The 57184-nt window shown below is 47.9% G+C and carries 40 protein-coding genes and 1 pseudogene; 34 read left to right on the forward strand and 7 right to left on the reverse strand.

Annotation, left to right across the window (positions count from 1 at the left end):
* The first annotated feature begins 31 nt into the window (after window positions 1–31).
* From AC58QT_RS28650 to AC58QT_RS28680, 7 genes are all read left to right on the forward strand, one after another.
* Window positions 32–940: an ABC transporter permease gene (locus tag AC58QT_RS28650; RefSeq protein ID WP_497411958.1), complete on the forward strand. Its 909-nt coding sequence runs from the start codon at window positions 32–34 to the stop codon at window positions 938–940.
* A gap of 18 nt (window positions 941–958) precedes the next feature.
* Entirely contained in the window at window positions 959–1843 is an 885-nt protein-coding gene (locus tag AC58QT_RS28655; protein ID WP_497411959.1) for a carbohydrate ABC transporter permease, read from the forward strand.
* A 124-nt stretch (window positions 1844–1967) separates the two neighbouring features.
* Entirely contained in the window at window positions 1968–3620 is a 1653-nt protein-coding gene (locus AC58QT_RS28660) for an extracellular solute-binding protein (RefSeq protein ID WP_497411960.1), read from the forward strand.
* Between the two features lie 100 nt (window positions 3621–3720).
* Window positions 3721–4644 (forward strand): dihydrodipicolinate synthase family protein, encoded by a 924-nt coding sequence (locus AC58QT_RS28665; protein WP_497411961.1) that lies wholly within the window; start codon window positions 3721–3723, stop codon window positions 4642–4644.
* A 14-nt stretch (window positions 4645–4658) separates the two neighbouring features.
* Window positions 4659–5684, forward strand: coding sequence for a sialidase family protein (locus AC58QT_RS28670; RefSeq protein ID WP_497411962.1), 1026 nt, complete (start codon window positions 4659–4661; stop codon window positions 5682–5684).
* Between the two features lie 13 nt (window positions 5685–5697).
* Complete coding sequence (locus AC58QT_RS28675) at window positions 5698–8835, forward strand: glycosyl hydrolase (protein ID WP_497411963.1); 3138 nt, start codon at window positions 5698–5700, stop codon at window positions 8833–8835.
* A gap of 43 nt (window positions 8836–8878) precedes the next feature.
* Window positions 8879–11245, forward strand: a complete 2367-nt coding sequence (locus AC58QT_RS28680; protein WP_497411964.1) for a helix-turn-helix domain-containing protein — start codon at window positions 8879–8881, stop codon at window positions 11243–11245.
* 31 nt (window positions 11246–11276) lie between these two features.
* Here AC58QT_RS28680 and clpP read toward each other — a convergent pair whose 3' ends face one another.
* From clpP to AC58QT_RS28700, 4 genes are all read right to left on the reverse strand, one after another.
* The gene (gene clpP, locus AC58QT_RS28685) at window positions 11277–11858 is read right to left on the reverse strand and encodes an ATP-dependent Clp endopeptidase proteolytic subunit ClpP (protein ID WP_497411965.1); all 582 of its coding nucleotides are present in this window, start codon (window positions 11856–11858) and stop codon (window positions 11277–11279) included.
* 66 nt (window positions 11859–11924) lie between these two features.
* Entirely contained in the window at window positions 11925–12236 is a 312-nt protein-coding gene (locus AC58QT_RS28690) for a hypothetical protein (RefSeq protein WP_497411966.1), read from the reverse strand.
* Between the two features lie 12 nt (window positions 12237–12248).
* Window positions 12249–12833, reverse strand: a complete 585-nt coding sequence (locus AC58QT_RS28695; RefSeq protein ID WP_497411967.1) for an ArsR/SmtB family transcription factor — start codon at window positions 12831–12833, stop codon at window positions 12249–12251.
* A gap of 251 nt (window positions 12834–13084) precedes the next feature.
* A complete protein-coding gene (locus tag AC58QT_RS28700; protein WP_497411968.1) occupies window positions 13085–15553 on the reverse strand; it encodes a carbohydrate binding domain-containing protein in 2469 nt (822 codons plus the stop codon).
* Window positions 15554–15704: 151 nt separating this feature from the next.
* Here AC58QT_RS28700 and AC58QT_RS28705 point away from each other — a divergent pair, with 151 nt between their 5' ends.
* From AC58QT_RS28705 to AC58QT_RS28715, 3 genes are all read left to right on the forward strand, one after another.
* Entirely contained in the window at window positions 15705–16610 is a 906-nt protein-coding gene (locus AC58QT_RS28705) for an AraC family transcriptional regulator (protein WP_497411969.1), read from the forward strand.
* Window positions 16611–16949: 339 nt separating this feature from the next.
* Window positions 16950–17579: a TetR/AcrR family transcriptional regulator gene (locus AC58QT_RS28710; RefSeq protein ID WP_497411999.1), complete on the forward strand. Its 630-nt coding sequence runs from the start codon at window positions 16950–16952 to the stop codon at window positions 17577–17579.
* Window positions 17580–18151: 572 nt separating this feature from the next.
* A complete protein-coding gene (locus tag AC58QT_RS28715; protein WP_497411970.1) occupies window positions 18152–18580 on the forward strand; it encodes a VOC family protein in 429 nt (142 codons plus the stop codon).
* Between the two features lie 62 nt (window positions 18581–18642).
* On the opposite strand, the gene AC58QT_RS28720 is transcribed toward AC58QT_RS28715, so the two are convergent.
* Together AC58QT_RS28720 and AC58QT_RS28725 are read right to left on the reverse strand one after the other, a co-directional pair.
* On the reverse strand, window positions 18643–19425 hold the full coding sequence (locus AC58QT_RS28720) for a CPBP family intramembrane glutamic endopeptidase (RefSeq protein WP_497411971.1): 783 nt from the start codon (window positions 19423–19425) through the stop codon (window positions 18643–18645).
* Window positions 19426–19522: 97 nt separating this feature from the next.
* A pseudogene (locus AC58QT_RS28725) lies at window positions 19523–19624 on the reverse strand (glycerophosphodiester phosphodiesterase family protein); the annotation flags it as partial.
* Between the two features lie 419 nt (window positions 19625–20043).
* Between AC58QT_RS28725 and AC58QT_RS28730 the strand changes: the two are divergent.
* From AC58QT_RS28730 to AC58QT_RS28830, 21 genes are all read left to right on the forward strand, one after another.
* Window positions 20044–24645 (forward strand): fibronectin type III domain-containing protein, encoded by a 4602-nt coding sequence (locus AC58QT_RS28730; protein ID WP_497411972.1) that lies wholly within the window; start codon window positions 20044–20046, stop codon window positions 24643–24645.
* Window positions 24646–24777: 132 nt separating this feature from the next.
* Window positions 24778–25851 (forward strand): glycoside hydrolase family 88/105 protein, encoded by a 1074-nt coding sequence (locus tag AC58QT_RS28735; protein WP_497411973.1) that lies wholly within the window; start codon window positions 24778–24780, stop codon window positions 25849–25851.
* A gap of 167 nt (window positions 25852–26018) precedes the next feature.
* Window positions 26019–28334, forward strand: coding sequence for a helix-turn-helix domain-containing protein (locus AC58QT_RS28740; RefSeq protein WP_497411974.1), 2316 nt, complete (start codon window positions 26019–26021; stop codon window positions 28332–28334).
* A 253-nt stretch (window positions 28335–28587) separates the two neighbouring features.
* Window positions 28588–29544: an ABC transporter permease gene (locus tag AC58QT_RS28745; RefSeq protein WP_497411975.1), complete on the forward strand. Its 957-nt coding sequence runs from the start codon at window positions 28588–28590 to the stop codon at window positions 29542–29544.
* Between the two features lie 18 nt (window positions 29545–29562).
* On the forward strand, window positions 29563–30438 hold the full coding sequence (locus tag AC58QT_RS28750; protein WP_310499450.1) for a carbohydrate ABC transporter permease: 876 nt from the start codon (window positions 29563–29565) through the stop codon (window positions 30436–30438).
* Window positions 30439–30511: 73 nt separating this feature from the next.
* Window positions 30512–32077 carry an extracellular solute-binding protein gene (locus AC58QT_RS28755; RefSeq protein ID WP_497411976.1) on the forward strand — a complete coding sequence of 522 codons (1566 nt, stop codon included), beginning with the start codon at window positions 30512–30514 and terminating at the stop codon, window positions 32075–32077.
* A gap of 100 nt (window positions 32078–32177) precedes the next feature.
* Window positions 32178–35987, forward strand: a complete 3810-nt coding sequence (locus AC58QT_RS28760) for a fibronectin type III domain-containing protein (protein ID WP_497411977.1) — start codon at window positions 32178–32180, stop codon at window positions 35985–35987.
* Window positions 35988–36073: 86 nt separating this feature from the next.
* Window positions 36074–36943 (forward strand): alpha/beta hydrolase, encoded by an 870-nt coding sequence (locus AC58QT_RS28765; protein WP_497411978.1) that lies wholly within the window; start codon window positions 36074–36076, stop codon window positions 36941–36943.
* 224 nt (window positions 36944–37167) lie between these two features.
* Window positions 37168–38895: an FAD-dependent oxidoreductase gene (locus tag AC58QT_RS28770; protein WP_497411979.1), complete on the forward strand. Its 1728-nt coding sequence runs from the start codon at window positions 37168–37170 to the stop codon at window positions 38893–38895.
* 22 nt (window positions 38896–38917) lie between these two features.
* Window positions 38918–40474, forward strand: a complete 1557-nt coding sequence (locus AC58QT_RS28775; protein WP_497411980.1) for an MGH1-like glycoside hydrolase domain-containing protein — start codon at window positions 38918–38920, stop codon at window positions 40472–40474.
* 220 nt (window positions 40475–40694) lie between these two features.
* Entirely contained in the window at window positions 40695–41555 is an 861-nt protein-coding gene (locus AC58QT_RS28780) for an ABC transporter permease (RefSeq protein ID WP_497412000.1), read from the forward strand.
* Window positions 41549–42409 carry a carbohydrate ABC transporter permease gene (locus AC58QT_RS28785; protein WP_497411981.1) on the forward strand — a complete coding sequence of 287 codons (861 nt, stop codon included), beginning with the start codon at window positions 41549–41551 and terminating at the stop codon, window positions 42407–42409. The genes AC58QT_RS28780 and AC58QT_RS28785 overlap by 7 nt, the downstream gene beginning before the upstream one ends.
* A 90-nt stretch (window positions 42410–42499) precedes the next feature.
* The gene (locus tag AC58QT_RS28790; protein ID WP_497411982.1) at window positions 42500–44050 is read left to right on the forward strand and encodes an extracellular solute-binding protein; all 1551 of its coding nucleotides are present in this window, start codon (window positions 42500–42502) and stop codon (window positions 44048–44050) included.
* Between the two features lie 86 nt (window positions 44051–44136).
* Window positions 44137–45153, forward strand: coding sequence for an SGNH/GDSL hydrolase family protein (locus AC58QT_RS28795; RefSeq protein ID WP_497411983.1), 1017 nt, complete (start codon window positions 44137–44139; stop codon window positions 45151–45153).
* Window positions 45154–45182: 29 nt separating this feature from the next.
* Complete coding sequence (locus tag AC58QT_RS28800) at window positions 45183–46964, forward strand: sensor histidine kinase (protein ID WP_497411984.1); 1782 nt, start codon at window positions 45183–45185, stop codon at window positions 46962–46964.
* A gap of 23 nt (window positions 46965–46987) precedes the next feature.
* Window positions 46988–48427: a response regulator gene (locus AC58QT_RS28805; RefSeq protein WP_497411985.1), complete on the forward strand. Its 1440-nt coding sequence runs from the start codon at window positions 46988–46990 to the stop codon at window positions 48425–48427.
* A gap of 179 nt (window positions 48428–48606) precedes the next feature.
* Complete coding sequence (locus AC58QT_RS28810) at window positions 48607–50280, forward strand: glycosyl hydrolase (RefSeq protein WP_497411986.1); 1674 nt, start codon at window positions 48607–48609, stop codon at window positions 50278–50280.
* 604 nt (window positions 50281–50884) lie between these two features.
* A complete protein-coding gene (locus AC58QT_RS28815) occupies window positions 50885–51655 on the forward strand; it encodes an SDR family NAD(P)-dependent oxidoreductase (protein WP_497411987.1) in 771 nt (256 codons plus the stop codon).
* A 218-nt stretch (window positions 51656–51873) separates the two neighbouring features.
* Window positions 51874–52170 (forward strand): DUF5316 family protein, encoded by a 297-nt coding sequence (locus AC58QT_RS28820; protein WP_497411988.1) that lies wholly within the window; start codon window positions 51874–51876, stop codon window positions 52168–52170.
* Between the two features lie 466 nt (window positions 52171–52636).
* Entirely contained in the window at window positions 52637–52768 is a 132-nt protein-coding gene (locus AC58QT_RS28825; protein WP_497411989.1) for a hypothetical protein, read from the forward strand.
* Window positions 52753–53379, forward strand: a complete 627-nt coding sequence (locus AC58QT_RS28830) for an AAC(3) family N-acetyltransferase (protein WP_497411990.1) — start codon at window positions 52753–52755, stop codon at window positions 53377–53379. Before AC58QT_RS28825 ends, AC58QT_RS28830 begins: the two co-directional genes overlap by 16 nt.
* Before the next feature lie 649 nt (window positions 53380–54028).
* Here AC58QT_RS28830 and AC58QT_RS28835 read toward each other — a convergent pair.
* Window positions 54029–54661, reverse strand: coding sequence for an NAD(P)H-dependent oxidoreductase (locus AC58QT_RS28835; protein ID WP_497411991.1), 633 nt, complete (start codon window positions 54659–54661; stop codon window positions 54029–54031).
* Window positions 54662–54795: 134 nt separating this feature from the next.
* On the opposite strand from AC58QT_RS28835, the gene AC58QT_RS28840 reads away from it, so the two are divergent.
* From AC58QT_RS28840 to AC58QT_RS28850, 3 genes are all read left to right on the forward strand, one after another.
* Window positions 54796–55155, forward strand: a complete 360-nt coding sequence (locus AC58QT_RS28840; protein WP_497411992.1) for a winged helix-turn-helix transcriptional regulator — start codon at window positions 54796–54798, stop codon at window positions 55153–55155.
* A gap of 407 nt (window positions 55156–55562) precedes the next feature.
* The gene (locus AC58QT_RS28845) at window positions 55563–55727 is read left to right on the forward strand and encodes a hypothetical protein (RefSeq protein WP_497411993.1); all 165 of its coding nucleotides are present in this window, start codon (window positions 55563–55565) and stop codon (window positions 55725–55727) included.
* Between the two features lie 301 nt (window positions 55728–56028).
* Complete coding sequence (locus AC58QT_RS28850) at window positions 56029–56793, forward strand: SDR family oxidoreductase (RefSeq protein ID WP_497411994.1); 765 nt, start codon at window positions 56029–56031, stop codon at window positions 56791–56793.
* Window positions 56794–57184: the final 391 nt, after the last annotated feature.

Here is a 57184-nt window from a genome sequence, read left to right on the forward strand (position 1 = left end):
CAAGGTTCAGCAGGAGGTCGGCGTTTCACGAATGAAGACCTATCCTTTCTTACGTAATATGAAACGAAGCAAATACTTGTATATGATTTTCTTCTTGCCCTTTTGTTACTATGTCCTGTTTCATTATTGGCCGATATACGGAATTATCATTGCCTTCAAAGATTACAACATTGTCAAAGGCATCACCGCCAGTCCTTGGGTGGGCTTCGATCACTTCAAAAAGTTCCTAATTGACCCTTACTTCTGGAAGCTAGTGCGCAATACATTGCTAATTAATGTATATGAACTATTTTGGGCGTTCCCGGCTCCGATCATTTTGGCACTGCTATTGAACGAATTAAAGAGCCAACGATTAAAGAAATTCGCGCAAAGCGTCAGCTACCTGCCTCATTTTATATCTACGGTTGTGGTGTGCGGGATGATCGTCAACTTCCTCACTACAGACGGCCTAGTTAACCAGATCATTGCGTGGTTTGGCGGTACACCGATTCACTTCCTGATGAAGCCGGAATGGTTCCGCACCATTTTTATCTCCTCAGGTGTATGGCAAAGCATCGGTTGGGGCTCGATTATTTACTTAGCAGCCTTAACTTCCGTAGACGAGGAATTGTATGATGCCGCCAACATCGATGGTGCCAACCGTTGGAAGCAGTTGCTGAACGTTACTTTGCCTGGTATTGCACCCACGATATCCATCATGTTGATTTTGAATGTCGGCAGGCTAATGGCTATCGGTTACGAGAAAATCATCCTGTTGTACAACGGATCAACATATGAAACGGCAGATGTCATCTCCACCTATGTCTACCGAAGAGGTTTGCTAGGCAGCGATTTCAGCTATGCTACCGCTGTTGAACTGTTTCAAGCGGTCGTAGGGTTAATATTGCTTGTATCGGCTAATCGGATTTCCAAAAAAATCAGCCAAACCGGCTTGTGGTAGACGAAAGGTGAGGTAGATATGAACAAACATGCATCGATTGGCTCGAAAATTTTTGACAACTTCAACATCTTATTTCTTGTATTGCTGGTGTTTGCCACTTTGTATCCGATCTACTATATCCTTATCGTGTCAATCAGTGACGGTAATTTGGTAACAAGAGGCATGATCAAATGGATACCGATGGATATCACGTTCGATGCGTATAAGGTTGTATTAAAAAATCCAGAAATATGGCGGACTTACGGCAACACGTTGCTTTATACCACCGTAGGCACCACGATTAATGTCATCATGACAGCGCTTTGTGCGTATCCACTCTCTAGAAAAGATTTTTACGGTCGAGGCATGTTCATTTTTATGGTCGCGGTAACGATGTTTATTAGCGGAGGGCTAATTCCGACGTATCTGGTGGTACAGAAGCTAGGGCTCGTGGATACGATGTGGGCACTTGTGCTTCCTCCAGCTATCTCTACATTTAATATGATCATTATGAAAACGTATTTCGAGGGTATTCCGATGGCCTTGCAGGAGTCAGCATATTTGGATGGAGCTAATGAAATCCAGGTATTATTCAAAATCATTATGCCATTATCGCTGCCAGTTATGGCAACGATGGTGTTGTTTTACTCGGTTCATCATTGGAACAGTTTTTTTCCGGCGTTGATCTACTTGAATGACAGCGATAAGTTTCCCGTTCAAGTGCTGCTTCGTAATATCGTTATTGCAGGGGAATTTTCCGATCAGACGGCAGATATAGGCAGCGCTTCGTCGAACTTCCGGGTCGTTGCTGCCAACTATAAGTTTGCGGTCATTATTATAACCATACTGCCCATTCTGGTCGTCTACCCGTACTTGCAAAAGTATTTTGTGAAAGGCGCGATGATCGGTGCATTGAAGGGGTGATTTTGAAGTAAGGGAAAGGGGGGATGCCTGATCGTCGATGACAATATAAGCTGATCTGCAGATACGATATGATGGCATAAGAGGTATGAGTACCATTATCTATACGAAAAGGGAGGGTTTTTGCATGAAAAAAACATGGGTAAAAGGGTTATCCTTATCGCTTTGTACGGTAATGGTTGCATCGGGTTTAGTTGCTTGCACGAGCGAGAAGGAAGCTGCGCCGTCCACTAACTCCACAACTACGAACAAACCAGCAGCAACTACAGGGGCAGTCAAAATCTCTGAGAAAGAGCGGGAAGTGAAAGTCACATTCCCAGAGCATCCCAACCAGCCGGTCAAAAACTTCGCGCTAGTTCAACAGGAAATATTTAATCAGACCAATATTAAATTAAAGTTCGAAAACGTGCCAAACAGCAATTATAACGATAAAAAGAAAACGCTTCTGGCGACGAATAATCTGCCGGATATCATTGAGATCAATATGTCGGATGTCAACAACTTTGCTTCAACGGGCGTATTCGTCCCACTGCTGCAATATATGAATAAGGGATTGATGCCGAATTTTAAAAAGTTCTGGGATCAGAACCCAGACATGGCGAAGATGACGGCTAACGGTGAACTGTATGGGTTCCCGGCAGTGGGTCGTAATGAGCTGAAGAACGGTTTCGGTCCCGTCATTCGTACGGATTTGCTGAAAAAGCATAATCTGGCGACACCGAAAACATTCGATGAACTGTTGACTGTGCTTGGGGAGCTGAAGAAGATTTATCCAGACGCCACACCATTCTCTGTGCGCAAAGGAAGCGGACCTATCCACCAGCTGTTTAAAACGATGGCCTATCCACTGGGGTCAGGCGTGGGCACAGGCACTGGTATTTACTTTGATAAAGATGTTAACGGTGGACAGTATGTGTATGGCCCATCTACACCACAATTTAAAGAGGTACTTGCTTTTTTCAATAAAGCGTTTACATCGGGCGTGTTAGATAAGGATTACGCGGTGGCGACTCAGCAGCAGTGGACCGAAAAGCTGACCAGCGGTAAATCGTTCTTCTTCTTTGACAACAGTGGTTTCGCGTTGGATTATACAAAGCAGCTGCAAAAGGCAGTTCCAGACGGCAATTTCCAGATCATTCCAATCCCAGCTAATGCAAGCGGCAAAGCTAGAGCGGAATATTATGCGACGACTTTGACGGACAAAATGTATGCGATCAGCTCCAAAGCGAAAGATCCGGAAACGCTTATTAAACTGATCGATTGGATGTACACGGAGAAAGCGTCCAACCTGATGAGCTATGGTGTTGAAGGTGTTCATCATACATTGGATGAGAAAGGTCAGCCGAAGCTGAAATCCGATTATGTCATGAAATTTAAGGAAGGGCAGCCAACAGCTTTCTATGCGATGTACTCGGATCTTGGCTCTGGTAAATTGAGCTTCACACCATGGTTCGCCAATATGGATCCGCAGGTGCAGGTTGAGAAGCTGACAGGCAGCTGGAGCGCAGAACATGAGACATACTGGAAAACGGTTTCTGAAGATAAAGCCTACCACGATCCTTACATCGATCCCCCGCTTACTATCGAAGAAACAGCTCGTGTGAAGGAAATTTTGGCACCGCTTAATACGATGCTGGAGCAGGAATACGATAAGTTTATTATGGGCGTTAAGAAAATTGATGAATACGACGCGATTATGAAAAAGGCCCGTGATACGGGTGGTTCAGAGTTGGAAAAAATTTATAACGGCGCATTAGCCAGATTGTCTCAGAAAAAATAAGCGCAAGTTAGGATACCGATGCGTTAGCCCGTTTCGCCGCACTGATCGACCAGATGGTGCGGTGAACGGCATCTTATCCAATAACGGAGGTAGTATAAGCATGCAGATTCAACCGATTGCCAAAGGCGTTTGGCCTACAATGGTAACTCCTTTCACCGATTCGAATCAAGTGGATTACAAGGCTTTGGAGCAAATGATCGAGTGGTATATTGGACATGGGGTTGCTGGACTTTTTGCTGTTTGTCAGTCGAGTGAAATGTTCTTTTTAACACTCGAGGAGCGAAGGGACATTGCCCATTTTGTAGTGGAAAAAGTAAGAGGTCGCGTTCAGGTAATTGCTTCGGGGCATATATCAGATTCGATTGAGGATCAAATCTTAGAGCTGCAAACAATAGCTGCTACCGGCGTACAGGCGGTTGTGTTGGTCAGCAACAGGCTGGCGCAGCAGAATGAATCTGAAGATGTGTGGAAGCGCAATGCGGAAATTTTGATGAATGCTGTACCAGCTATTCCTTTTGGTATTTATGAATGTCCCTATCCTTATAAACGGCTGATTTCGCCGGAATTGTTGGCATGGTGCGAGTCTACCGGCCGGTTTACCTTTTTGAAAGATACGTGCTGTCATACCGATCATATAGGGCAAAAGCTGGATGCGGTGGTAGGCGGCGCTTTGCAAATATATAATGCCAATACAGCAACTTTACTGGAAACCCTGCACTTAGGAATTCACGGCTATAGCGGCATTATGGGCAATTTTCATCCGGATCTGTATGTTTGGCTAACGCGCCATTACGCAGAACAGCAGGAGAAAGCGGAGAAGCTGCAGCATTTTCTGGGTATGTCCTCTGTCATCGAAAGTCAGTTGTATCCAGTCAATGCGAAATATTACTTAAGTCTCGAAGGACTGCCAGTCGGACTGCATACAAGGTCCAAAGACCATCGTCAATTGACCTATTCAAACCGTCGTGAGGTTGAGCAACTGTTTGCGCTAACCCGCCAATATAGAGAGCAATACCACGTGTAGAGGAGAGAGAATGGATGAAATTGATACAGCAAATGAAACAATTTGTCTTCGAGGAAGATCGTCCTTTTGCCAGCTGCCACGCGTCAACGGTTATTGAATTTCCTAACGGGGATCTGTTGGTGGCCTATTTTGCTGGAAGCAGGGAAGGTAAACCTGACGTCGCGATTTGGTGCTCCAAGAGAACGAATAACGTTTGGTCGGAGCCGTACAAGGTTGCAGATGAAGAAGAACTCGTGCATTGGAATCCCGTGTTGTTCCGCAAAGATAACGGTCAGATCGTGCTCCACTATAAGGTTGGGTCTCCGATCCCAGAATGGTATACGCGCGTAGCCCTGTCTGATGATGACGGTGCGACATGGAGCCAGCCGGTCGAGCTGGTCCCGGGAGACATTGGCGGTAGAGGGCCAGTTAAAAACAAACTAATCGTACTACAGGATGGCACATGGTTAGCTCCTGCATCCATCGAAGGCGATGTGTGGGATTGCTTCGCTGATATTTCCCACGATGAAGGCTTAACATGGTCCAGAAGCGAGCTAGTGCCGGTCAATCATGGGAATGAGGAGCAATCGGGAGATTGGCAGCTAGTACGGGGCAAAGGGCTCATTCAGCCGACACTGTGGGAGTCGAAGCCAGGTCATGTGCATATGCTCATGCGGAGCACGGCAGGATTCATATACCGCAGCGATTCGTCCGATTCGGGGAGAACGTGGTCATCAGCCTACCGAACTTACCTGCCCAACAACAACAGCGGATTTGACTTAGCTCAAATGGATGACGGAACGCTGGTACTTGCTTACAATCCAGTCGGTCTGTATAAAGGACCGCGCATGCCTCTGCTGTTGAGTATCTCCAAAGACAACGGAGAGTACTGGGAGGAATTGCTGGTTTTGGAGGCGGAATATCGCTCGTTTACGATTCCTATTGAGCCAGGAGAATACTCGTATCCAGCCGTCATCGCCAGTGGAAATCGGATCTATGTGACCTACACGTGGAAGCGGGAACGCATTGTATGCTGGAGTCTGGAAGTCGAAACAGGTTAAGAGGAGGCCCATTATGACATGGTTATTGCAATTGAAAAAGCAATTTGAGCTGCCCGCTGCAGCGTACCGGTCCGTTCCATTTTGGGCATGGAATGACGATTTGCAAAAAGAAGAGCTAGAGCGTCAGATTGCAGATATGAACGAGCAAGGAATCGGCGGATTTTTCATGCATTCGAGGGACGGTTTGGAGACGCCTTATCTAAGTGAGGCGTGGATGGATGCCGTCAAAGTATCGGTTGCCAAAGCCGAAGAACTCGGCATGCAGGCATGGCTGTACGATGAAGACCGCTGGCCATCAGGCTCTGCTGGCGGCAAAGTACAGGCCCAAGGTGACGAATACCGTTCTAAAGGTTTGACGATACAAGTTGTACGAGGGAACGACATATTTGAAGACGACGGCCGAGTAGCTGCCGTATTTAAAGCGGTCATCGAGGGGAATGAGGTACACAGCTGCGAGAGGATTTCATTAAAAACAATGAAAGCCTCGGCTGCATCAGCTGCGGCCCTTTCTCCTTTGTCCTCTGGTGAGGAAGTGCTTCTCGTCTTCCGTATCGAGGTGTCCGCCCCGAGTGAATGGTTTAACGATGAAGCTCCACCAGACAGCATGAATGCGGATACGGTTCGCCAGTTCATCAACGCTACGTACGAAGTCTACAAAGCGGAAGTTGGCGACCAATTTGGACGTACCATCACTGGTATTTTCACGGATGAACCGGGAATCCATGACCGTAATTGCAGATTTACAGAAGGTCGAGGTTGGTTACCTTGGACGTACTCGTTGCCCGTTTATTTTTCGGAGAAACGTGGTTATGATATCCTGGATGTACTTCCTTATCTTTATTTTAATGGTAAAATGTCCTCGATGGCCCGCCATGATTTCTGGCGTACCGTATCGGAGAAATTTTGCGAGTCCTATACGAAACAATTAGGGGACTGGTGCGAGGAGAATGGTCTCGCTTTTACTGGGCACTATTTGTGGGAAAGTGCCTTGGGCGTAGCGACAAGAGTGGGTGGAGCTGTGATGCCTCATTATCGTTACCAGCATGTGCCTGGCATTGATATGCTTTGCGAACAGACAGACGAATATATGACGGTCAAACAATGTACCAGTGTGGCGAATCAATACGGCAAGAAATTCGTTATTTCAGAAACGTATGGGTGTACCGGCTGGGAATTTACATTTGAAGGGCAAAAATGGATGGGCGATTGGCAGTATGTGCTTGGCGTGAACGTTAGATCGCAGCATCTAGCGTTGTATTCCATGAAGGGCTGCCGCAAAAGGGATTATCCACCTGTTTTCAATTACCAGACTTCCTGGTGGAAATATAACCGGATTATTGAGGATTATTTTGCACGAATCGGTGCTGTTATGACGGAAGGTACGCCTGTCAGGGATATTCTTATCCTGCACCCTTCTTCAACCGCTTGGTCGATGCTTGGTACAGATCCGTATGGGGCCGTAAGACGCGGCTTGGATCGGGATATTCCGAGTATTGACCGTTACGGAGATGAGTTTAATGATTTGTTACGCACGATGATTGGTGCGCATTATGATTTCGATCTTGGGGATGAGACGATCATGGCCGACGTCGGCCGGGTTCAAGATCAGAGGCTGTTCGTCCATTTGGCAGGATATACAACGGTAGTCATCCCTCCGGTCCGCACCATGCTTCGCAGCACACTCGACCTGCTCTTGGCTTTTCTTGAAGCCGGAGGCCGGGTAATTGCGAGTTTGCCAGCGGCAACAATGGTCGAGGGCAGAGTGTCGGAGGAACCGGCAAGGTTATACGCTCATCCGGGCGTAATGGTTGTCGATACGGCCAGTCGGATAATCGCAACTCTTGAACAACTGCAGCCAAGGGCTGTTAGCATTCAGAACCGCGATGCGGCAGAAGTGCCTGAATTGCTGTATCTGTTGAAAGAAACTGGTGGCGGACATACCTTATTTATCGTAAACAATGACAGACAGCAATCGTTTGATGTCTGTATACAAGTCAAAGCTGAAGGTCGAGTTGAAGAATGGAACGCGTTGACTGGCAGTATTGAAGGGATTCCTTCTTGGAATGAGAACGGTGAGTTGCGCTTTGATGCTCGATTTGGGCCGACGGATTCCAAACTGTATGTCATCATTTCGGAGCAGCTCGATAGCGTAGTGAACGCTTCTTCTAGCGTCAACCTTCCAGCGAGTCTGTCTGACAATGATTTGTATGCGACTTTGGGGCCTGCTTTTCAATTCAGAAGAACGATGCCCAATGTGCTGACATTGGACTTGTGCACCTACCGTATAGGGGATGAGGACTGGTCCGAAGTGAAGGAAGTTTGGGTGGCTCAACGCGAAATCCGTGATATGCTTGGAATGCGTCAAGTGTATTATAATGGAATTACCCAACGCTACAAGTGGATTCGTGAAGCTCATCCGCAGGATGGCACACCAGTTAGCTTGAAGCTAACTTTTCAAGTCATAGATGTACCAGCTTCAGCTACGTATCTTGTGATTGAGGGTGCACGTCAGTTCGGGATTAGATTAAACGGACAATCGGTATCATCTGGAGCCGATGGTTGGTTTGTAGACCGTTCTATGGACCGAGTGCTGCTAACTGGGATTCGCCAAGGGATTAATGAATTGGAGTTGTCATGTGCTTATCATCAGGCGATGGAATTGGAAGATTGCTACATCATGGGTGATTTCGGAGTGAGCACAGAGAGGTGTCTAACAGCCGAGCCTGACACACTCCACACAGGAGACTGGTGTCAACAGGGCTACTACCACTATAACGGCAGCATCATTTATGATGTGAATTATTATCATGAGCATGAAGTGGAGAGCAAAGCCATACTGCTGCTTGGAGATTGCTCAGCGGTGACGACGGAAATTCGGGTCAACGGCGTAACTGCAGGACATGTACCATGGAAGGCTGCGGACGGTATCGATCTGACGCCATACTTGAACGAAGGCGCCAATCAGCTAGAAATTGAAGTGATGGGCAGCCCACGCAATATGTTTGGCCCGTTTCATGACGCACGTGGACGGACAGCAACGACGGACTGGAGTTCTTTCCGAACCGTGGGTAAGGAATTCACACCTGAATATAACGTGCAGCCGTACGGTTTAATGGAACCAATACAAATAATTAGGTTGAATGAGACTTAACTTATTGTCGTAACATCGGAGCGGGGAAGAGGGCGGGATAGCTGTGAAAATACCATGGGCAAAGCAATTTAGCGGCATGCAAAATAAGCACAACAGACTGTTCCTAACTATTTTGGGCTATTTCCTGTCTCTTTTAATCCCGATTATCATTATCGGTGTTTCTGAATATGGGTATTCCGTCAGTCTCATGAAAAAGGAGTTTAATCAGCGTATTTCAACGAACCTGAATTCTTCGGCTAATACGGTGGATTCCTATATCAAAACGGCACAGGAAACCAGCGTTAGCTTCCTGTACGATGATACGGTTCAGACATTGTTCATGCCCAAAAATACGCAAAGCTTAGAGGTCAAATCCGAGCTGTGGCGTTTACCGCGTATTTTGCAGCGCAACGAGAACATCGTCAGCCATTTTGCTGATTCAATGTTCGTCTATATCGATAACCAGGACGTCTATGTCAGCGGTGGTGTCAATTATTTTGAATCTTTTTTTAACAACATGTACAAGTATGAAAAATATGACGCCACCTATTGGATGAACAAGATGAGCTCAAAGAAAAGTGTAGAGCTGCTTCCGGTTTCGCAAGTCATTCAGGAAAAAGTGCACGTCAAACATGTAATCCCCATCGTGATGAGCAACCGAATCCGTAACCATAATGCGGTTATGGTCATCAATATCGCTGTGGAGACCATCGAAAAGACATTGAAGGGGGGAGCCGTATTCGGTTCAACTAGCTTTGTCGTTTTTGATGGTAACCAGGAACTTATGTATGATGCCAAAGGGTACTTGAACGATACGTCAGCAGCCCAGAAATTAAAAGCCTCCTTTGATGAAAATAGCCTTTCCAAGGAGTTGGACATCGGTGGTAAACGTTATCTAGTGGCATATGTGAAATCTGATATGTACGGATGGAATTACTACTCATTCACACCTCTTGCTGAATTCAATCATTATACCGTCGGTATTTTGCAAATGACACTGCTGCTGTGTGTGGTGCTCATGGTAATGGGCATCGTATTCTCGTTCGTGTTCAGCCTTCGCATCTATAATCCGATTCGTAATATCCGGGACATTATTGCCCAGAAAAGCGTGTCAGTGAACGGAGAGCATGAGGTCAGTGCCGCTGCCGACGAGTTCGAGCTCATTCAGCAGGGAATCCATCGGATGTCCGATAGCCACCAGCTGGTTAAAGTGAAATATGATAAGCAGACTCACGAGTATGTGGAGTATTCGCTGTTATTTTTGTTAAAAGGCCACACGATCAATCAGGAAGAAATTTTACGTGAGACGTTGAGGGCGGGCTTCGGATTCACCCGTTCCGGATATATATGCTGCACCGTGTTTTTCGATTTCAAAGCTGCCTTCTATGAGGATATCCAGGATACAGAACGCATTTTTATTATTAATGGCATTAAAAAGATTGTATGGAATCTGCTGGGCAGTCAAGTACCTTGTTACGTTTTGGATCACCGTCAAAATATGTTTGTATGCTTAATCAATATGAATGGTCCGCAGGAGACGGAGCTGTTGCATCCCGCTTTCCAACGCATGCTTGCTATTTTTGAGTACGATATTCGCATGTATTATGATATTACGATCGGTATCGGTACATTTTATGAGAATGTGAATGATATTGGAGCTTCCTATAACGAGGCGATGACGGCGGTTAGCAAGCGGAATAAAGATCAGCGTTTTCAAATTGTCGATTCCAATCAAATGTCGATTGAGAACAGCTATCGGTATTCGCTTCACGATGAGCAAAGAATTGTAAATTACTTAAAGCTCGGTGATGTGCAGGCTGTGATGGATGTCGTAGCGAGTATCGTAGAAAGCAATGAACAGCGAAGTATTTCCTATGAGCATACCCTTCAGTTATATAAGGAAATGTATGTGACAGGCGTTCGTTTTTTAGCAGAAAAAGGACAACAAGTCGCGCAGCTGAGTATGGAGAGAGAGCTTCCTTTTAACGGCAGTGCCTACGAAGAGTCGTTTTTTGGCACAAAAGAACTGGAGTCAACGATTTGTGAATTTTTCAAGCGAATAATCGAAATGACGAAAGCCCAAAAAGGTGCTTCGAAATCGGGCAACCTCGTATCACTAATCGAACAGTATATCCACGATCACTATGCACAAGATCTCGGGCTCGAGCAAATTGCCGAAGAGATGGGCGTTTCCGTCAAGTATGTATCTAGGGTGTTTAAAGATAAAAAAGATGAATATTTAACGGACTATATCAATCAGGTACGCATTGAAAAAGCAAAGGAAATGCTGGTACAAACGGATCTGCGCGTTACCGAAATTGCCGTGATCGTCGGGATCCACAGTCGTACTACATTTCTTAGAGTCTTCAAGAAAGTGGAAGGCATTTCACCAAATGAATACCGCACCCTACACAAAAAAGAGCTGCATTGATGCAGCTCTTTTTTGGTAATTATTTGGACAGTTAAATGCGTTCAATGACCTTATCAATTAATCCATACGCCCGTGCATCTTCCGCATCTAAGAAGTAATCACGGTCGGAATCCAACTCGATCTTTTCGATCGGTTGTTTGGTCGTTTGTGAGAGGATGCCGTTGAGAACGCGACGCGTTTTGAGAATGTGCTGCGCCCGAATGTGGATATCACTTGCTTGCCCTTGAGCGCCTCCCCAAGGTTGATGAATCATGACTTCTGCATTGGGAAGCGCAAAACGTTTGCCAGGAGCACCGGCTGTTAGAAGAATAGCACCCATGGATGCGGCCATCCCGACACAAATGGTGGAGACATCAGGCTTGATGAAGTTCATCGTATCATAAATCGCAAGTCCCGCTGAGGTAGATCCACCAGGTGAGTTGATGTAGAGGGAGATATCTTTCTCAGGGTCTTCCGCGGAAAGGAACAATAGTTGGGCAATAATCGCGTTCGCAACTTGATCATTTACTTCTGTACCAAGAAATACGATGCGGTCCTTGAGCAAACGGGAATAAATATCATACGAGCGCTCGCCGCGCGCGGTTTGTTCGACAACCATAGGAATAAAGCTCATTGCAATCATCCTTTCATATATGGAAATTAGGTTCTTTTTGTTTAATGGACTACATGGTTTAGCTGATTAAGCAGCTTGGCAACGAATCGTGTTGGCTTGCACAGCATGCTTTTGGCCAAAGCCCGAGGAAATAATGATTAGACGAACAGGTTCTTCATTCAAAAGAGTGGGCAATTCGCGCACGGTCACTGTGGCTTCGGTGTCTATGGTAGTGGCATTCAATCGGCGGTAAGTATCCATGTCGATCACATTACTGCTTGAGGAATCCGGTTTAAGTTCAGTTGGTTGTGGCTGTTCCCAAGTGATAACAGGGGTTTGTTTGGAATTTAAAGCTGGGCGGGACTCGGTTTCTTGATTATCTTGATTTTCTTGACCCATGCAAATACCTCCTCATGCTTTCGGTTTGGGGTATACGGCAAGCAAAACTTGATAAGTTTCCTGTTCCTTGCTTGAATAGCGTGCCACCAGCTGCCCAACCATTGCGGTGTATTCTTCAATGAATGACTGCCGCTCCTGCTCGGTGCATAAATGGACTTGAAACTGTAAGGTCGCACTCGGAATGACATCCCCGACATCGGACTCTTCCATAAGCAGCATCGCATCTCGCCGAATTCGCTCGGAGGTCGTTATGAGATGTGCGAGTGAGCTTTGATCCTTCAGCTTTTGCAGAGTTTCAGGCTTCATGCTGAGAGACTCGGCGAGCACGAAGGTTTTGGCGATGGATCGGTACAGCACCTCGACTAAATTACGAACCTGGCGTGTGCCTACGCGTTGTACCAAGCCGGCTTTTTCCAACGCTTTGAGATGATAATTAATACGCTGAGCGGTCTCGCCTAATGTGCGCGCGACTTCCGTTGCGGATCCAGGTTCAAGTAGCTGAGCGATGATTTCACCACGAAGCGGATTAAGCAGCACCGTTGCCTGTTCGGGCGAATGGATGCAATAGCTGTCTTGGATATCTTTTTCTTGTGGCATGGAGAGGATAGCCTCCGTGTACAAAGTATTTGTTACGTAAAAATATTTTATTACGTTGGGAGAGGAAAGTCAATGGGCGTGGAGTAGTACTACTATAGTTATTGCGAGACCCTTATTGGCCTCGAACGGCTGCGAAACGGCTAGGTGTCAAGTTGACTGCACCTAGACAGTATCAATATAGGTGGTAATATTCAGACATGAAGAAAGCCTGCGAAATTTCGCAGGCTTCTTCTATTCTATCTGGTCAAGGATTAGAATGCGTACCGCCACAGATTGTCTGCATTCTTGAAGTAAAGATTGCCGAATTCATCCTGGGCGATGCCGCTTGCGCTTACCGGGGTTGAGATTGTGGACACGGCGTCTGTTGCACTGTCGATAACGAAGAGGTTGCCGCCAATCGAGCCGTACAAATCGCCCCATTTGCCGATCAGCATATGCCCGTCGAAGAACACGAAGCTTTGCTGGCCGACGGTGTAATTGATCGAGAACTTCTGTCCTTTATTGGTAACGGTGTTCGTAGACGGATCATACTTCATTAGGTAACCTTCCGCCCAGAACATAATTTTGTTGTTGGAATCAAGTGACACAGAGGTGATCGCTTGAATCTCACTGGAGCCTACACCCGGCAGCGTATAAGTGTTGACGGCGCCGGTCGCTACGTTGTAACGGAAGAACTTCGCCTGCGACGTCGTCGGCGTGCTGCCGTTGCCACCCCAGATCGAGGTGCCGCCGTACACATAGCCGTTGTAGTAGGCAAGTGCGATGACCGCTTGATCGTTGACTATGTTGCGGATCGTGTTGACGGCGCCGGTTGCAATGTCATAGACCGTCAAGGCTCCTCCCAGGTGGCCGTACCCAGGGACGGTCCCGACGAACAGCTTGCCGTCACCGGCCGCCAAGCCGAACGGTCGATCCTGTTCGTCGCCGCTGAGCTCGAACAACTGGTTCTTCACTCCTGTAACCGGATCATAATCATAAATACGAGCCCCCGGATACACGCCTTGGTACAACTTATCGTTGTATGTGATCATGTTCTCGGCTTGCCCGAAGCCGAACTTCGTTTCGTCCAGATCGCCACGGATCGGTGAGTATACTCCGAGACCACCGGTCAGGTAGCCGGCTGTATAAATTTTGCCGTCGGGTCCTTCCGTCATGCTGCGAATCGATGTGGACGTATCCGGGAAGTCAAGCACGGTGGTCGAAGTGGCGCCGGTTTGAATGTTGTACTTGAACAGCTTCATCTCCCCGCTGACATACCCCAGTGTTACAACCGTGTAACCCGGCCAGTTCGTTTGGTCCGTTAATTGGACGACGCCTATATCGGCTGCTACATTCGTTCCAAGGTTGAAGCCGAGGGAAGCGGTTGTCTTAGCTACGATGTCATACTCATGCAGAATGCTGTCAGCGGTATAGTACACCTTGTTGTTCACGGCATTGGAGACGCCTAGCGAGTGAACGGCCGAGATTTCTTTGTCCAGTGTCACGGTAGGAGCGGCGCCAGTGTTATGGACGACGTTCAGGACGATCATCTTGTTGCTCTCTTTCAGCTGAGCGAACACCTTGCCGCCCGTATAATCCAACGAGTACACCCAAGTTTCCCCACTATAGGCGCTAGGCAGGATGTTGTATCGATTCCCGGTATCATTATCGAAATACATCAGTCGACCGTCGGTGCCGGTACCGAGATAGGTGCGGTTGTTCGCTATGTCATAAGCCATGCTGCGCACGTACGTTTCCCCAGCGGCAACCGGATTGGAAGCTTGAATTTCGAAAAAACCATTGGTGCTATCCCACTTGAAAAACTTCGCATTCGGAGCTGTTCCCCCGAAGACCTTGCCACCTGCGCCGGCGGCTAGTGCATAAATGTGGTTCTGGCCTGATAAGGCAACACCCAGATCTACTACGTTCGCGGCTCCTGGCGTATATTGATACAAGCGGCCAGTGTTGGGGGTACCCATGTAGATTTTGTTGTCGGTCGCTCGTATCGCCGCCCAAGCTACGCCGGAGCCATTCAAGGGCTTCGAGGTGACGACCGTGTTATTGTTGTAATCGACAATCGTCATTTTGGCCGGCACACCGGTTGGATTGGATGTCGAACCGTCAGCGACCGCATAGATGACTCCGTTGCCGGATCCATCAACCCCGAAGACAGCCGAGTGAAGCTGAGCTTCGCCATACACTTGCTCGCCGAGATCAGTAAAGGCGGAGGTCAAGTAAATATCGTCCCAATATGCCGTACCCGTATTCGCGGCGCTTGAGGATACAAGTGCTGTCGCATATGCGGCGTTGGATGGAGAAGTTGTTTTTGCTTTCAAATACGTCCATTCATTAGTCGGCGAGTTTTTGGACGCAACGGTGCTTGAAATATAATTCTGGCTACTGTCGTAGAATCGGATGGATAAGTCCGCAGTGCCGCTCTGAATATATGCCCATCCATAGACCATGTAGATCGTGTTGGAAGAAATGGCGATTTTGGCGCTTTCGAGTCCGTACTGCGTGGTGGTGACGTTGTCGGTAATTTTGGCGCTGGATGTGCCGGAATGCTTTTGCGTAGTGCTGGAACTTTGCCCACTTGTCCCACCCCATGTGGACCAACCGGTGAGACCGTTCTCAAAACCGAAATTGCTAATTAACTTGTCTGCAGCACCTGCTGACTGAACCCCCCACAAACCAGCAAGCATAGCTAATAGGGTCCAGATGCCTAGCAATTTCTTAATCATATTAATAATCGCCTCCTTCATGGAATTAATCTAATTATGAACCGAAGAAAGTACGACTAGAATGGACATTGCATGTCAGAATATGGACAGATCATGCTATGGTAGACATATGGACAATTTGTTCAAATTTATTCGCTCAGGGAGGGAATTCATGTTATACGAGGCTCCGAATTACGATACGATCCACATTCCTAACGTGGATTCGGCATTTAAGATCTATCAGTCACATTGGAGGAAGACACTTGTTCCTTGGTGGACCTATCCTCTTAACTACCCCATATTCGAACTCAATGTTCTCTTAGAGGGTGTTCAAGATGTTCAAGTTGGAGACCAAACTTTTGAGATGCTAGAGGGTGATCTGCTAATCATTAAGCCCGGCATGAGGCGTCAAATCATTGGTACCCGTGAGAAGCCGATTACATACTTCACTTTGCATTTCGACGTGGAGGATTATATGCTTCGCACGATCCTCATTCAGCATCGTAGCGGTCTGCATAGACGAGATTCCGCACTAGAGAGGGAGATTCGCGTACCATTCGAGCAGCTGATCCATATGCTGCAGCACAATCGCGGTCAAGATATGCGACATCCGGCTATCCGCTTGAAGTTGATTTCCCAGCTATTCTCCTTGTTCGCGATTCTAGGTAGTTTCAATGAAACACCTGCTGAGCATGGAATGGATCCTTCTGGAAACATAATTGCTTATAGGATGGCCGAACAGATCGAGCTCGCGGTCAAGGGCGGCAGCATTGGCGCTCGTACTGGACAGATTGCCAAACGGACAATAACCCTAATGGCAGATGAACTAGGTTATAGTCCATCCTATTGCTATCGGGTATTTCGTAGAATATTCGGCATGTCACCGCAAGCTTATATGTCCAATATGATTCTTCATCAATCTAGACTTGAGCTTAACAACACCGAACAATCCCTCGATCAAATCGCAGCGAAGCTTGGCTTTCAGGACGGTCTGCATTTCAGCAAACAATTCAAACGATGGACAGGATGCTCCCCTACTGCTTACCGACGTAAACCTATAGAGTTCCAATTTGAATAGAAATGAATGGATAAGATCAGGATTAATTCCAACCCTTGATGCATAGTCCAAAGTTACTCGTTCTCAGAACTACATTTGACAATTGTTACGATATTGCCTTTCGTTGTGTTCAAATTTTCGGACAATTTGATATTTTATTAGTTTATTTGGACGGTTTATGGCACCAAAGCGTTTTCTGCGTTTGTAAAAGTACTTCAAAACTTATTTGTCACCCAACACTACTAAACTATTTAAACGGGCAGGATAGTTGTATAAAAGGGTTCAAAAACCATTTAGATAATATTCGACTAAATGGTTTTTTTGTTTGATTTTTTAGTACGACTGTACTAAAATATGAACATGGATAAAAAAAATAAACCAACTGACCAAAAAGAGTTGTCATTCATCGAAAAAGCCCGTAGAGCTCAAATCGTGAAATGTGCGATTGAAACAATTGCAGAAGTAGGTTACACTCAAGCCTCTTTAGGACAAATTGCAAAACGCGCAAAAATTAGTAAGGGGGTTATCTCTTATCACTTTGCAAATAAAGAGGAATTATTGGAGCAAATCACTATTGAATACTATATAGCTTGGCAATCATACATTGCTCCACGAATAGAAGCTCAAAAATCTCCTAAAGAGATGCTTCGAGTGTATATTGAATCCAATCTTGCGTTTGTAGCTGAAAATCGGCAGCATGTTTTTGCTGTTATAGAATTGGTTTCTAAAACGATAACTGCTGATGGTAAACTTCAGTTTGCAGCAGAACACGATGAAGCCATTTTACTTCCAATTGAAAAGATTCTCATCCAAGGAATGCAAGAAGGGATTTTTCGGGAATTTACCAAACCATCGGCAAGGGTAATGGCGTTAACAATTAGAAATGCCATTGACGGATTCACCATGGAATTAATGAGAAAGCCTCATTTAGATGTGCAAGAATATACGAGAGAACTGCTTACAATCTTCGATATTTCGACTAAAAAGTGATGTGACATTTAGGAGGAGGATATCGATGCTGGAAATGTTTTACTATGACGTCGTATGTCAATGTTGTAAAAAAACATTCAGAGCATACGAAGGTTCGCTAAAATATAAGCAAGCAAAGGAAAGAAAGGTTAAGTATTTTTGTTGCGAAGAATGCGCTGGTAAAATACGCATTGAAGCCATATTGAGTTTTATGAACAGGCTAAATCGTAATTTTTAATTCTCTGCAATTATTTTTACGATTTGGGCTTCCTGAACAATTGGACCGATGAATATTGCAATCGGGTTTCGTCTAAATAAATGAGAGTAAAAAAACAATATTAAAGTGAGGTGCTTCATTGTAGAAACAAGCGATCCAAAAACGAGAGTAACTTTTCAGACCGTCATTCAATGCACAGGTAGAAAAAGTATGCAGGTTTTGGGCTGAACCGGACCACATCACTTGTTGAAATTTTTGATGCGGAAAGCACCCATTCCCTTGACATGCAGCAGGCGGGCTGGCAAGCGATCATGGACAATTTCAAACGATATACAGAAAAATTTTAATAAAAAATCCAATCTTAGAGGTGATAGAAATGGCATTTACATCCACACATATTTTTGTGAACCTTCATGTAAATAATGTTAAAAAATCAATGGCGTTTTTCACGCAGCTCGGCTTTGAATTCAATATGCAATTCACAGACGAGGAGAAAGCGGCTTGCCTTGTGATTGGCGACAATATGTTTGCCATGCTGCTTACGGAAGAATATTTTAAGTCTTTTACGAAAAAAGAAATCGCCGACACCGAAAAGTATGCACAATTGACACTTGCATTGTCAGCAGAAAGCCCGGAGAAAGTTGATGAAATCGTCAACAAAGCGGTTTCCTTGGGTGGGAAATTATATACCGATCCAGCAGATCACGGTTTCATGTATCAATGGGGCTTCCAGGATCCAGATGGACATATTTGGGAGTTGGCCTATATGAACATGAGTGCTTTTGAAGAGCAGGAACAAGCGTAATAAAAGGCAGTGTATTACTGAGAAAAACGGGTTCTTCCTTAAAGGAAGAACCTGTTTTGGCGTTATGCTGATATTGAAATCGCTGCTTTTTTTCTGCGTGATAATGCGAGAACCAGATAGATGCCATAAAGTAGATAGATCACATTTAGTATCGATACGACAAGTACTACATGCTCATCCAGCGCAGGGTCGGTCATTTTAGCTAAAGCATCAAAAAGGAAATGAAAAAGGATCAATGGTAGGATATTCCCTGTCAGCTCGATTAATAGGGCAAGAATGAGCCCGAGTAAGAAAGCATTCACAACTTGCATGATTACTGCTAGTAGACCGTTCCCGCTAAACGCGTTTGCCATATGCAGGATGCCGAAGAAAATAGAAGAAAACATAATATAAAACAGTGAACTTTTGCCGCTCAGCTTTTCTTTGATCATGCCACGGAAGATTGATTCTTCGGTATAGCCGACCACAAGCGTGAATATGAGGATTAGCAACAATTCATCTACGCCAAGACTCGAGTTGAGTCCACCCATCAGAGGTTGCACGACAGCGATCGCAAGTAAAGGAAAATAGTAGAGTGCATGCTGATGTTCGCGTAAAATGAACCGTTTAAAGCCAAAGACAGCCATGGTGGTGTCTTTCCTTCTCATAAGCAGCGTAATCGCAAGCGCCATGATTAGAAATGCGCAGCCTTGCGCAGCCATAATCCCTGTATCCCCTAACTCGGCAATCGTAGCAATGGCTGCAGCGATGGATACAAGTAAGGTTAATACAACACCAAGCAGCATTGAGTACAGAATCGGCCGCCCCTGTGAAGGTTTACCCATTTTTTTCGATTTTACTGACATCCTATGTACATCTCCATTCTTGGAATTTTATAACAGATCCAGTATACACATAAATGGAAAAAGTAGGTGATTAATTTTATGACCGACTTACGCTGCGCTATTTCCCTTTAGATACAGGGGCAATCTCATCTATCCGATTCGTCCAAATCCCTCGTGTATACCCTTTAGGCAGTCGCTTCAAATCCTCTGGCGTATCAAAGGATTTCGTGGAAAATGCCTCGAAGATACCAATTGAACTAACTGGGAAAGTTAGTTGAATGAGATGGTAGTCAATTATTTGTTAGAAGTACTTCAAAACCTATTTGTCACCCAATACTTGACTTGTAGGTGAGTCCTATAAGTTTTTGTATTTAGGATTTATTGTAGAAGGTGTGCTGACAACATCTAACATCAGGACAATGAAATTTATCGGGGTGACATATGATTTACGTTATGCACAGGCGGTGTTCAAAGCAATGCGAATTTTTGATGATATATTTCCGATAGGCTTTTACCTTAGAATAAGCTTGCCTGTATTCGAATGGATTAATGCAACAAGTAGAAAGGGGGCTGCGAGCACGCATGCCAGAAATCAGGCTAACGCATTCGTACGATTGACTAAGGAGGAGAGCATCGCATATGGCTTTGACTCAGAGATTGAAGAAGTGGAGTTGGTTTGTTTATTTGCTGATTTTATCGCTTGTTTTTAGTGGTATGACATTTGGGTCCCTGTCGGCTCGCGCATCCGCTGCTTCATTTGTGGGGACGGATACGACTACGAAAGGGAATTGGGTGGGCACGTACGGGAGTGAAGGCTATGTATTGCCGTATTACGCGACAACTGCAATGAACAATAGGGATACGCCGCCTGCTGCTGATGTTGCGCAGTTGCCTTCTTATGTTAGCGCTTACAGTAAAACAGGGTCCAACTATTGGGTCTCTGGCAATCAGGCGGATCCACGAGGTCTGCAATCGCCGGACGGCAGTACGCGTAAAAGATTTCCCGTATATACGTACAGCACCATGTCCTTTTCGTTTACATTATCGGACAGCACAACGCATCAATTCTCCGTGTACACGACTGACTTCGGATCGACGGAGACGATCCAGATGGGGTTCGAGTTGCGCGACGCTGGCGGAGCAGTGCTTGATTCACGGACGATATCGACCATTAACGGCGGCAAATACGTGACTTATCGCGTGCAGGGCAGCTTTAAGCTGGTCGTTACGCTGCAAGCCGGTTCGCAGGCGCCTGTGCAGGGCTTTTTCTTCGATGCGCCGGCCGTACCGGATACGTCGGCGCCGGTATGGCCATCAGGTAGCTCATTGACCTCGTCGCAGGAGTCACCGTCTGACGTTCATCTAGCTTGGAATGCGGCAACGGACAATCGCAGTGTGACCCAGTACCGTATCTACCGCAATGGTACGCAGCTTGCAACTGTAGGGAGCAGCGTCTATACCTACGATGTGACAGGGCTTGTGCCGGAGACAGGGTACACGTTCCAGGTGCAGGCCAGCGACGCAGCCGGCAATTGGAGCGAGGACGGGCCAACCGTAACGGCCACGACCACGCCTGTTCCGACCTACTTTTTGGGGCAGGATACGATGACCAAGGGCAATTGGATCGGCACCTATGGTGGTGACGGATACATTCTGCCGTTTTTTACCGCCACGACTGCATCCGGCAAGGACGCGACGACACCGGCGCATATCGCGAGTCTCCCATCTTATGTGAGTGCTTATACACTCGGGGGCAGCAATGGCTATAATGTCGTGCAGAACCCATCTTCAGACGTGCGCGCGCTTTGGATGCCGGACGGCAGCATCCGTAAAATGATGACCGTTTATACGTACACTACGCTGACGCATTCGTTTACGTTGATGGACAACACCCCTCATCAGGTGAGCTTCTACACGACGGACTTCGGGTCGACGGAATTGAATGTCGAGAAGTTTGAACTGCTGGACGCAAGCGGCAATGTGCTGGATGCGCAGACGGTTGATACGATTAACGGCGGCAAATATGTCTCTTATCTGGTGAGAGGCAGCTTCAAGCTGCGGTTTACGAAGCTTGCCGGCACGCAAGCGAATGTAGAAGGCATCTTCTTCGATACGCCGATAGCGCCGACCGTGTCGGATCTGCAGGCCGTAATTGCCGGCACGCGTCAGGTAGCTTTGACGTGGACGGCTACGGGAAGCGACGATACCATCCTCCTGCGTAAAAAGCAGGGCGATGCCGATTTTACCCGAATCGGAAGCGTAAGTTCAGGCACGAGCACGTACGTCGATTCAAATCTAGAGCCGGGCGTCGTATATCAATATGGCATTCGCACCATTCGCCAATTCCGCTATTCGGACATTGCAGCACGCGCATCCGTTGCGATTCCAGTGTATGAAGCGACCAGTCTGAAATTTGAAGACACATCGCTGGTCGTCGATCATCCGAACGAAACCGTACAGCTTCGTGCCATTCTGAAGGACAGCGCCGGTGCTCCGCTCGTAGGCCAGTCCGTTTCGTTTGAGTTGGAAGGTGCTTATGTTGGCACTTATATTGACAAGAATATTGGCTCAGGCGTTACGGATGCAAACGGTGCGGCAACGATCTATTATACGCCGCTGTATGCCGGTTCTTATAAGATCAAGGCTGAGTTTGCTGTCGACGATGCCCAATTGTTGACGGGAAGCATGGATGCGATTCCGCTAATCGTCCAAGTAGAGGCTTGGGAGCAGCCTCCCGTCGTGCTGCGCATATCCGACGCGGTTGCTCCCGGCACGCTGTTTACCGTTTCCGGTTACGGCATGACTGCTTCCGAAGTCGAAGTTGCCATCGACGACTACGCGGAGCTCGGCGCCAACGCGCCGTCCGCCGGCGCTCGCTTGCTGGATGTCGTGCAGACGGATGACCAGGGCGCGTTTGTCGTATCGCGCTTGCCCGAAGACATGAGTCCCGGCGCATACGCCGTATGGATTCGCAACGCATATGGCTGGAGCGAGGCAGAGCCGCTGAACGATCCGCGACCACAGTTTATATCCGAGCGGGAGGCGTTTGAAGGGCAGCAGATCAAGCTTGTTGGCCGCAATTTTGATGCACGGGAATTCGGAGGTGCGGCTGCCGATTCGGCAATCAGGCTGAAGAGCGCTGCTGGTAGTGTGTATGAAATGCCGATTACCGAGCTGAATCCGTTTGCTGTCACCTTCACCGTCGATCAAGTTCCAACGCAAGCGTATTGGGTTGAGGTGCGCAATTACGCAGACGGCAATTGGGTGCGGCTGAATAACGGTCAACTGTTGACCGTAACGGAAGCAGGCGATGATCCGCTGGGGCTAGGCGTCGCCTGGGCCGCTAATTTCCACTGGAACGACGTGCATGATGTGACGGATTACGGCGCGACCGCCGACGGAACAACCGATGACACCGCTTCGGTGCAAAGCGCCGTTGATCAGGCGCATGAAGACGGAGGCGGCGTTGTATGGTTCCCGAATGGAACTTATCGGGTATCAACGATACGGCTCCCGGCTGGCGTCGTGCTCCTGGGCGAAAGCCAGACGGATACGGTGCTCGCCTATGCCGGTACCAGCACCGGCACGCTGATCGTTTCGTCCGGAGATGGCCAGACTGCCGGTCGTGCAGGTGTGGCGCGCATGACACTGGACGTATTCAATCCATCGGTCTATCCGGATTTCTTCATCTGGCTTGGCCATGCATGGGGAGCTACAGTGACGGACAATTCGCTTCGCACCGCAAGTGAACTGTTCGTTGCAGAAGTCGGCATCGATACACCGCTGGAGGCGATGACGGGTAAAGCGAGTGCCCTCGGCATCATTGCCGACGAGCATGTTGCTATTGTTCGCAATCATTTCAAAGGCAGGGCGGCGAGCATTGTGACGGGCTATGTCAACGCCTATGCTCAGGTGCTGGGCAATACGTTCGAATACGCAAGCGGAGCTACTCACATGCTAGCCCGTTATGTGATCGATGAGAACAATCATTTGATCGGGCACCCGATGGACGGTTTAGACATCCATGGCTTCAATGTCAAATCAGATTACTATGTGGCGGGTAACATTATGGAAGGAATCGGCACGCAGGAACGTGATAACAATGACGGCGAGATTGTATTGAATGAATCGCCAAGCGGCACGTTCAATTATGGCGAAGTATTGGGGGCTGCGGGTACGGAGCTGACCGTAGCGCCAGTCGCCCCGCTCAGTGTTGGAGCAACGGTGAGCGGCAACGTCTACAGCTATCCGCATCGTTACGGCCAATTGGCAGTCATCATCGTAGGGGGCCGAGGAATCGGGCAAGTGCGCGATGTGACGCAAGTGATCGGGAATACGATGACGGTGGCAACGCCTTGGGATGTTACGCCGGACCGGACGAGTAAGTTTTCGTTCATTGTTCCTAATGCCAGGGGGACAGTGTACCGGAATACCGGCATGGACAGCAGGGGTCCGATTTCTTTGTATGGCAACGCATTTGATAACGTTGTAGCTGACAATGTGCTCACCAATATGGGCGGAGCCGTTACCTATGGCTTCAACTCGCAGGCACAGCGTCGATTAAACAATACGTATTTTACGCGTTTCGATAACAATACGCTGATCGATACCCTTGCAGGAACGAGCTTTGGATTAGGGGTGCAAGCGGATAACACAGCCTATGCAGTGGAAGCTTTCGGCAGCGAATTCCGCAATAACCGACTGGTGGCCGATCAGAATGAGGATGCTTCCGGCTTCTTCATCCGAGCCGTGAAAGGCAGTACGTTCGATGTGCCAGTCGTTAGAAATACCATTATTGAGAATAACAAGTTTGTCAATTTGAAAACAGGGATTTCGCTGACGCAAGCGATTTACGGTCAGGTGCTGAGCGGCAACAGCTTCACGAATGTCTTGGCGCCACTTGTGGATGCAGGCTCTCTCAACACGGTTACAACTGCTAAGGCATACGCAGATGTGAGAGCTCCTTATTGGCCGGGAGGCAGCAGCGGATTGTCCACTGTTAACGTGACATCCACGGAATCGCAGTTGCACTGGCCTTCGGCTGTTGATACATCTGGTGCGGTTGTATCGTACCGCATCTATGCAGGCGGAGTCCTACTTGATACGGTAACCAATGTTACGGCCTATACGGTTAACGACTTGCTGCCGGCAACAGCATATACTTTCCGGGTAGTGGCTGTTGATGCGACAGGCAACTCAGTTCGTGATCCCTTGATGGGTTCCACGGTTACACTTCCTTGATTGGAAGACAACGCCAGACGTTCAATTCTTGTAGGAAGCTGTCTAAGCGGCACTCCAAAAAAATGACCATTGAAATGAAATCGGCATTGGCTTACGGTTGGATCCGAACATAAGACTGAAGGAGGAACAGATTTGTCGCGCAGTTTGGCTACAATTATTGGGCAAGTCTCGCAAGCGACGAGGCGAATGCCGATGGCGGAATGGAACTGGAGCGAAGGCGTAGCCCTGTACGGTTTGGTTTCGTTGTGGAAGGCAACGAAAGATGACGCGCTGCTGCAATATTTGAGAACGTGGATTGACGATCAATTGGTGCAAGGGCGTGTATTCGAAACCGTGAATGCGACGGCTCCGTGTTTCTCGCTAATCGAGCTGTATGTCGCTTCGGGCGAATCGAAGTATGCAGAGATTATCAAGTCGAGAACCGATTTCCTGATGCACAGGGCGAAGCGACTGGAGAATGGCGCATTTGAGCATACGCTCGTGGAAACGAACTTCGGCGGGCAGATGTGGGTAGATACGCTATTTATGGCCGGTTTGTTTCTGGTGAAGGCAGGGCTGCTATTCGAAGATCGAGCGGCGGTTGAGGAAGGACTTAACCAATATTTCCTGCATGTGCGTCATTTGCAGCAGGAGAACGGCTTGTATTATCACGGCTGGGATGAGGGCAAGAACGGGCCGATCGGCTGCTTGTGGGCAAGGGGTAACGCATGGGCGGCTATTGTGTCGGCGGAACTGCTCGTGCTGCTTCCGGATGCTGAGCCGGCACTGCAGGAGATTAAGGATGTTTTAACTCGGCAGTTGGCTGGCTTGTTGAAGTATCAAGACATGTCAGGTTTGTGGACGACGGTGATTGACGATCCGAACACGTATTTGGAAACGTCCGCCGCTGCCGGCATAGCGTATGCCATAAAGCGAGCGCTGCCCTTCGGTAACGTAAACGAAGCCCATACGGAGATGGCCGACCGCGCTGCGCGAGCTGCGCTTGCACACGTGGACTGGGAAGGCGTGTTCCGCGGTGTATCCGCCGGAACCGGGGTACAGAAACACGCCGGCGAGTACCACGTTATTGCACAGCATCGGGCGGAAGGTTACGGACAAGGACTTCTGCTGATGCTGCTGTCGGCGATGCTGACCGAAAGCGACGGCGCGTCAGAACAGGGGATTCGAGCATTCCATCGTGTAGATGATGCGCAAAGCCATGCGTAAATAGCACGCGATCAAAGAGCCCAAGAGCCTTGGGCTCTTTGCCATGCCTTTATTTGGCGCGGGAGAACGCTTCCGAAAATATGAAGATGCCGATGAAAACCGATCCCTGCTATAATTAAGCCGCACAGACCAACTATCCTGATGGAATGAAGAGCGGTGATAAGCCTATGAACCTTTTTCGTAAACTGATTAGACAACGACAAATTGCCTTGCTATTGCTTTTTTCCATCGTGCCGGTGATCGGTTTCGGAACGTTCAGCTATTACACCAGCCTGCGTCTGATCGAAGCGGAAGTGAAGCGAACGTCCGAGGTAGCGATCGCCCAGATGAAGGAGCAGGTCGACCAGTTGCTTCGGCAAATTGAAGAAGTGACGGGACAATTCTCCTTGCAAGCAGGGATGCTTCAATTCGTCAAAATCCAGGAAGCCCCAGCGCTTGGCACGCTGCAGGCAGTCAACGATATTAGACGCGATCTGGCCAATTTCTCATCTTCAATTCATGCGGTTGATTCGGTTTATCTCTATCACCGTAAGCAGAAGCTCGTGCTGACATCGAACGTGCTGTTCGACCTGGACAGCTTCCCCGATACATCCTGGCTGCCTATCCTACGGCAAACAGCGGTGGAACGCAAAACAAAGCTATGGATTACGCCACGTGCAATGAGCAGCGATGCAAGCAAAAATCTGGAAGCGCTTACGTACATCCTCCCATTGCCCTATTTCTACGAGGAGCCGGATGCGGCGCTTGTCGTCAACGTCAAGACCGGCGTCATCGCCGATATGATTCGCTCCTTTCCTTTTGACAGTCGTGGCGGCTTGCTCGTCTTGTCGCCCACGGGGCAGACCATTGTGCAGGCTGGCCAGCTCCGCCTGGAGAAGCCCGACACGATTGGCACCATGCTGACCGCTGGCACTTCTCCGGAAGACAGTCGGCCGGTCAAGCTGGATACGGAAGTCGGTGCCATGTACGTGACGACCGAACGCTCGGCGGCATACGGCTTCCTCTATGCCATGCTGATCCCTGCAGATGCGGCTTCCCACAATGCGCAATTGCTTAAAATATGGATTATTGCCGCAACGGCGGCGCTGTCGTTGTTGTCGCTGTTTGTTGCGTATTTCAATGTACGACGGTTTCAGAGCGGTTTGCGGCATATTTTCCTAACACTGCGCGGCAAGGGAGAAACGGGCGGTGACGACGATCGGGAGCCGTTCGATGCCGACTACGCGGAAGGTTTCGCCCGAATCGAGAACGGCATTGCCGCATTGATCAAGGAAATGGGGGACGTTCGCTCGCAATGGAGCAGCCAGCTGCCAGTGCTGCGCGACCATTTCCTGATGTCAGCGCTGCTTGGCAACAAAGCCGGCATGGACCCTTGGCTTCGTCAACAGCCAGCCGAGACGGAGCTCTTTCCGAATCCTGTGTTTTGCGTGCTTGTGGCCGAGATGGATGCGACCGGCGAGACCTCTCGTTTTCGCAGCGAAGAAGATACACGGCTTTTCTTGTTTGCCGTCGCGAATATTTCCCAGGAATTAATGCGGGACAAGTTTGCAACGGAAACGGTCATTTCCCGCCAGCATGTAGCCGTTATTCTGAACATGCCGCTGCTTGAAACCGATCGTGAAACGGTCAGGGCGGCGGAGTCGATTCGCTATGCGGTTTCGTCGTACTTGAAGCAGACGGTGACAATAGCTGTCGGCAGACCGATTAGCGATTTCCGCGAGCTGTCTGTCTCGTATCAAGATGCGGTGCATGCGCTTCAGGAAAATTGGCCGAAGGCGGGTAATGAAGTCGTTCGTGGGGGACAAGAGCTGGAGACGCCCGTCTCCGTGCCATATCCGGCCGAATGCGAAAGCGCGCTGCTTGCGGCAATTCGGGAAGGTGACCGCGTTCAGGCGGAACGGGAACTGAATGATTTTTTTGAAGGGCTCAGCGGCAGTCGTCTTCCCTTTGCGCTAATCAAAACGTATGCCATGCAACTGCTCGTTTCTGTCATTCGCTTGCTGCAAGAGTATGATCCCGACCTGACGCAGACGTTTCCAGGGCGGGGCCTGTACGCTGAATTTGCCCAAATGAACGCCACCCTTGCCATGAGCGACTGGTTCAGTGAAACCGTTATTGCACCGGGAATCGACTTTCTGTATGGGTTGAAGCGGCTGCGGATGGAAACCTTTATGGAACGGACGAAGAAATTGATCGAGGAACGATATGCACAGGACTTGTCGCTTCAGCTCGCCGCTGATCAGCTAGGTATTTCCCCCTCGTATTTGAGCGAGTTGATCAAGCAGCACTGGGGAGAAACGTTTATCGCGTACGTTACTCGTTATCGGATTGAAAAAGCGAAGAGCCTGCTGCTCAAAACGGAGCTAAACATCGCCGACATTGCCGCCGAGATTGGTTATGGCAATGCCACACATCTCATTCGTGTATTCAAAAAATCGGAAGGCATGACGCCCGGTGAATATCGCCAGCGGAGTCGTTCCTGATCGCACCGTATGCGCCGCAGCCCCCAACGCTGCGGCGTATTTCCATTTTATCGGCCACGAAAATGTGATGATTGCGTTGATATCGGAAGCAGCCGTAAGCTGATGACATCGGCAAATCGATGGCCGCATACGGCATTCTGCGGACCGACTGTCCGACAACCACATTGCGGCTTCTGTTGAGCGAACATGGCAAGACACGCTGGTCGTGTACAAAGGAGGATCGAACGTCATGCACAAAGGAGGAGTGAACAAGATGGAAATACGGCGCGCGATTCCAAAGACCGGAGAGTCGGGCAAGACAAGCAGATGGCAGGGGCAATGGCGCGTCTATAAACAGCACCGTGCGCTAATTGCAATGCTGCTGCCTGGATTGGCATTATTTCTGCTGTTCAGCTACGTGCCGTTGTACGGCATTATTATCGCGTTCAAGCATTTTCAGATTACAGAGGGCATTCTCGGCAGTCCTTGGGCCGGTTGGGAGAATTTTGAAAGGTTGTTTAAAGGAAACGGCTTCGTGAATGCGCTTCGTCATTCGGTGCTGATTGCTATACTGAAAATGGTGTTTGTGTTTCCAGCGCCGATTGTACTTGCGCTGCTGCTAAACGAGATTCGGTTAACCTGGTTCCGGCGGACGATTCAGACCGTGACGTATTTGCCGCATTTCTTCTCTTGGGTTGTGCTCGCCGGTATTCTGTTTCCGTTTCTCGGCAGCGATGGTGGATTTAATAAACTGCTCAGCTTTTTCGGCATTTCGGAGCAGTTGTGGCTGTTGGAGCCGGACTATTTTTACGGCACCATCGTGCTGACCGACATCTGGCAGTCAGCCGGTTGGGGGTCCATCGTTTATTTTGCGGTTCTGGCATCCATTGATCCCAGTCTCTACGAGGCTGCGATTGCTGACGGGGCAAGCCGCTGGCGGCGCATCTGGCATATTAGCCTGCCATCGCTTGCGCCGACCGTTATCATTATGTACTTGCTATCCATTGGTCACTTCTTGTCGGTCGGCTTTGATCAAATTTACAACCTGATGACGCCGCCTACTTCAGGCGTAGGGGAAATCCTCGATACTTATGTGTTACGCCGGCTGCTCACGATGGATTACGAGCTCGGTACCGCAGCGGGGTTGTTCAATTCAACGATTGGCCTGACGCTGGTGCTTGTTGCTAATGCACTCGTCAAGCTTTATGACAAGGAGAAGGGACTATGGTAGCGGAAAGGAGGAGAGATTGTGAAAGCAACTTGGGGCGAGCGAACGTTTGATGGGATCAATGCTATTCTCTTAATACTTTTTGGGCTTACTACGCTGTACCCGTTGCTGTATATCGTTACGCTTTCGTTCAGCACGCCGGCGGATGCGATGGCGATGAAATTTTATTGGTTTCCGCTTCATCCGACTCTGATGTCATATGAAAAGGTGCTGTCCCATCCGGATCTGATGTCGGCATACGTCAACACGGTGATTCGGACCGTCGTCGGCATCGCGATTTCGCTGACGATGACAGCGATGATTGCTTATCCCTTGTCCAGACGCTCGTTTCCGCATAGGAAGATGATTATGAAGCTGTTCGTCTTCAGCATGCTGTTCAGCGGAGGCACAATTCCGATGTTTTTACTGGTGAAAAATCTCGGCTTACTTAACACCCTATGGGCGCTCGTATTGCCTGGCGCGGTGTCGGCCTTCAATATGATTGTGATGCGCAATTTTTTTGAGGGGATCCCGGCCGAAATTATCGAGTCGGCACGCATCGACGGCGCATCAGAGATGAGGGTGCTGCTGCGCATTGTACTGCCGTTATCCGTGCCGGTGATGGCCGTCATGGCGCTTTGGGTGGGCGTCGCGCACTGGAACCACTGGTTTGATGCGCTGATCTACACGCAAGACAACCGATGGCAAGTGCTGCAGTTGTTCTTGCGCAGAACTGTCGTCGATGCGACGGTGTCGCTGACACCAGGAGAAGACATCAATCGGATTCGCGAGGAATATACACCGGAGTCGCTCAAGGCGGCTACAATTGTGGCCGTGACGCTTCCGATTTTGTTCCTGTACCCGTTCATCCAGCGTTATTTCGTCAAAGGCATCATGCTCGGTTCGGTCAAAGGCTAGGCCTTGGGCCTTGCGTTACGGGACTGACATGCCGATATAAAACCATAACCATATCCATACAGGAGGTTACGAGATGTTTGCAAAAAGAGGGGTAAAAGGGTTAACAGTGCTAGCCGCAGTCTGCTCGTTGGCTCTTACAGCATGTTCGAACGGAGGGGGAACGACTACATCCACGGCTTCGCCGAGCGCAGCAACTTCGGAGCAAGCCAAGCCGATAGAAATCAAATGGATGGTGCCATCGGCAGATTTGACGCCGAATTCCCGAACTGTCCAGGTATTGCAGGAGAAGTTCAACGTCAAACTCAACTACTACTCGATTCCGCAAGCCGACTACGTGCAGAAACAGCAAATTTTGCTTACTTCGGGCGATGTGCCTGACGTCATGTTCATTTACGATCCGAATCAATTATTCAAATATGCAAGTCAAGGTCTGATTGCTGAGATGCCGGTAAAAACAATCGAGCAGTACGCGCCCAAAACGAAAGGTGTGCTGGACAGCTTTGCTAAGCAGGGCTGGTTCTATTCGAATCTAAACGGCAAAAATTACGGCTTGCCAACCACGTACTACACGGGGCAATTCAATGCGAAACAAGGTTGGCGAATGGATTTGCTGAAGAAGGCAGGCGTAGACAAAATTCCGGAAACAATCGACGAAATGACGGCTGCGTTTGCTAAGCTGAAACAAATCGGCGTGTACGGCATGTCGACCAACGGCAACTCGTACTACTTTCAATTCTGGTCTATATTCGGCGCTTACGGCGTCATGCCGACACAGTGGATGCTGAAGGACGGCAAAGTAGTCAACGGCGCGGTCGTGCCGGAATCGAAGGAAGCGCTAACCTTGCTGGCAGACTGGTACAAAAAAGGCTACATCGATCCGGAATTCGTTACCGGTAAAGATCTCGATAAGAAGCTAGTTGAAGGCAAGGTGGCCTATACGCACAGTACGTCTATGGCTGCGTTCGACGCGAGCAACCCGCAATCAGCGCTGTCCTCCATGAAAAAAATTGCCCCGGATGCGGATTTCCAAGTGGCTCCGCTGCCGAAAGGACCGCGTGGTCAACAAGGCGGCTGGGCATGGGGAACGGCGGGCAGCGTTTTCGCCTTCGGCAAACAGATGGATCAGCAACCGGAGAAGGTCAAGAAAGTGCTCCAAATCATGGAAGCGATGCGCAATGACGAGCAGGTGTTCATGGATGCCGGCGTCGGCGTGAAAGGAACGCAGTGGGATTATAACACGCCGTCCGACCCGCAAAGCGGCATAAAGTTCCTGCCTCCTTATGACGATGTCGCCAAGCTTGCGACCGAGGGGTTGAAAAATAACTTCGACACGCTGTTTGCTGGCGGTCCGGCTCCTGCGATTTTTGAGAAAGCGCTAGGCAAATCGAGCGTTGAACTGCTAAATAAGTACAACAAACCGGTATGGGACATTTTTGGTAAATCTGATGTGCTGCCGTCTTCAGGCAAATATTGGGCCGACTTGACGAAGCTGAAACTGGATATCTACGCCCAGATTGTGCGCGGTGACAAGCCTATTTCGTATTTCGACGATTTCGTCAAGCAGTGGAATGACATGGGCGGTGCCCAGCTGGAGAAGGAAGCGAACGATCTTTACAAAACTGTTCAAGGCGGCAAATAACGAACAGCTATAGTGGCGGCGCGCGGCGGTGCGCCGCCGTTTGCATTTCGTCGAAAGCGGCGGAACGTGTCAGTTGAGCGTAAACAGGAGGATGACTGGGATGGAAAGCAAGCCTATTAGCATAAAGGATCACCTGGATAAAACCGGATACGCATGGCCGTCGACGCTGCTCAGCTTCGTTAGACCAGACGAAGAGGCGGCGGCTGAATCGGTCTGGCTCGCAGACGGGGACGGGGACGCTGTGCCGTTCCAATGGCGGCGGACGGATAGGGAGTCGTTGTTATGTCTGGTTGCCGATCTTCCGACGGGAGCTGAACGAAGATTCGAATGGCGCAGCGGATCGGCACTCGATCAGGGAACGAAATACAGCCAAGTGACGCTTGAGCGTGAAAGAGGGAGCGTTCTGGCGAATAACGGTCGACTGAGCGTGCGGTTTGCAGAAGGCCGACTTGAGGATGGCGAGCTTTTTACGCTGCGATTGGATGGCTTCGCGGTGGAGGGAATCGCCCGCATTGACAGCGGCGGCCGTAAGCTGGTTCACGCGGAAGGGCGTGTAACGGCGAGGGGGCCGGTGTTTGCCGAATGCGAGTTTGTATGCCGTTTCGAAGAGGGGGCAGAGTACGCTGCGACGGTATCGGTTGCTGCAGGTATGGATTACATCGAGCTCCGCGAGCGGATGTCCGGTTGTGCTGCCGGCGAGCGCATGATGCTCGTCATCGAATGGCGATCGTTTGCGCCGCATCGCCGATACACGAAACCGCGCAGTGCGGAGCCGATCGATCGTTATGTGGACGGAAACGGCGAGCTGCCGTTTCGAGTGAAGCCTTACGACAATGCGGTTTGCTGGCAGCAGGCGAAAGGGGCGTCTTTCAGCGACGGAGCTATCACTGCCGCTGTATTCGTCAAAGACAGCGGCTTCTGGGATGACGGCAAGTATGCGTTATGGGGATCGCCTCCGTCACTGGCGCTCCGATTCCGTTGGACGCGGCGCCGCCGGACACTCTGCTGGGAGTATCCTTTGGCGGAGGGAACACGCTCTACGGCGATATCGTTATATCCGACGCAAAAAGATGCTGATGCAGCGGAAGGGTCTTATGTCGACGAGCTTTGGCTGTGGCACGAACTTCTCTCGCTCGACAAGGTGAAAGATTGGACGCTGGCTTGGGAAGAACGGCAGTCGGAATATCCGCGCTTATTCCGCTACGATTGGCTGCCGCAGCGGATGCATACCTGGTTCGGCTACACCGCAACGAAGCCGACGCCAGGAGATATGGAAGCGATTATTGACCGCTTGTCATTTTGCCTGCACAATCCGGGTGATCTAAGTCCGGTAGCTGCGCGTGAATTTTATACTTGGGCGTCTACATTCGATATGGCTGCCCCAGCGATGACGCCTAGCCAGTTCGACCGAATGAAAGCAGTTTGGGCATTTATGGCTTATACGCATAATGAGGAGGCTTTCATGCCGGTGGACAATATGCTGGCCGGGCATCCTAATTTTCTCGTCGACGTGAGAAGCGTTCCCGGACTTATGGCTGCGCTGTTTCCCTCGCATCCCGCTGCGCGCCGCTGGAAGGAAGATTTTGAGCGGTCGATGGCACGGAATGCGAAGTACCACGTCCGTCCCGATGTGGCTTCCTGGGGGACCAAAGGGGGGCGGCATACGGAGAATTTGGCCTGTTACACGCTATACAATTTAAAAGCGATGTTGAATCCGGTCATAGCTCTTCAGCGGGTATGGGGTGAGCATACGATTGCTTATCCGAATTATACAAAGTGGTTGTTATGGCTGCTTGGTGCACTCACGGCCCCGGTTGAAGGCTTGCGTCATGTACCGTCGCAAGGTGCGCACGCAGGCGGGCACGTCGACGATTATGCTGTGCCGCTGACACTACGCTCAGCCGCATTCGGCTTGCGCGTCATCGAACCGCTGCTGGCGGAACATCTGCTGCGTGTAAGCCCGGCCGATGCACGGGTCTACGCGGAGCGTCAGCCGAATACGGACGTCTGGCGCGCTGCGGACGATGCGCCGCACGAAGACAACACGGGTACGCGGCCGCCTCTCCGTTCGGCGGCATACACGGGATATGGCTTCGTCATGCGGGCTGCGGTCGGTGAGCCGATGGAGGCTTCGGTACATTTGCAGCAGATCGACGAAGGGCCGAATTATCGTTGGGGGCGGGCAGGGCAAGGCGGATGCGGCGTTATCAACTACTATGCGGATGGGAAGCGGCTCAGCTTCAACCGGAAGGAAGACGTTGGCGACGACAATATGGGCGATGTGCAGGCTTGCTGCAACTTCGGCGTTCTTTACGGCCACGAGTTTCGCAGTATCGGGCGCAGTGAATTGACTGAGCCGCTGCTCGATCTCGAATTCGCTCAGTTCAGCCGCGTGCTTGCGGGACCGTATGCCAGTCCTGCCTATCATTCGCGCAGTGTGTTGATGTCCGGCAGCGACTACATAATTGTCTATGATCAGGTCGGCGACATGCGAGTCCGAGGACGGTTCGCTTGGTTCGTTCACGAGCGCGATCCGTTTCCTACGATTTGTCAACTGAAACCGGGCGTATCCGGTTACGACGCTGCGCCTGGCATTCCGGCTGAGGTTGGGCCGGGCGCTTACCGTAATGTCAACGACGAGTCGAAGGGAAAATATTACGACGGGAATGGCCACTTTCTGACCCTGATTTCCCCTCATGGGAAGGGAGACTATGGTTATTTGCTCAGCGTTCAGGCTACGGCGTACGGAGCCATGGTGACACTGAACGATCGGCGCGACTTCGTGTTTCGAGACGAAGCTGCCATTGCGTTTGATGAAGGCGGTGTTGTGTTCGCCGGTCATGCCGGGCTTGTTCGCCAGTACAGCGCTGATAAGGCAGAAGCAGCGCTATTCATCGGCTCGCGTATCGGTGCTGCCGGCGTAGTTCTGGACATAGCCGCCGCGGATGCGGACGATGAGGCAGACGGAGAGGTGCCGCAAGCAGGCTTCTCCTTTGTCCGCAAGGGCCCCGTACTTAGCGGCGGGTACGCCGGTCGCGGTGGAGCTGTTGTGACACTGAAGCTACCTGCATCTTTACGCGGCGCGGCGTTCCGGCTGTACGTCGATAGCGTGCTGTTGGAGCCGCTTTCGGCTGATGAAGGTGGCGTCTCGTTCTACCTGCCAGCGGGGAATGGCCGATGGGAGTGGACAGATCGACTGCCGAAACCAGCTGTCGTACAGATAAGCGGATACCAGGCTTCATCAAGCTTGGCTGAACTAGTCTGGGATGCAGCCGAAGGGGCGGAAAGCTATGAGATCGCCGTCAGCGAGGACGGCGGGGCGAATTGGACGGTCGCGGCATCAGGCATCGTAGGCGAGTCGAATCCAGCGCTTTCGTTGCGTTGGCCGCTATCCGGGACAAACGGCACGAAGCGCCATGTGCGTATAAGGGCCGTCAACCGTGATCAGGCGGGGTCTTGGAGCGATGACTACCCTGTCTACTTCACCGGGGCATCTCCGGAGCGAGCGGACGGGCTGAGAGTGACGCGAACAGGCCTCGGGTTCCGATTGACATGGGGCTGGCAGTTAGGCGCAACCCGCTATCGCTTGTACCGCCGAGAGCGCGGCGAAGGCGTGTATGCCATTGTTTATGAAGGCGAGCAGTCCGCGTACGACGACACGACGGCCGATCCGGCAGGTGTCTACGAGTACTGCGTTGCTGCCTGCAACGGCAATGGCGAGGGCATTTCTTCAGCGCCTCGGGACACCGCTTTCGGCGGGTTGGCCGACTGGGATCCCCGTCCGGACGAACGGTTTCGCCGTTATACGCGCAGCCACGAATATGGCTATCACGGGTTTGATCACTGGGCGAATGAGGAGAAGCCAGTGCTTCGGTACCCGGAATTGGACGGTTCGGAGCTGGGCAAATAACCGTTGTCGCGTGTTGCGGTGGTCGTAATCACTACGGCTCCTGCAAGGAACAGATGCCCACAAAGAAAAGGAGCTGAGCTGCCATCATGGATGCGGTCTTTCCATATGAAACGCTTGTATATAAAGAAGCGGATGGACGTCGGCTTCGGTTGTTCATGTGCCATCCGGAAGACCGAGATGCGGCTGATGCAAGGCCGGCCGTTGTCTGGATTCACGGCGGGGGCTGGCAGGGCGGCCATCCGGAAATGCTGCTCCGTCACTGTCGTCTCTTCGCGGAGCGCGGAGCGGTGACGTTCAGCATTGAATACCGGCTCATGCCCCGCGATGGGCATGAGGCTGAGCCGGGGCAGGCACGGAGTGTCGAGACGTGCATCGAAGATTGCCGCTCGGCCATGCGTTACATACGCATCCACGCGGCCGAACTCGGCATTGATCCCCAGCGCATCGCGGTCGTTGGCGACTCCGCTGGCGGCCATCTGGCGGTATGCCTCGCCACGATCGACAGGTATGATGCTCCTGGTGAAGACGCGTCGATATCGGCAATGGCGAACACCGTCGTCAACTGCAACGGCATCATCGATTGCACAACCCGCTGGAAAAAGGTAGTGCCCATGGTGGAAACAGGGCAGTCCGAAAGCGATCAGGTGCATGCCTGGCTGATGCGGCATGAACATGCGAAGGCTTTGTCGCCGCTGCATCATGTGCGAGAGGGCCAGCCACCGATGCTGATCATGCATGGTTTGTTAGATGCTACAGTCGTGCCCGAGGACGCGGTTCGCTTCTACGAAGCGTATACGGCGGCGGGCAACGAGGCTGAGCTTATTCTGTATCCGCATCTGGCACACGCATTCGTTCTGTTCGATTACAAAACGGAAGAGCTGGAAGTGCTGAAAGTTATCGAACGCATTGATCAATTTTTAACCTACCACGATTATTTGCCAATGCAGGCTCAGTAAAGCGAGTGTAGGTAGGAAGATTTGTCAGAAGTACTTCAAAACTTATTTGTCACCCAACAACTTCGCGACGATTCCAAGTGACGGAAGTTGGCTGGAGGTTCGGCTGTCTAACGAGAAGTAAATAAATTTGTTACTGATGATCAATAAATCTATTCCTTATTTGAAGCACGGTTGTAAGTGATAATGGAGTTACGACTTGCGCGATTAAAGGAGAATAGATTCGTATGAGAAATAGAAGTCATCACACAGATTTGTGTATTATCGGCGGAGGTATGACAGGCATGTGTGCGGCCATAGCGGCAGCAAGACATGGTGTGAAGGTTGTTTTGATGCAAGATAGACCTGTTCTGGGTGGAAATGCCTCTTCAGAGATCAGGATGAATATAGGCGGTGCCCATGGTAAGAACAATCGTGAATCAGGTCTGCTGGAAGAAATTGAACTGGAAAACCTCTACCGAAATAACACCCCAAACTTTTCGATATGGGATAGTGTGCTTTATGAAAAAGTACGCTTCGAAGAAAATATTACCTTATTGCTAAATTGCAGCTGTCTGGGGGCTGAAATGGAAGGTACTACCATAAAGTCGGTTAAGGGCTGGCAATTAACAACCGAAACTTGGCATAACATAGAAGCTAATTACTTTGCAGACTGTTCGGGAGACGGTATTCTAGCACCACTAACCGGCGCGGAATACCGTATCGGCAGAGAGGCGGCAAGTGAATTTAATGAATCCATCGAACCCGAAATCGCAGATGAAAAAACGATGGGATTAAGCTGCCTCTTTCAAATCCGTGAAACAGATAAGCCGCAGCCTTTTATCCCGCCTACATGGGCGCATACATTTACAAGTGATGACGATCTTCCGCATCGACCACACGATAAACGAACAAACTTCTGGTGGATTGAGCTGGGAGGCGATCGCGATTCCATTCATGATACGGAAGAAATACGGGATGAGCTTTTGAAAGTCGTGTTTGGCGTCTGGGATCATATGAAGAATCAGGGCGATCATGGTGTAGAGAACTGGGTGATTGATTGGATCGGGTTCTTGCCTGGTAAAAGGGAGAGCCGCCGTTATATCGGGGATCATATTCTAACGCAAAATGACATCGAAGCAGAAGGAAAGTTTGATGATCTGGTCGCCTATGGCGGCTGGAGCATGGATGATCACTTCCCTGAAGGTTTTTATTACAAAGGCGGGCATCCTACGATTTACCATCGTGCTCCTTCACCGTATGGCATTCCTTATCGAAGCCTGTATTCGAGAAATATCGATAACTTATTCTTCGCAGGCAGAAATCTTAGCGCAACCCATGCGGCACTCAGCTCGACCCGCGTTATGGGGACCTGCTCCATGCTAGGGCAAGCAATTGGCACGGCTGCTGCGATAGCGGTAAAGGAAAATCTAACTCCACGGGGCATTTATCAAACGAGAATCCCACAACTGCAGCAAATGCTGATGGACGATGACAGCTATCTTCCTTGGCACCAGAGAACGTTATCTCCGCTAACGCTAAAGGCCATTTTACAAGCCTCCAACGGAGAAGCCGAAGCCCTAAGAAACGGCTATGACAGATCGATTGGCGACGAGGATAACGGATGGACAGGACGTGTGGGGGACTGGATTACCTACAGTTTTGATCACCCTCAGCACATAGGGGAATTGCGGTTTGTTTTTGACAGTAATTTGAACCGGATCATCAGAAATATGCCTAACAGCTACCCGCTAAATAATAATAAATGGCATGTACCTTCAACCATGTTAAAGGATTTTAAAGTGGAGTTTCAGGATAGCAACGGCGATTGGACGGAACTTCTGACGGTGACCAATAACTATCAAAGGCTTCGGAAACTAAAAGTCGATATTCATACAAAAGCTCTACGCCTTACTCCTATACGTACATGGGGATCTGACCACGTACACATTTTTTCATGGAATATTAACGAGTGAAAGAAAGGAGTGAGGGGTTCGTATGAGTAAAAACATGAAAATTGATGCAACAACGTTGCCGGAAACACAAGTTAGTTACACCACAGATAATGCTACGCTTCAAAGATTGTTTGACCTATGCGAGGACATGGCCAAGAAAAATATTCAAGTCTTTTTAGATAAAAAAGTACTGGTTGAGGGGTCTTATTATCCGAACGTGTGGTTGGAAACGCAGCCGATGGGCGGCGAAATGTATGCGAAGCGCAATATGGAGGTAGCTCTTAATAACCAACTGATCTTTATGGAAAATCAAAGGGAGGACGGCCGGATACCGGGGATGGTTTCTGTTGTTGAAGGGAAATTGCACGCGGACTTTGCTTGGTTCCAGGGGTACTGTTTTCCATTACCAGCGTTGAAAATGTATTACTGGATGAAGAAGGATAAGGGGTATCTTCAACAACTATATGATGTACTAGAGGGATTTGATAGCTACCTCTGGAAATACCGGGATTCCGATGGGGATGGATGTCTGGAAACCTGGTGTGTTTGGGACACGGGTGAAGATCACTGCACACGCTTGGCGGGTGCTCCAGATAGTTGGGATGGCGAAACGCCTCCATCTGGCCTAGGACAAGTCCCCTACGCCTCAATGGATGTTATGAGCTATTCCTGTAGCGGTAGGGATGTGCTTGCTCTCATTTCTCAAGAGTTAGGAAACGGAAAAGAGGCTTATTGGCAGGAAAAAGCGAACGAAGTACGTGAAAAAATAAACGCCTATTTATGGCGTCCAGACAAGCATGCTTGTTATGACAGGGATTGTCATAACGAATTCATGGATGTTCTGACGCATAATAATTTGCGAGTCATGTATTTCGGAGGGTTTTCGCAAGAGATGGCTGATGAATTTATTGCCTTCCATATGCTGAATCCTGATGAATTCTGGACAACGATGCCGTTGCCCTCCATTGCCGCCAATGATCCGCTTTTCCGGAATATTGCGAGTAATGATTGGAGCGGTCAACCGCAAGGTCTTACCTATCAAAGAGCGATTCAGGCGCTGGAGAACTATGGACATTATGCGGAAATTACGTTGTTAGGCAAAATTTATTTGAGCGTGCTGGAAAAGCATTTATTTTTCCCACAGCAAATTGACCCCTTCACAGCGGAACCAAGCAAGGCAAAAGACGGGTACGGGCCTGCCATTCTTTCGATACTGGAATACCATTCTCGGCTATATGGCGTAAGCATCTCGATGGACCACGTGTATTGGGGCGGCCTTCAGGACGGGGAATTTGAACGGACATATACCCAGCAATGGGGGCAGGACATATTTACACTTGAGAGTAAAGACGGCTTTTTCAGCGGATATATCAATGGCAAAAAAGTGTTCCAGGCTACCCATGGCATACGAATTGTCACCGATCTGCACGGGAATACCAAAGAAATCATAGGGATTGATACAGTATCGACAGCGGTTCATCTGGAAGTTGAGAATCAAGTCTACTCGTTTACGATCAAGCCTAATGAAGTTTGTGTCATACAAAACGATGGCGTAATAAGCAAGCAGCAAGTACCTTTTGACTACCCATTTGCCCAATAAAAGGATTCCCGTATAGACCTCTGCCAGTACATCTGGCGGGGGTCTTTTGCATGGAGTTAGCCGTTTACGATTCCTCAAAAGTAAGTAAATTTGTTACTGATGATAAGTAATTCTATTCCTTATTTGATGAAGGGCGCCATGTGATAATAAAGGTACAACAAAGAGTTGATGGAGGTCATGCCAATTGGCAGCATTGTGGAAGAATAGAGTGCTTTACCTTATGCTCATACCGCTGATAGCGTGGTACGTCATTTTCAAGTATATCCCGATGTATGGTGCGATTATCGCGTTTAAGGACTACAACATTTTGTCGGGGATCGGAGGTTCGGATTGGGCACATCCCTGGTATAAATACTTTGACATGTTCTACAGTTCACCATATTTCTCCCGGTTGTTTGGCAACACGCTCTTGATCAGCTGCTACAAGTTAATTTTCGGCATGGTGCCGTCGATCCTACTTGCAATATTGCTGAATGAGAGTCGAAGTCTTCTTTTAAAAAGATGGATTCAAACCTTGAGTTACATGCCGCATTTTCTGTCGTGGGTTATCGTATATGGGATCGCAGTTGCTTTTTTCTCGGAGACGAATGGATTAGTCAACCGCTGGATCAGCGACTTAGGGTACAATGCCATTTCGTTCCTTGGTGAACCTGAGTGGTTTCGTTCTGTCTTGGTTGGCACCGATATTTGGAAAGATCTCGGCTGGGGAGCCATCATCTACATCGCTGCTATTGCAGGCATAGATCCTTCGCTTTATGAAGCGGCCATGATGGATGGAGCGGGTCGCCTTCGCAGGATTTGGAGTATTACATTACCGGGTATATCGAATGTCATCATGCTGCTTTTGATTTTAAAATTGGGATACATCTTGGATGCAGGGTTCGATCAAGTGTTTATCTTCTATAACATCCGGGTCTACGCCGTTGGCGATATCATCGATACGTGGGTCTATCGCACGGGGCTAGAACAGCTGAACTTCAGTTTGGCATCTGCTGTAGGACTATTTAAATCGATTATTGGTTTGGTGCTTGTCCTATCCGCCAATAAGATTGCAAGAAAATGGGGTGGCGGCATATGGTAATCAATCGCGGGGAGCGGGCAGCAGGAGCAGTTATTAATGTGATCTTATGTATCGTAGGTGTTGTAAGTCTTTTTCCACTTCTGTTTGTGGTATCGATGTCGCTCACGCCTTACGGCGAAGTAATTAAAAATGGGGGATTCCTTATTTTCCCCAAATCGATCACGTTTGAAGCTTACAAATATCTCTTTCAAACCAAAGAGGTGCCGCAAGCGATGTTGGTCTCCTTATTTACGGCCACGGTAGGGACAGCGATCAACTTGCTGATTACGATGCTTGGTGCCTATCCACTTAGTCGGAAAGCGCTGCGGGGACGTACTTTCATTTTGCTTATCATCGTATTTACGATGCTGTTCAGTGGCGGCTTAATTCCGACATATTTACTGGTCAAATCGCTAGGGATGTTAAATTCCATCTGGGCATTGGTGATTCCAAGCGCAGTTGCTACCTATAACCTGTTAATTATGAAAACGTTTTTTGAAGGACTTCCTGAGGAGCTGTTCGAGTCTGCAAGAATCGATGGAGCGGGCGATATGAGCATTTTGTTCCGAATTGTCGTTCCGTTGTCGGTGCCTTCACTTATGACCATTGGTTTGTTCTATGCCGTGTCGAATTGGAACAGCTTTTTCCCAGCCGTTCTATACATTACAGACGCGAACTTAAATCCTCTGCAAATTGTGGTGCGTAAACTGCTGCTCTTGAGCAATTCCGTAGACAACGCAATGGAGAACATCGTGCCTACGCCGACCTTGCAGATGGCTTCTGTGATAACCGCTAGTTTGCCTATTTTGGTGGTGTATCCGTTTATTCAGAAATATTTCACAAAAGGCGTCTTAATCGGGGCTATTAAAGGATAAATTTCCATCGTCGTGTATAGCAAGATCTCGCATTCAGATAGACGAGACATTGCCTTCACATATAAAATAAACATGAAAGAAGGGGTAAATATGAAAAAGAAATCTGTAACTGCTATTTTACTTGCAATGAGTGTACTTGCTGCTTGTTCGAGCAATAAAACATCTTCAACACCTGCAGCAACGGGGGAGGCGTCAGCGAAACCAGCAGCATCGGCCAAGCCAGCTGCAGCTCCTGTAAAGCTTGAAATTATGCAAGAAGGCTCTGTTACATCTGCGGATGGACCTGGTTTTCCCAAGGACGATTTTGTGAAAAACGAGCTAAATAAAAAGCTGAATACCGATTTAACAATGACAATGGAAGCCAATGATTTTGTAACTAAACTTAACACTCGGATAGCGGGAGGAAATCCGCCTGATCTCATGCTGGTTACAAAAGATCTCGTTCAGAAACTTAGCCAAAGCGGTGTGTTGCTGGACATGGCACCTTATCTGGACAAGTTGGGGGATTATAAGAAATTTGTAACTGCCGACCAATTGCCGAAAGGTGTTGTTGGTGGCAAGCAGATCGCTCTGCCTAAGGCGCCTGGTATTACCATTTTTACCTACTGGATCCGGAAGGATTGGCTTGATAAACTGCAACTGAAAGCACCGACAACGATAGATGAATTATTCAATGTTGCGAAAGCGTTTACCGAGAATGATCCGGATGGCAATGGCAAGAAGGATACACTCGGTATTACAGGAACGGGCATGGATACGTTCGCGCCAGTGTTTGGAGCCTATGGGGTCACCAATAGTTCCTCTTCGCTAACGCCTAGTATTTTATTAAACGGCAAGCTGACGAATGCGCTTTATGATCCAGCCATGAAAGATGCTTTAACATCCGTGAAAAAGTTTGTTGATGCTGGCGTCGTCGATCCAGAGTTCCTAAGCAACAAAGGGAATGCTTCCAAGGATAAGGCGTACCAAGGAAAAGTTGGCATTATTTATGATGGCTGGAGCGGTATCGTTCGAGATGAGCAGGTGAAAATATGGAAGCAAGCTAATCCCAACGCAGATTGGGTGCAACTGTCTGCGCTAAAAGGGCCGAACGGTCTGCAATTTGCAGGTACTAAGGATGTTGGTGCTTCGGGTGCTATGATTGCTCTGCCGAAATCTCTCGAGAAACAACCGGAAAAGTTGAATAAAATTATCGAGCTGCTCAATTATGTGTCAACAACAGAAGGTAATAACCTAGTAGATTACGGGGTTAAAGATGTACATTTTAAAGTAGAAGGCGATAAAATCAGCATTACAGATCAAGGTAAGAAGGAAAATGGGTATACATTTGTTTACCAATTCACAGGTCGCCCGGAACTTCCGTATTTGAAAACAAAATTCCCTGGGCAAGCCTCCTTTATTGATCTTGAAGCTAATTTGCCACGTTTACCTGTCGTGGATAAGATGATTGACTTGCCGGCTGGCTTTAACAAAGCCGATGCGGACACCTTCATTCAAGAAGAAATGACGAAATTCGTTTATGGCAAAACGCCAATCGCGGATTACAGTAAATTCCTTGCTACTTTAGAAGGGACATACAATTATAAGCTGTATACCGACGCGGTGACGAAGCAAGCTGCGGCGCTCGGATTAACGAAATAAATGGAGAGCCCCCATCGCACGTGGAGTGGTGGGGGATTTTTTCACCGGGTGTGCGTCAGTAGCAAAATACAGGAGATGATACTTTCATGAAGCAATATCCTTGCACACAGGAACCCATCAAGATCTACGGATTACAACATCAATTATTACCTCACCGTTTGTGGCGGCTTCCCGAGGAAATACTTGCGATAGCGTCAGAGGGTGTAGCAAAGAGAGCAAAATCCCCTGTAGGTGGACGTATCCGGTTTCGCACCGATTCCCCGAAGATCACGATAAACATGAAGTTAAAAAACAATAACGTTGACTGGGCAATTCCTTTATCCGGTTCCGCAGGTGCCGATGTGTATATTGGATTGAAGATGAATATTCGTTATGCTGGTTTAATTGCGCCTAAGAGTTACGAAGTGGAGACGGCTACACTTACTTTTGAGAAAAATAATGAGTTAGAAGATATCACCATCCATTTGCCTAGAAATGTTGAACTGGAAGATGTGCAAATTGAACTTGAAGATGATGCCAGGCTGGAAGCACCAACGCCGTATACCTTCGTAATTCCCATGGTATTCTACGGATCTTCCATTACCGAGGGAGGTTGTGCTACCCGGCCGGCTAATGCCTACACGGCACTGCTGTCCAGATGGCTGGACGCGGACTATATAAATCTTGGCTTTTCAGGCTCCGCCAAAGGGGAACCCGAACTCGCATCTTACATTGCGGGATTAGAAATGAGCGTATTTATTATGGATTACGATCATAATGCGCCGACGGTCGAACACCTAGCAAGCACGCACGAGCCTTTTTTCAAGGAAATTCGCAAAGCGCAGCCAGAACTCCCCGTCCTTTTCCTGACAAAGCCTGACTTCGATTTGAAGCCGGAGGAGGCGGCAGAACGAAGAGCCATTATACAAAGGACGTATCACAATGCAAAAGCGGCAGGCGATGAATTCGTCCATTTTATGGACGGTGAACGCTTCTTCGGAGAAACAAATCGCGAGTCTTGCACGATTGAGGGATGTCATCCCAATGATCTCGGATTCATGCGGATGGCTGAAGTCATTTACCCTAATCTTAATGACATGCTAAGATATCCAAAAAAGATCTAGTAATACGCTGGATTTAGAGGGGGGACCGCATGTTTCAACGAATTCGGAGGCTATGGCCAGCCAAATTGCAGAATCGGATTTTCCTTACCTTTCTCTTAGTTATTTTTATTCCGTTCTCCATTCTACAAATTCACAATTACAACCAAATTGAAACCATTATTGGGGAAAAAATCAGTGAGCAGAACGTCATTCAGCTAAGCCAAATGAAATCTCAACTGGACGAGTTGCGTCTAACCGCATTGAACTCGGTTTTGCAAATTGAGCGCAACAGCTCTATTCCAGAGTTGATTGCTGTGGCGAACCGCTCGCCGGGAGCCGAACAGACCCGTATCGTCGAGGAAAAACTCGACGCGCTGAAGAGTACTTTTTTACCCAATAGTGTCTATATTCAGTATACGTTGGGCGATGAGCAAGGAAGGGCGTATACCTCACTTCCACTCGCAGAAAATAACGAAGGACCGCAGCATATTCGGATGGCTGGTGAGTTGTCTGCCAAGCTCCCGTTAGGTGGTTCTTTGATTAAGTGGGAGTTCGAACAAGTGCTTAGCGGAACGCTGAATGAGACCAAGAGGAAGAATGTTCTTTCGTTATATTCACTCTCACAATTGTCCGGCGGTGCTTGGTTGCGAGTGCATGCTAGCGTCGATATCGATCAATGGTTGTTGAATTCAGCAAGCGGCATACAGGTCAAGCAAAACTACTATATGGTCGATCAACAAGGCAAGGTCATTTCTCAAACCAATACGGCATTCGCCATAGATCCGGTCTTGAAGCTCGGTATTTTGAATCAAGGGAAAACGAAACCCAATGAGTATACCATCGATAAGTCGGGACAATTCGTTTATAACGCTACCTACGTGCCTTCTATTTCTTCTTACTTGGTCAGCCAGTTTCCGCTTGATTTTTTCTTTGGAGACATCCAAGCGCTCAAGCGCCAGGTATTTCTTACGTATCTGTTGATTATCGCTTTTTTTATAGGCATCTCTTTCCTGACGCTATCGACGTTGACCCGTCCGCTTCGACTTCTTGAGGCGCGGATGAAGGAAGCTGCGGAGAAAAGAATGAATATCAAACAGCCCGAGCATCCTCATAGGGGCGAGATTTTGTCATTCGTCCGTGCTTTTAATGGGATGGTCGACGATGTTACAGGCTTGATTGGGCAGCTCAAATTAGAAGAGAGGCAGAAAGAAGCGATTCGGTTTCAAATGCTTTTAACCCAGATGAATCCGCACTTTTTGCTCAACACGATCAATACGATCAAATGGACGGCCAGTAATGCCGGTAACGAAACGACGGCGGAAATGTGCAAAGCGCTTGCCAAGCTGCTAGAAAGCAGTCTAAACACGGACAGAGATCTGGTATTTTTGCAGGATGAACTACAGTTATTGCAATCCTATGTGTATATTCAATCGTTTCGGTATGATCACCGTTTCGAGGTGCAATATGATGTTCAGTCGGATTTGAACTATGCGTTAGTTCCCAAACTCAGCCTGCAACCGCTTGTCGAGAATGCCATTCAGCATGGGCTTGTCTATCGTAAACAAGGTGGGATTATTAAGGTGACCGTTGCTAGTGAGGATCGCTTTCTACTGCTAGATGTTCAGGATAACGGCGTAGGTATGCAAAATCATAGGACGGATATGCCACGCGCGCGTAAGGGAATCGGCATAAGCAATCTCAAGGAGCGCCTATCACTTCTCTATAAGGATGAGGGCAAGCTCGAGTTAGTTCCCCAAGAGGAAGGGACGCATGTACGAATTTCCATACCTTTATTGCTATCAAATCCGTATCAGCCTGAATCTATCGAATAACGGTGAAGAAGGGAGTGTCTAGCATGTGGAATTTATTACTTCTGGAAGATGAACCCTTTGTGCGTCGCTCCATTCGCCAAGCTATGGATTGGGAGGCGCTAGGTTTTAGAGTCGTGGCGGAGGCGGAGGATGGCAGCGAAGCGTGGGAGTTTATGCAAACACATCCAGTGGATGTGGTCTTGTCTGACATCATGATGCCTGTTATGAATGGTATTGAGCTGCTCCGATTGGCGAAGGAGAAAGGTCACGAGGTGGAGTTTATTATGCTTACCTGCGTGAACGAGTTTGAATACGCGAGATTAGCGCTCCAGTACGGCGCTGCGGGGTATTTGCTCAAAGCTTCTATGGATACGGAAGAGCTGCAAGTCATTTTACAAAAGACCAAGCAGAGTTTAATCAAAAAGCGTGAGGAACGCACCAAAGCGCCTATGTTTAACTTATATCTGAAAGCTTGGAGATCTATACATGGCAAGGAAGAACTAGAGTCAAACGAGGTTGAGGTAGGGGGCTTTCCGCTTCCCGCCTATGTTCGCCTATTTGTCGGTTTGGCAGCCGATGCAGCTTTAGGAAAAGAGCAGATTATCGGTCGATTCAATTTGGACTGTCAGGACAAATTACTTGTGCATCGTTTTGTCGATGGGGGGATTGCGACGGTATTTGTGTGGTCGGATGAGCCGGATATTCCTTTAAATCCATCAACTAAGGAGCCCATCTCATCTGAATGGTTAACCTCCGCTGCATGGAAAGAAGGATGGGTATCGGCGCTTCAACAGATCGGCCTAACTTGGTATGGTTTAGATCCCACGATTCATATAGTAGGCGAATTGCCTGTTGAGAGCTTTTCCTGGAAACAAGAGCGTTACATTCTTCAGCTATTCGAAGCTATGCAATGGGTGGAGTGTGAGAAAGCGTTAGAGCTCGCATGGCATGATTTCAAGGATCAACAAACAGCAACTGCTATTGTGAAGGATACCGCCGATCGGTTGGATCGGTCGTTAGCACGATTATCCAACCAAGCGCCTGCTGGAAAAGCTGTCTGGGCCGAAGCGGCAAGTCATCAGCAAGCTTTAGATCTTTTGTTAGCGCGTATCCGCTTGTATTCCGATCACCGCATGAAGCCGACCATTTCAGAGCATCCAGAGGTCACCAAAATTATTGAATATGTGAATAACAATTATGACAAGGAACTTACGCTCAAAGGCATGGCGAAATACGTCAACATGGGCGAGCAGTATTTAAGCGGATTGTTTAAAAAGAAGACCGGCGAGCAATTCATCCAATATGTGCAGCGTATACGCATCGAAAGGGCTTGTTTTTACTTGGCTACGACTGAAATGCGCGTTGCGGACATCTGCGAGCAAACAGGTTTCGTTCACCTGAATTATTTCCTGAAACAGTTCAAAAAACGAACAGGCGTAACGCCATCGGAATTCCGTGAAAGTAGTAAGACGGATCCGAAGTAAATGCAGGATCATAATGAACAGTTATGAGTTGTTAAAGGCTCAAAGCTTGTTCTTCAGTGATAATGAAAGCGCTTAAATTTTGAGGGGGTGATAGCAGAGAAGGAAGCAAGGGGACGATTGGTAAGTTCTTGCAATGAATGAAACGAAAGTGACCACTATGTTAAGGGAGGAATTTCGTAATGATGAACAAATGGTTGTCCAAGTCTCTTGTAGGCGCTCTTCTAGCAACCCTAATTACACCTGTCTTCCAAGGAATTGGCGGAACTAAGGCATATGCCGCAACGCCAGCTAATCCGAACGCGACGCAAGCGGTGAAGGATGTGCTGAATTATTTTGATACTGTGTATACGAACAATCAGATTCTATCGGGACAAATGGTAACGGGGGATAAATATGGCTATAACGAAATCGACCGTGTAGCCGAACTGACGGGCAAATACCCTGCCATGATTGGTTATGATTTTGGATATAAACATTCGTACGGAACTCTTACCGATTTAAGTACAGAGCGGAATACGATTGTCGAACAGGCGACTGATTACTGGAAAAAGGGAGGACTTGTGCAGATTTCATGGCATGAGACCAATCCTCTTGACACTATACCCGATGATGTCGGCTGGAATAGTGTCATCAGTTCCATGTCACAAACGGATTTTGATGCCATGACGACTCCAGGAACTCCTCTATATACCAAGTGGCTGACACATGTCGATATGATCGCGGATTATTTAAAAATGATGCGGGATCAAGGGGTTGTCGTTCTCTGGAGACCCTATCATGAGATGAACATTGGCTTCTGGTGGGGCGGGAAGACAGCAGCAAGTTACAAGAAGCTATGGCAGAATATGTATGATCGCTACACGAATTATCACGGCTTGAATAATCTGATTTGGGTGTGGTCTCCGGCTCGGGATGACGGTCATGCGGTAAACAACAATTATTACCCGGGATCGTCATATGTAGATCTTGGTGGGGCTGATGTTTATGTTCAGAATCGCTCGGATGCCAAATATACGAATGCGAACAGTGAACTGACATCCGTCATGGGCAGTAAACGTTACGGCTTGTCCGAGGTGGGCTTACTCCCGAATGAAAGTGCGGTTCAAACCAATTTTGACTATACCTGGTTCCTGATATGGGCATCGAATTGGGTAGATAATTTGTTCTACGGCTTCCCAGGCGCCAATGGACCCGGCAATGACCCTTATTTTACCACGCAATTTTATAATCATGCCGTTACGATTACGAGAGATGAAGTGCCTGCACTTGGCAGGACGATTGATCCTGGTACGTTCATCTTCAAAGATACGATGAACACCTATCCGGCCGCAGGCGGAGCCCCGACGAACTGGCTGACAACATCCACTGGGGGTACTGTTACCGTGGAGAACGTGTCTTCCGTGGGATTGGCGGGGCCGGACCGCAGCATGAAAATTAACAAAACCGTCAATACGAATGATACGAACTCGAAGAAAACAATCGGCTCGCAAACAGGCGTCGTGACCTTCAAAGCTACGCTGCGCACAGAGGAAGTCAGTTGGAAAGATTATCTGATCGTGGACAGCACCAGCAAAATTGCCGTGCACATTGGCTTGAATAACGGCTACTTGAGAGCGTACGACGGTACAACGCTTACGGCTTTAGAGCCAATTACGAATGGCAAATGGTACGATGTTAAAGTAGTACTGAATACCACTACTAAAAAGTACGATGTGTATGTAGGTGGTGCGAAAAAGGCTAATCAGTTTAGTTTCAAAGATACGACAGCAGTGGATGTCAACAAATTGGCGTTTGGCGTTGCTGGAAGTGAAACAGGCATCTTATATGTGGATAATGTAAGAATAACGAAGTAATACTTTTGTAAAAGTACTTCAAAACTTAATTTGTAAATCGATTTTATAAGAAAAGCCAGCAAACCCTTGTGTTTGCTGGTTTCTTTCACTTCAAAACCAATTTGTCACCCAACAAAAAAGAAAAGAACCTTGTTGGATGACAAATTGGTTTTGAAATTGCCAATAAAGTTCTGAAATGACAAATAAAGATTTGAAATAAAAAACGTTCACTTCACTCATCACTGGATAGTAAATGTTTTTTTACTGAGTTAGAGCATAGGATTAACAGCAGCGGGGATTAAGCGAACTGGCAGTTTAGCGCGATGTTTTGGTTGAATGTGTCTAGTTTAATCATTGTCAAGTAGGACATGCTTTTCGAAGCCATTGAGAAAGGAATATCTTTGTATTTATTTCGAAATGATTTATACATTGAGAAATAAAGCTTTTTTTATGCGAAGTTTCTGTTGTGGGAAAAATTTATCGGGGTTTTCCATCAAATATTGAATAAAATTGGTCAGAATCACCACTCTAAGTAAAGATGGTGTTGAGTTGACTTTAAAATATGACTGTAGTACACTGACTTCAGTCATATTTTATCCGGCTGTTTGAGAAGGAGGAAAATAACATGTTGAGCATAGACTTGAAGGGAAAAACAGCGTTGGTTACTGGAGCGACAGGGAATTTAGGGCGAGTTATCGCAAGAACTTTTGCGATTGCCGGCGCTGATGTGATTATTCATTATTTTAGCAATGAGCAGAAAGCGGTGGAGCTTCGTAATGAAATCAATGCGCTCGGAAGTCGCGCGATGATCGTTAAAGCAGACATCACAAAGCTGGATGAGGTACAGCAAATGAAACAGAGCGTTGAAGAGGAGTTAGGACCGGTCGACATTGTCGTTGCGAATGCTGTACAATATGCACCATTTAATTCCGTGTTGGATCAAGCACCAGAGGATTACGTTAGCCAATTCGAATCAGGTGTCCTTCAAAGTGTCTTCTTGGCGAAGGCTTTCGCTCCGCGTATGATTGAGCGTGGCTACGGACGAATCATCGGGATGAACTCTGAGGTGGCTATACAGAACCAACCGCTTCAGTCGGCTTACTCTTCAGCCAAACGTGGCATGGATGGTGTGTACCGAGTGTTGGCGAGGGAAGTTGCCATGTATGGCGTCACTGTCAACCAAATAGCTCCGGGCTGGACTCACACCGACAAGGATCGTGAAAACAAAAATGATGCTGAACGCGTTGAAAGATACATCAACACTGTACCGATGCGTCGCCGAGGTACCGACCAGGAAATCGCAAACGTAGTGGCGTTTATCGCTTCTGACCTAGCCAGCTTCATGACGGGAGCGTATGTACCAGTCAATGGTGGCAACTATATGACTTCGATTTAAATTACCGTAAAAAGCAACATTATCAATGTTACTACCTTTGCATTAGACGCCATTTTCATCAAATTAACCTATACCTTGTTAAAGATATGGAAGACTATAACGTAGCGATGGGACTAATCCATCGCTTGTTTTTGTTTCTGTGCTATACACTCAACTATCGGGCAGTTTAGTTCCAATATGTGGTAATATTAGGTAAAGACTTAGGGAGGCGTTTAAACTTGAAATTAGCTAAATTATCTCTTTTAAGTGGACTCTTTGTTACTTCAATTGTTTTTGTTTTGTCATTATTTCTAAACAGTGGTTTTAGTCAACGAATATCAGGCTGGATTGGTTTAATTCTAATAATCTCTACTATTACTACAAGTGGCTCACTGATATCTGGTGACCGCCAACGAGCAAATGATAATACAGAAAGCACCAATGATAAAAAACAAAGGGACAGTATTTCTATAGCATGTTTTCTTGCGGCTATCCCAATTTTACTTCTTTGGGGATATCTTAAATATTTTAAGTAAGAAAAGGGTTGAGCTAACGAGGGAGTTCAATAAGAAATCAGGATGAAGCTGCTGTGGGGTGACAAGAACATAGTAACATTGAAAGCAGCATTCACTGAGCTTATTTGTTTTATGTTATAAAGTTCTTGTCAAAATGAAATGACAAGAACTTTATAGCATTTCCGACGAAGTCAAATTACAGGTTGCTCCGGTCGAAGACTGATCAAATAGCAGAGGCTGCATACTAGGAAATTTCCATGCCTGGACGTTTTGAATGACCAATGCTTGCAGTATAAATTCAAATTAAAATATGACAGACAAAGCAGTTGCAATAAATGGCTATTACAATTGTATCATCCATAAATAGCGAACAGTTCTTGCCGTTTGTTAACGTCCGACTTTTCGTTTACGGAAGATTCGTAAACATTGGCTGTAGATGGCGTTATTTGTGATAAAATCCTCCTATAAGAATAAACGGAGGTACATTATGTTTACGAAGACAGATTTGATCGAGCATCTTCAAAATATCGGCGTTGACCCGCTCGGGACGTTGAAAATCCATATTTCGTACAAGGCAATCGGAGCGAGGGTGGTGCGGAGACTGTGCTTGATGCGCTGAGTGACTACATGAAGGACGGGTTGATTGTGCTGGGGGCGCATACGTGGCGCAATGTCGGGACTGACAATCCGGTCTGCGACAACCTGTATACGCCAACATGCATCGGGGCGCTGACCGAGCTTTTTCGCAAGCGTCCAAGAGTAGTGCGTTCTCTGCACCCGACCCACTCAGTGGCAGCCTTTGGTAAAGATGCCGAGTCCTTTATCGCGGGCGAGGAACATCTGCAAACCCCATGCGGAGCGGGCGGCACCTATCACAAACTTTGGCAGCGGGGTGCCCAGATCCTGCTGATCGGCGTTAATTTTAGTCGTAACACTTTCATTCATGGGGTCGAGGAATGGGATGGGGCAGTCGGAACCATTTCTACCGAGAAAACTGACTTATACACGATCGGGCCCAAAGGTGACCGCCACTACACACCACAGTTTCGCCACTGCGCACGGGTCGGATCCAACACATTCACGAAACTCGAACCTGAAGCACTTAGTACCGGCGTCATGACCCTCGGGAAATTCGGCAATGCAACGACCAGATTAATGAGCGCGAAGCAACTCCGGGCTATGGTTGCCAAACATCTGAAGCAGGACCCGAACTATCTGACCGACTATTAATATTCTTTGCAATATATCTAAATTTACTTGCTACAGTCAATCGTGCATCTGTAACAGCGTTTGTAAAGGAGCTAATCCAAGATAAGATCGTACATTAAACCCTTAAACAAAAAACCATCATTCATAAATCGAATTAAGCAGCGACTCTAATTAAAACATAAGACTATTGAGGAATCTAACGAGGAACTATAGTTCAATCCCGACATGACGGAAGCCGACACACGATTGGCTGCATTTGTCTGACCATACCACAAGTAATGGCAAGTTTTTCATCTTTATTTCTCATAATTTCTCATAAAGAGAGCAACACGAAGTAGTAGTCACTCGTGTTGCTCTTTGTTCTAAGAAGCAGATTTTTTAACGACAGGATCCAAACTTCCATTTCATACTGGCTTCAAACTGAAGCAATAATCGAATAGAATCGTAAATATCATTTCTAATAAACAGTGCAGCAGTGCTTGATCGTCTATAGCTTAAGATCCGAAGCATTGGCGATAATATACGATTCCCCAGGCGTAGATAGAGCAGTACGTGGAAAGGCTAACAGTCTTCTTCGATCTATGATCTGAATCACAACACAACACAACACCGCCCTTAGCCTGTTGAAGCATTGCTTTAATTTTGGGGGTTTTGAGAACGATGCACCCTATTAGAAACGTTTGGCAACTTCTGTAGCATGAGCAATTGCTTTTTCTTTAATAACTGAAGCTTGCTCTAACGATGCCGTTCCTTCAACAAAAATTGCCTCAAGAGATTGAAACCCATAGAACTGTAAAACCTTATTCAAATAGCTGTATCCCATTTCAAGCGAGGCAAGCGGACCTTCCGAATAAACGGAACCGCTAGCTTGAATGTGCAAGGCTTTCTTACCAGACAACAGACCTACAGGACCATTTTGGGTATATTTGAACGTCTTACCCGGAATTGAAGTCGCATCCGTGTATGCTTTCAAAACTGGTGGGATCGAGAAATTCCACATTGGGGAAACATACACGTACTTATCGGCAGCCACGTATTGATCAACAATCGCCTCAAGACGAGCTACTTTTGATTTCTCGGCATCAGACAGTTGATCGAAAGACAAACCCGATCGAAGCTTTCCCCAACCGAGTAAAACATCGGCATCAAATTGTGGAATATTCTCCTTGTACATATCCAAATGAATAACTTCATCAGTTGGATTTGCCTCACGGTACGATTCAATAAACTCTTTGCCTACCGCGAGGCTAAATGATTCCTGAGGATCAAGGGGATGTGCGGTGATGTACAGTACAGTTGCCATGAATTAAAACTTCCCTTCTGTAATTAATAAAAATACACTTTCTAGGTTTATCATATAATACAAACTTACTTATAGTAAGTAGGCACAATAATGTGCTATAGTATGAAAAAAGGTACTGTAATGGAGGCCAACGTATGCAAAAGAACCCTGTTCAATGTCAATTCGTTGCGGCGCTCGATTCAATCGTCGGCAAATGGAAGCCTATTATCCTTTATCATTTGCTTCAAGGTAAACCTTTGCGGTTCAATGAGCTAAGAAGATTACTGCCCGATATCACTCAAAGGATGCTTACGCTCCATCTGCGCGATTTGGAGGAGGAAGAACTCGTTAAACGAGTCATTTATCCGCAAATCCCGCCGAAAGTGGAATACTCCATCACGGAATACGGCATGAGCTTGTCTCCGGTGTTGGAGACCTTACATCAATGGGGATTGGCCCATGTCGAGCGAAAGCAGCTGAAAAAAGCTAAAAATGAACAAAATGAAACAGACTAGCGTTCGACATTACGCTAGTCTGTTTCATTTTGCACCAATGCAGAGAGACAACTGGCAGACAGTGCGTCAGCCCCCAATCCTGCTCCAGCAGGTCCGGCAGGCGCTCACGCAGTTCCAGCAATTATTTGCCTCGCCGCCCAAAGCACAAAAGACGCTCCTCCAGACTGTGGTCAGGGAGACCACGTCAAGCACTCCCTTCCACAACCTATGCCGGTCAACGCGCTTTTGAAGGCTCTTTGAGATGTTCTCCAAAAACTTGCCGTTACTTGTGATAAGGTTCACCTTAACATAGTTAGGGCAAACGATTAAATGCAATGAAAAAAGTTGTAGACTGGCGGCTGCTGTTAAGCTAACGGGAGTTTAATGGAATAATATGTATGATACAATGGTAATCTGGAAGTGTATTCATGCAAAAGGCAATTGTAGTTCATTATTATAACGATAAAAAGAATAACTTAAGTGATTTAAATCAGCTTTTACAAGAGGGATGGAATGTTGTATCTCAGAGTTCTATGTCAGGTGGTGAGATGGGTGCAACTGTTTATTCACTTGTTATATTAGAGAAAAATTAGGAAGGAAACAATGCTTCGGGATTCTTGAAGTAACGGGTAACGTCACTTCAATGAACTGTTTGCTTTTTTGGTGTAAGAAGTACTTCATAACTTAATTGTATTTAAGCCATATTGAACACCATAACTACTTCAAAACTTTATTTGTCTTTTTCTTTTTATTCACTTTCAACGGGCATTATAGTTGAAATTTCCCAATTTAAATACTATGGGATCTTTTCAACGAATGAGAGAGCAACATTTCAAAATTTACCTTGTGTTATAAATATCGTGTACGTATTAAACACAAGAGGTGATTAGAGTCATGACTAGATTGAAGGGGAAAGTTGCTTTAGTTACGGGTGCAAGCCGGGGGATTGGTCGTGCCATTGCGACACGTTTAGCGCAAGAAGGAGCATTAGTAGCTGTTCATTATGGCGCAAACCGAGAAGCTGCAGAAGAAGTAGTGAATGAAATAGAGCAGAATGGAGGAACCGCATTCACAATTGGTACGAAACTTGGTGCTTCTGAAAGCATACAGACACTATATAAGAAATTGGATGAATTGTTGATGGAACGTACTGGTGACATTCAATTCGATATACTAGTGAACAATGCAGGGATCGCCCTAGTAGCACCAATCGAGGATACTACGGAAGAGTCATACGATGAAATCATGGAAATTAATGTAAAGATGCCGTTTTTCCTGACTCAACAAGCTTTGCCACGTTTACGAAACGAAGGTCGAATTATTAACTTGTCATCCTCTATAACAAGAATCTCCCTGCCTGCCATTCCTGCATATAGTATGACCAAGGGGGCAATCAACACACTAACGCTCGCTCTATCCAACCAACTCGGTCCACGTGGAATTACAATCAATGCCATCCAACCTGGATTCGTTGCCACAGATATGAATGCCGCAATGCTACAAGATCCTGCCTCTCAAAAGTTTGGTGCTGATTTTTCTATCTTTGGAAGATGGGGGCAACCAGTAGATGTCGCGGATATAGCTGCTTTTCTAGCTTCTCCCGACAGTCGCTGGGTAACCGGGCAATTGATCGATGCCAGTGGGGGCTCTCATTTGTAAAGTGATTCGCAAATAGGATTGTTCCTTTTAACATTCCAAGTATAACCTGCCTTCTTCCTAGGAGAGGAAGTTAAGTATGTGGGCAGACCTCCGATGCGATCCGTTTCTATTTATCTATCGGCGAAATGGAAGGTTTAGCGTTCACTCACTTGGGTGAACGCTTTTTTTAATGAGATGACGCATGCTTCCATTGGTGGGCGATTAAACTCTAACGGAGAAATATAGTTCAATGATAACAACGACGGCAGCCGGCGAGAACTAATCGGCTGCCGTCGTTGCGCTAAACATTCCTGTTAAGGCTAAGAAATGGCCTTTGTCAAAAAAGGAGCGCCTCGGTATGATGGGTTTGTCCCGGGCTTAAAACCCAACACCATCAAGGAGGCGCTCTTAT

It is taken from the genome of Paenibacillus sp. J31R109, assembly GCF_059692055.1.

Excerpts from the sequence above, each read along its gene's own strand:
- AC58QT_RS28805 (WP_497411985.1), top strand. The coding sequence starts at position 46,988 with ATGTGGAATTTATTACTTCTGGAAGATGAACCCTTTGTGCGTCGCTCC.
- AC58QT_RS28710 (WP_497411999.1), top strand. The coding sequence starts at position 16,950 with ATGGATAAAAAAAATAAACCAACTGACCAAAAAGAGTTGTCATTCATC.
- AC58QT_RS28770 (WP_497411979.1), top strand. The coding sequence starts at position 37,168 with ATGAGAAATAGAAGTCATCACACAGATTTGTGTATTATCGGCGGAGGT.
- AC58QT_RS28795 (WP_497411983.1), top strand. The coding sequence starts at position 44,137 with ATGAAGCAATATCCTTGCACACAGGAACCCATCAAGATCTACGGATTA.
- AC58QT_RS28730 (WP_497411972.1), top strand. The coding sequence starts at position 20,044 with ATGGCTTTGACTCAGAGATTGAAGAAGTGGAGTTGGTTTGTTTATTTG.
- AC58QT_RS28780 (WP_497412000.1), top strand. The coding sequence starts at position 40,695 with ATGCTCATACCGCTGATAGCGTGGTACGTCATTTTCAAGTATATCCCG.
- AC58QT_RS28755 (WP_497411976.1), top strand. The coding sequence starts at position 30,512 with ATGTTTGCAAAAAGAGGGGTAAAAGGGTTAACAGTGCTAGCCGCAGTC.
- AC58QT_RS28650 (WP_497411958.1), top strand. The coding sequence starts at position 32 with ATGAAGACCTATCCTTTCTTACGTAATATGAAACGAAGCAAATACTTG.
- AC58QT_RS28695 (WP_497411967.1), bottom strand. The coding sequence starts at position 12,833 with ATGCCACAAGAAAAAGATATCCAAGACAGCTATTGCATCCATTCGCCC.
- AC58QT_RS28675 (WP_497411963.1), top strand. The coding sequence starts at position 5,698 with ATGACATGGTTATTGCAATTGAAAAAGCAATTTGAGCTGCCCGCTGCA.
- AC58QT_RS28850 (WP_497411994.1), top strand. The coding sequence starts at position 56,029 with ATGACTAGATTGAAGGGGAAAGTTGCTTTAGTTACGGGTGCAAGCCGG.
- AC58QT_RS28845 (WP_497411993.1), top strand. The coding sequence starts at position 55,563 with ATGCAAAAGGCAATTGTAGTTCATTATTATAACGATAAAAAGAATAAC.
- AC58QT_RS28665 (WP_497411961.1), top strand. The coding sequence starts at position 3,721 with ATGCAGATTCAACCGATTGCCAAAGGCGTTTGGCCTACAATGGTAACT.
- AC58QT_RS28715 (WP_497411970.1), top strand. The coding sequence starts at position 18,152 with ATGGCATTTACATCCACACATATTTTTGTGAACCTTCATGTAAATAAT.
- AC58QT_RS28765 (WP_497411978.1), top strand. The coding sequence starts at position 36,074 with ATGGATGCGGTCTTTCCATATGAAACGCTTGTATATAAAGAAGCGGAT.
- AC58QT_RS28740 (WP_497411974.1), top strand. The coding sequence starts at position 26,019 with ATGAACCTTTTTCGTAAACTGATTAGACAACGACAAATTGCCTTGCTA.
- AC58QT_RS28690 (WP_497411966.1), bottom strand. The coding sequence starts at position 12,236 with ATGGGTCAAGAAAATCAAGATAATCAAGAAACCGAGTCCCGCCCAGCT.
- AC58QT_RS28810 (WP_497411986.1), top strand. The coding sequence starts at position 48,607 with ATGATGAACAAATGGTTGTCCAAGTCTCTTGTAGGCGCTCTTCTAGCA.
- AC58QT_RS28670 (WP_497411962.1), top strand. The coding sequence starts at position 4,659 with ATGAAATTGATACAGCAAATGAAACAATTTGTCTTCGAGGAAGATCGT.
- AC58QT_RS28745 (WP_497411975.1), top strand. The coding sequence starts at position 28,588 with ATGGAAATACGGCGCGCGATTCCAAAGACCGGAGAGTCGGGCAAGACA.
- AC58QT_RS28790 (WP_497411982.1), top strand. The coding sequence starts at position 42,500 with ATGAAAAAGAAATCTGTAACTGCTATTTTACTTGCAATGAGTGTACTT.
- AC58QT_RS28760 (WP_497411977.1), top strand. The coding sequence starts at position 32,178 with ATGGAAAGCAAGCCTATTAGCATAAAGGATCACCTGGATAAAACCGGA.
- AC58QT_RS28785 (WP_497411981.1), top strand. The coding sequence starts at position 41,549 with ATGGTAATCAATCGCGGGGAGCGGGCAGCAGGAGCAGTTATTAATGTG.
- AC58QT_RS28835 (WP_497411991.1), bottom strand. The coding sequence starts at position 54,661 with ATGGCAACTGTACTGTACATCACCGCACATCCCCTTGATCCTCAGGAA.
- AC58QT_RS28775 (WP_497411980.1), top strand. The coding sequence starts at position 38,918 with ATGAGTAAAAACATGAAAATTGATGCAACAACGTTGCCGGAAACACAA.
- AC58QT_RS28720 (WP_497411971.1), bottom strand. The coding sequence starts at position 19,425 with ATGTCAGTAAAATCGAAAAAAATGGGTAAACCTTCACAGGGGCGGCCG.
- AC58QT_RS28825 (WP_497411989.1), top strand. The coding sequence starts at position 52,637 with ATGTTTACGAAGACAGATTTGATCGAGCATCTTCAAAATATCGGCGTT.
- AC58QT_RS28660 (WP_497411960.1), top strand. The coding sequence starts at position 1,968 with ATGAAAAAAACATGGGTAAAAGGGTTATCCTTATCGCTTTGTACGGTA.
- AC58QT_RS28800 (WP_497411984.1), top strand. The coding sequence starts at position 45,183 with ATGTTTCAACGAATTCGGAGGCTATGGCCAGCCAAATTGCAGAATCGG.
- AC58QT_RS28840 (WP_497411992.1), top strand. The coding sequence starts at position 54,796 with ATGCAAAAGAACCCTGTTCAATGTCAATTCGTTGCGGCGCTCGATTCA.
- AC58QT_RS28700 (WP_497411968.1), bottom strand. The coding sequence starts at position 15,553 with ATGATTAAGAAATTGCTAGGCATCTGGACCCTATTAGCTATGCTTGCT.
- AC58QT_RS28815 (WP_497411987.1), top strand. The coding sequence starts at position 50,885 with ATGTTGAGCATAGACTTGAAGGGAAAAACAGCGTTGGTTACTGGAGCG.
- clpP (WP_497411965.1), bottom strand. The coding sequence starts at position 11,858 with ATGAGCTTTATTCCTATGGTTGTCGAACAAACCGCGCGCGGCGAGCGC.
- AC58QT_RS28705 (WP_497411969.1), top strand. The coding sequence starts at position 15,705 with ATGTTATACGAGGCTCCGAATTACGATACGATCCACATTCCTAACGTG.
- AC58QT_RS28655 (WP_497411959.1), top strand. The coding sequence starts at position 959 with ATGAACAAACATGCATCGATTGGCTCGAAAATTTTTGACAACTTCAAC.